The organism is Streptococcus sp. IsoGale022, assembly GCF_031142805.1.
Taxonomy (GTDB): domain Bacteria; phylum Bacillota; class Bacilli; order Lactobacillales; family Streptococcaceae; genus Streptococcus; species Streptococcus sanguinis_A.
Map to the genome: position 1 here is coordinate 57672 of NZ_JAKZJI010000006.1, position 46601 is coordinate 104272.

A 46601-nucleotide genomic window follows, 5' to 3' on the forward strand; every position below is an offset into this window, starting at 1 on the left:
CTCTTTAAGCAACGCATCGTAGATGGCTATCAGGTAGAAATTCCTGATGATTGGTTTGGCAGTCTGGGCAATGTCTGGGAAACCCGTAAGGACCATGATATTGTTGATGTTAAAATCTTCGGAAATGTTTCCCTACATGCTAATGAAAAGGGCCGGATTGTGCCTCTTTATGAGAATTCCAAAATCTTGCGGGCCGTTCCTTACGATGTGCCGCAGATTGGCTTTGGCAATGATAATGTCAACAATCTCCGTCTTTGGGATGTTGAAATCCCAGAAGAGCATGAACTGGATTATCCGACCATTGAAGCTCGTCGCCGGGTGCAAGACATCACTGCTATTCTCTATCCAGACGACTCTAGCTACGAAGGAAAAGAGCTGCGCCTAATTCAGGAATACTTTATGACCAGTGCAGGTCTGCAGACCATTATCAAATCCTACCTCAAGCAAGGTCGTCCGCTCAAGGATATCCATGAAAAGGTCTCTGTCCATATCAACGATACCCACCCAGCTGTCGCACCGGCTGAATTTATGCGTCTCTTGATGGATGAGTACGATTTGGAATGGGCAGATGCTTGGAATGCTACGGTTAAGACTATGAGCTATACCAACCATACCATCTTGTCTGAAGCCTTGGAAAAATGGGATGCAGAGCTCTTTAAGAATGTCCTGCCGCGGGTTTATCAGATTATCCTAGAAATCGACAACCGCTATGTAGCTGAAATGGCTGGGCGTGGCCTTGATCCGCAAGTCATCGAAAACACTCGGATTGTCAAAGACAATCAAATCCACATGGCCCACTTAGCCATCATTGGCGGTCATTCGATTAACGGGGTTGCCAAACTTCACACCGAACTGCTCAAAGAAGACACCTTGCGTGATTTCTACAGCATTTACCCAGAGAAGTTTAACAACAAGACCAACGGGATTATCCAGCGCCGCTGGCTGCAGATTGCGGATGAGCCTCTGTCAGCTGAGATTGATAAACTAATTGGTAAGGGCTGGAGAAGTGATATCCATGAGCTGCGTAAGCTTTTGGAATTCAAGGATGATCAGCAAGTGCTGGGTGATTTCTACCGAGTGAAGCAGGAAGCCAAGGCCCGTCTGGCTGACTTCATCAAGGAATCAACAGGAGTAGAAGTTTCTACAGAAGCCATCTTTGATGTGCAGGTGAAACGGCTCCACGCTTATAAACGTCAGTTGCTCAACCTGCTTCATATCATCAAGCTTTATTGGGACCTCAAGGACAATCCTGACAAGGATATGGTGCCACGTGTCTTTATTTTCGGTGCCAAGGCTGCTCCGGGCTACCACTTTGCCAAGTCTGTTATCAAACTGATCAATGAAGTGGCCAATCTGGTCAACAAGGATGAAAGCCTGCAAGGCAAACTCAAGGTTGTTTTCCTAGAAAACTACCGGGTCAGCCTGGCTGAGCTCATCATTCCAGCAGCAGATGTGTCTGAGCAGATTTCTCTGGCTTCCAAGGAAGCTTCTGGTACTTCCAATATGAAGTTCATGATGACAGGTGCCATTACCCTAGCTACTCTGGACGGGGCCAATATCGAGATTAAGGACGAGGTTGGTGACGAAAACATTGTCATCTTCGGAATGGACAAGGACCAAGTTTACGAGCACTATGCTCGCCATGATTATTACTCACGCGGTGTCTATGAGAGCAATCCAGACATTCGTCGGGTGGTCGACACCTTTGTCAATGGCACCATTCCAAATGTCCGTGAAGAAGGCTCTGAAATCTACGAGGCCCTCATCACTCACAATGACGAATACTTCCTCTTGGAAGACTTCCATGCCTATGTAGAAGCTCAAGAGAAGATTGATGCGCTCTATCGTGACAAAGAAAATGGGCCCGCATGAGCTTGATCAACATCGCTACATCAGATAAGTTCACCTCAGATGATACTATTGAGCAATATGCCAAGGAAATCTGGAATTTGGAGAAATAATACTCTTCAGAAAACATGAACAATAAGAGATTGGGGCTTGGGCCTCAGTCTCTTTTGCTATCTATCTACCATCTTGTCTAAAAATATGCTATAGTAGAGAAAGTATGAGAGTCCAACTTTTAGAAAAGCAGGGTAAGCAAGCATGAAAGACTACACGATTTTTTATCAACAATTAACAGCTCCCTTTCGCAGTCGCCCTCAGTGGCTGAAAGGGCTGATTTACTTCAATAGGGGAATGACCCTCTTCATACCTATTGTTTATGGTCTCGTTCTAATCAGTGCTTTTCTGACGGAAGGCTGGAAAGGGCTGATTACTTTTTTCTTCCTGCCAGCTATCGGATTTGGTCTGTTGTCAGCTATTCGTAAACGGCTGAATCAAGCACGCCCTTACGAAAAATGGGCTATTCAGCCCTTGCTAACCAAGGATACATCAGGCAAGTCCATGCCCAGCCGCCATGTCTTTTCGGCTACAGTGATTTCCATGTGCCTGCTCTACTTTTTCTGGTTGCCGGGACTCCTCTGCCTCTTGCTTTCAGCAGGGCTGGCCGTAGTGCGCGTGATTGGCGGAGTGCACTATCCAAAGGATGTGTTAGTAGGCTATCTTTGCGGCATTTTCTGGGGAGCTTTACTCTTTTTATTATAAAGGACCTGTTTTTGGTAGAGAGTAGACAAAGAACCTCCAGCTATATTATAATAGAGGCAGCAACAACCGTTTCGACACCAAGGGCTATTCCTTGCTGGATGTGAAAAATATTTAAGGAGAATACTATGTCAGAACCATTATTTCTACAGTCTGTGATGCAGGAGAAGATTTGGGGCGGCACCAAGCTGTGCGATGTCTTTGGCTATGAAATTCCCAGTGACCATGTAGGGGAGTACTGGGCTATCTCGGCTCATCCCAATGGTGTGTCAACCGTCAAGAACGGACGATTTGCCGGCCAGAAGTTAGATGCGCTCTATGCCGAGCACCGTGAACTTTTTGGCAATCGTTCGGAACCTGTCTTTCCGCTTTTGACCAAGATTTTAGATGCCAATGACTGGCTTAGTGTTCAGGTCCATCCCGATGATGCCTATGGACTGGAGCACGAAGGGGAATTTGGTAAGACTGAATGCTGGTATGTCATTGCTGCAGATGAAGGAGCAGAGATTATCTATGGTCACAATGCCAAGAGCAAGGAAGAGCTGCGCCAGCAGATTGAGAGCAAGGACTGGGACCATCTTCTGACCAAAATCCCAGTCAAGGCTGGTGACTTCTTCTATGTACCAAGTGGCACCATGCATGCCATTGGCTCGGGGATTCTGATTTTAGAAACTCAGCAGTCCAGTGACACAACCTACCGTGTCTATGACTTTGATCGTAAGGACGATGCTGGTAATCTTCGTGAGCTGCATTTGGAGCAGTCGATTGACGTTCTGACTATCGGTGATCCAGCCAATAGCCGTCCTGTTACCATTCAGGCAAATAGTTTGATTTCTACTCTTTTGGTGGCCAATGACTTCTTTGCTGTTTACAAGTGGGATATTGCCGGTTCAGTCAATTTTAAAAAGACAGCAGACTATAGCTTGGTCAGTGTCTTGGAAGGTATCGGTGAGCTAGAAGTTGATGGAGCTGTTTACCCGCTCGAAAAAGGGGACCATTTCATCCTGCCAAGCGACATCACAGAATGGACCTTGTCTGGAGATTTGCAGCTGATTGTCAGCCATCCATAATCGTAGAAAAATCAAGAGCAAATAATCACTTTGCTCTTTTTTCTTTAAAAAACATATGAAATAAGTGAAATTTTAATCACTTTCTTCTTACTTATATAGCAGAATAGTTTGTATATCAATAATAATTCAATTGTTTTGACAGGAAAATGTATAAATCAAAAGAAAGAAACAAAAAACGCTTACAATGGTGGCAAAAGATTGACTATTCGATATTTTAGGAGTAAACTAAGGAAGTAAATTTTAAAATATAAAGGAGAAGTCATCATGAATTTAACATATTTAGGACTTTGTTTGGCCTGCTTGGGCGTATCAATTGCTGAAGGTATGATTATGAGTAATCTATTTAAGGCAGCAGCTCGTCAACCAGAAATTATCGGTCAATTGCGAAGCCTCCTAATCTTGGGAGTAGCCTTTGTTGAAGGTACTTTCTTTGTAACGCTGGCTATGTCCTTTGTTATTAAATAAGAAAGGATTCTCTTTAGAAAAGGGGGTGTCATCTGTTGGAAGAAAGTATGAATCCAACTATCAATATTGGTCCCGTGACCTTTGATTTGACCCTGCTGGCCATGACTCTGCTGACGGTGTTAGTAACTTTTGGATTTGTTTATTGGGCAAGCCGAAAGATGACGATTAAGCCGTCACGAAAGCAGAATGCTCTGGAATCTGTCTATGACTTTGTCATAGATTTTACCAAGGGAAACGTTGGCGAGCATTATATGAAGAATTACTCGCTTTTTCTATTCTCCCTCTTTCTTTTCGTAGCTGTGGCGAATAACTTGGGATTAATGGCTAAGGTTCAGACAACCAATGGCTTCAATCTTTGGACATCGCCGACAGCCAATCTCGCTTTTGACTTGGGCTTCTCTCTTTTAGTGACGGTATTCTGTCATGTAGAAGGAATCCGTCGTCAAGGTATAAAAGGATATCTAAAAGGTTTTGTGACTCCAGGTATCATGACACCCATGAATATCTTGGAAGAATTTACCAATTTTGCTTCGCTAGCCTTGCGGATTTATGGGAATATTTTTGCAGGTGAAGTATTGGCTGGTTTGCTCTTGACTTGGGCACATCAAGCGGCGTATTGGTATCCGATTGCCTTTATTATGAACATGGTTTGGACTGGTTTTTCCATCTTTATTTCCTGTATCCAAGCCTATGTTTTTACCATGCTAACATCTATGTATCTTGGTAAAAAGATTAATGGTGAGGTAGAATAAAAAGAAAGGATAGATAAAATGAATATAACCGTAGGTGAAATTATTGGCAACTTTATTTTGATTGCCGGCTCCTTTCTTCTTTTAGTATTTCTCATTAAGAAGTTTGCCTGGGGCAATATTATCGGGATTTTAGATCAGCGTGCTCAAAAGATTTCAGACGATATTGACGGTGCGGAAGCGGCCCGTAAGAAAGCTGAAGACTTGGCGCAAAAGCGTGAGGAAGCTCTGGCAGGCAGTCGGGTCGAAGCAGTTTCTATCGTTGAGACTGCTAAGGAGACAGCTGAGAAGAATAAGGCTGGAATCCTAGCTAATGCAGCAGAAGAAGCAGGGCGCTTGAAGGCTAAAGCCAATCAGGAAATTGCCCAAAACAAGGCAGAGGCTATGAGCAGCATCAAAGGAGAAGTAGCCGACTTGACAGTAACTCTGGCCAGTAAGATTCTGAGCCAGGAGCTGGATAAGGAAGCTCAAAGCGAGCTCATTGACCGCTATATCAAACAGTTAGGAGATGCCTGATGGATAAGAAGCAATATGCAATCATTGAGAAATATGCTTTGCCTTTTGTTCAGACGGTCTTTGAAAAAGGTCAGCAAGAAGATGTTTTTGAAAAACTGAGTCAGATTAAGGTTGTTTTCGCGGAGACCGGCCTTGCTGACTTTTTGTCACATATCGGCATCAGTGACCACGAGAAAGAAAAGAGTCTGCGGCTCTTTCAAAACTCAGGCTCCCAGCTGCTTGATAATCTGATTGAAATTGTCATTCTCAATCATCGTGAGGACCTCTTTTATGAGATTGTGCTGGAGAGCCAGCACCAGCTTGAAAAGATCAGCAATGAGTTTGAGGTGACGCTGCGCTCTGTTCAGCCTTTGACAGCCAGTCAGAAGGAGAAGATTCGGCCGATTATTGAGCAGAAGATGGGGCTAAAAGTCCGTTCGCTCAAGGAAGAATTGGACAGCAGCTTGATTGGCGGCTTTGTCATCTCTGCCAATAACAAAACAATTGATGCAAGCATAAAACGTCAATTGCAAGTCGTAAAAGAAAAATTGAAATAGAAAGTGGTGTGAATTTTGGCGATTAACGCACAAGAAATCAGCGCTTTAATTAAGCAACAAATTGAAAATTTCCAGCCAAATTTTGACGTCACAGAAACAGGGGTCGTCACTTATATTGGTGATGGAATCGCGCGTGCTCATGGTCTGGATAAGGCTATGAGCGGAGAGCTCTTAATCTTTGAAAATGGCTCTTATGGTATGGCGCAAAATTTAGAGTCAACCGATGTTGGGATTATCATCTTGGGAGACTTTACAGACATTCGTGAGGGAGATACCATTCGCCGGACTGGTAAAATCATGGAAGTTCCTGTGGGAGATGCCTTGATTGGGCGGGTTGTTGACCCACTGGGTCGTCCTGTTGATGGACTTGGTGACATTGTCACGGACAAGACACGTCCGGTTGAAACACCAGCTCCGGGTGTCATGCAGCGTAAGTCAGTATCTGAGCCTTTGCAGACAGGTCTCAAGGCAATTGATGCCTTGGTTCCGATTGGCCGTGGCCAACGGGAGCTGATTATTGGGGACCGTCAGACTGGGAAGACGACCATTGCCATTGATGCCATCCTGAACCAAAAAGGTCAGGATATGATTTGTATCTATGTGGCGATTGGTCAGAAAGAATCTACCGTCCGTACACAGGTAGAAACGCTCCGTCAGTATGGTGCTTTGGACTATACGATTGTCGTGACAGCCTCTGCTTCACAGCCGTCGCCTTTGCTTTTCTTGGCGCCTTATGCTGGTGTAGCGATGGCAGAAGAGTTCATGTACAATGGCAAGCATGTTTTGATTGTCTATGATGACTTGTCCAAGCAGGCTGTGGCCTACCGTGAACTGTCCCTCCTGCTCCGTCGTCCGCCAGGCCGTGAGGCTTTCCCTGGAGATGTTTTCTATCTGCATAGCCGTCTCTTGGAGCGTTCAGCTAAGGTTTCTGATGAGCTGGGTGGTGGTTCGATTACAGCTCTGCCATTTATTGAAACGCAGGCAGGAGACATTTCGGCCTATATCGCGACCAACGTGATTTCAATCACTGACGGACAAATTTTCCTCAGCGACAGCTTGTTCAATGCTGGGGTACGTCCGGCCATTGATGCAGGTTCTTCTGTTTCACGGGTTGGGGGCTCAGCCCAAATCAAAGCTATGAAGAAAGTAGCTGGAACCCTGCGTATCGACTTGGCTTCTTATCGGGAGCTTGAGGCCTTTACTAAGTTTGGTAGTGATTTGGATGCGGCAACGCAGGCCAAGCTCAATCGTGGCCGCAGGACTGTAGAAGTCTTGAAACAGCCAATTCATGAGCCGCTGCCGGTTGAAAAGCAGGTCGTGATTCTCTATGCTTTGACCCATGGTTTCTTAGAGAGTGTGCCGGTAGATGATATTTTGCGCTTTGAGTCAGAATTATTTGCCTATTTTGATGCACATCAAGAAAGTATTTATGAAACCATTCGGACAACGAAAGACCTTCCAAGTGAGGAAGTCTTGGATGCTGCCATTACTGAGTTTATTGACCAGTCTAGCTTCAAATAAGAATAGAGGTGTCAGATGGCAGTTTCATTAAATGATATTAAAAATAAAATTGCATCCACGAAAAACACCAGTCAAATCACCAATGCCATGCAGATGGTTTCTGCTGCTAAGCTGGGAAAGTCTGAGGAGGCAGCCAAGAACTTTCAGGTCTATGCCCAGAAAGTTCGTAAGTTAGTTACGGATATGCTGCATGGCCACGAGGCAGAAAATGCTCGTCATCACTCGATGTTAATCAGTCGGCCAGTCAAGAAATCAGCCTATATTGTCATTACTTCTGACCGCGGTCTGGTAGGCGGTTATAACGCAACCATTCTCAAGGCTTTGATGGAGCTGAAAGCTGAGTACCATCCGACAGGAGAGGACTTTGAAGTCATCTGTATCGGAAGTGTCGGTGCTGATTTCTTCCGAGCTCGGGGGATTCAGCCAGTTTATGAGCTGCGTGGTCTAGCCGATCAACCTAGCTTTGATGAAGTTCGTAAAATCATTAGCAAGACCATTGAGATGTATCAGAATGAGCTCTTTGATGAGCTCTATGTCTGCTATAATCACCATGTCAACAGTCTGACCAGTCAGATGCGGGTGGAGCAGATGCTGCCAATCATTGACTTGGACCCTAATGAAGCTGATGAAGATTATACGCTGAATCTGGAACTGGAATCCAGTCGGGATTCTATCTTGGATCAACTACTGCCCCAGTTTGCAGAAAGTATGATTTATGGTGCCATTATTGATGCCAAAACGGCTGAGAATGCTGCCGGCATGACTGCTATGCAGACAGCGACAGACAATGCTAAAAAGGTCATCAGTGATTTGACTATTCAGTACAACCGCGCTCGGCAGGCTGCCATTACGCAGGAAATTACTGAAATCGTGGCGGGTGCAAGTGCCCTAGAATAAGGCCACAAATGAATTAGAAATTAAACGAGGGAAAAAACATGAGCTCAGGCAAAATTGCTCAGGTTATCGGACCGGTCGTAGATGTTGCGTTTGCTGCTGGAGACAAACTACCTGAGATAAATAATGCACTTGTAGTCTATAAAAATGATGAGAAAAAATCAAAAATCGTCCTTGAAGTAGCTCTTGAGCTTGGTGACGGTGTGGTGCGGACCATTGCCATGGAGTCGACCGATGGTTTGACGCGTGGTTTGGAGGTCTTGGATACTGGTCGTCCGATTTCTGTGCCGGTTGGTAAGGAAACGCTTGGCCGGGTGTTCAATGTCCTTGGGGATACTATTGACTTGGATGCGCCTTTTGCAGAGGATGCAGAGCGCCAGCCGATTCATAAGAAGGCACCGACCTTTGATGAACTATCGACTTCATCAGAAATCCTGGAAACAGGGATCAAGGTTATCGACCTTCTAGCTCCTTATCTGAAAGGTGGGAAAGTCGGACTCTTTGGTGGTGCCGGAGTAGGGAAAACAGTCCTGATTCAGGAATTGATTCACAACATTGCCCAAGAGCACGGTGGGATTTCTGTCTTCACAGGTGTTGGTGAACGGACGCGTGAAGGGAATGACCTCTACTGGGAAATGAAAGAGTCTGGCGTTATCGAAAAGACGGCTATGGTCTTTGGTCAGATGAATGAACCGCCAGGAGCTCGGATGCGGGTTGCTCTTACCGGACTGACCATCGCGGAATATTTCCGTGATGTGGAAGGTCAGGACGTGCTGCTCTTTATTGACAACATCTTCCGCTTCACGCAGGCTGGTTCGGAAGTATCTGCCCTCTTGGGCCGCATGCCTTCTGCCGTTGGTTACCAACCAACACTTGCGACAGAAATGGGACAGTTACAAGAACGGATTACCTCAACCAAGAAAGGTTCCGTTACTTCTATCCAGGCCATCTATGTGCCAGCGGATGACTATACTGACCCAGCGCCAGCGACAGCTTTTGCTCACTTGGACTCTACGACTAACCTAGAACGGAAATTGGTTCAGCTGGGGATTTATCCAGCCGTGGATCCATTGGCTTCCAGCTCGCGTGCCCTTTCACCTGAGATTGTAGGAGAAGAGCACTATGCGGTGGCAGCAGAGGTTAAGAGAGTCTTGCAACGTTATCATGAATTGCAGGATATCATAGCTATCCTTGGTATGGACGAACTGTCTGACGACGAGAAGACTTTGGTTGCACGTGCTCGTCGAATCCAGTTCTTCCTATCACAGAACTTCAATGTGGCAGAGCAGTTTACCGGCCAGCCAGGTTCTTATGTACCAGTAGCTGAAACGGTTCGTGGCTTCAAGGAAATCCTTGAAGGTAAGCACGATAAGTTGCCGGAAGATGCCTTCCGTGGTGTTGGCTCTATCGAGGATGTATTGGCCAAGGCTGAGAAAATGGGATTCTAAGAGGTGAATGATGGCTCAAATGACAGTACAAATCGTGACACCGGATGGTCTTATTTATGATCACCATGCTGCATTTGTTTCCGTAAAGACCATTGATGGTGAGCTGGGGATTTTGCCCCGCCATATCAATACCATCGCTGTTTTAGAAGTGGATCAGGTTAAGGTGCGCCGGGTTGATGATGACAAGCATATCGACTGGATTGCGGTCAACGGCGGAATCATTGAAATTGCAGACAATGTCATTACTATCGTGGCTGATTCAGCCGAGCGTGAACGAGATATTGATATCAGTCGGGCTGAGAGAGCTAAGCTCCGAGCTGAGCAAGAAATCGAAGAAGCACATGATAAGCATTTGATTGACCAAGAACGCCGGGCTAAGATTGCCCTGCAGCGGGCAATCAACCGGCTTAATGTCGGAACAAGAATCTAAGAAGCTATTCTTCTCTGGAGATAGAAGTCATCCTTCATCTGACGAGATTTGGTTTCATGAATACAAACTGAACACGTAAAACTGGGGCAGGAATGTCTCAGTTTTCTTTTCCAAAAAAAAGGACAGGACTGTTTAGTTCGTCTCTTACTCGGGTCTTGTGGTATAATAAAAGTTATGGTAGAAGTTGTTTTTAAATTATGCAGTCATTTGCTCTTTATTTTCTTTGCCTTTCATCTGCTGTCAACGGTTGTTGAGTGGGAGAGGTTTTTCAAGGTTCATGCCGATAATGCCATGAAGATTCGCTTTTTGATTCTCTTGTTTAGCATTGCCGTGGGCTATCTGGTCAGCCTTTTCTTCATTGGTATTTACGATATGAGCCGGGCGATTTTTAACGGTACTTTATAAGGTCATATTTTTGATTTTATGGTATGATAGTATGGATGATTTTAAAAATTTAGAGTAAGGAATCGGTATGGAAAAAATTATTATTCAAGGTGGAGATAATCGCTTGGTCGGAAAGGTTAAGATTGAAGGAGCAAAAAATGCGGTCCTGCCTCTCTTAGCAGCGACAGTATTGGCTAGCGAGGGCCAGTCTGTTTTGAAAAATGTTCCGGTCTTGTCCGATGTCTTTACCATGAACAATGTGGTCCGCGGTTTAAACACTCAGGTGGATTTTAATCAGGAAGAAAATACAGTTGTTGTGGACGCCACTCAACCTCTGTCAGAGGAGGCGCCATATAAATACGTCAGCAAAATGCGGGCGTCTATCGTTGTTTTGGGGCCAGTTCTGGCTCGTAATGGTCATGCTAAAGTTTCTATGCCAGGCGGCTGTACGATTGGCAGCCGGCCTATTGACCTGCACCTGAAGGGCTTAGAAGCCATGGGCGCTCAGATTACCCAAACAGCGGGTTATATCGAAGCGAAGGCAGAGCGGCTCAAGGGAGCTCACATATACATGGACTTTCCTAGTGTAGGAGCAACGCAAAACATCATGATGGCTGCAACGCTGGCTCAAGGCACAACAGTGATTGAAAATGCTGCTCGGGAGCCTGAAATTGTTGACCTAGCCCTCTTTTTAAATGAAATGGGAGCCAAGGTCAGAGGAGCAGGTACTGAGACTCTGACCATTGTTGGAGTTGATCGGCTGCGCGGTGCCAAGCATAATGTGGTTCAAGACCGTATTGAAGCAGGAACTTTTATGGTTGCTGCAGCTATGACCAGCGGTGACTTGCTGATTGAGGATGCCATTTGGGAGCACAACCGTCCCCTGCTTTCCAAAATGCAGGAAATGGGAGTGGAAGTGACAGAGGAAGATGAAGGGATTCGGATTCGTTCCGATGTTTCGAAGCTGAGACCGGTTTCGGTCAAGACCCTTCCTTATCCGGGCTTCCCTACGGATATGCAGGCTCAGTTTACGGCGCTGATGGCTATGGCAAAGGGCGAGTCTACGATGATTGAGACCGTCTTTGAGAACCGCTTCCAGCATCTGGAGGAAATGCGTCGGATGGGGCTGCACTCTGATATCATGCGTGATACAGCTCGCATCTGGGGCGGTGGCAGTCTTCAGGGGGCTGAAGTCATGTCAACAGACCTCCGAGCCAGTGCGACTTTGATTCTGATGGGCTTGATTGCTGAAGGCGAGACTAAGGTCAGTAAGCTCGTACACTTAGACCGAGGCTACTATAAATTCCATGAGAAATTGGCAGTCTTGGGAGCCAAAGTGAAGCGTGTAAAGGAAGAAGACAATGAGTGAAAATCTTAAATATTTAGGCCGGCAGATTGGCCTTGTTCTGTTGGTTCTCCTGGTAGCAGTGATTCTCTTTTTCGTGTCTCTGATGATTGGCTATAACATTATCGGAAACGGTAAGGGCTCAGTTTTTTCACCAGAAACCTGGCAAGAATTAATCGGGAAGTTTACTGGAAACTAGCTCCTAGTCGAAAAGACTGGCTGAAATGAATCCAGTTTGCTAAGTTGAAAGAAAGAAGATGAAAAGAAAGACTAGTCAGAAAAGGAATTCTAAGAGCCTGCAAGGCTGGGCTGGGCTGACTCTGGCCTTGATTTTGGCTCTGGCTGGCTATTTCTGGGGACAGGAAGGTCAGCAGCCACTTCAGAGCCCAAATTCAGAAATCAGAGTTGGGCAAGTCCAAGATCAGGGCACCCCTAGTCAGCAACTGGCTGAGAGCGTTCTGACGGATGCTGTCCGAGCTCAACTCAAAGGCAGCATTGAATGGAATGGAGCTGGCGCCTTTATAGTGAATGGGAATAAGACGGACTTGGATGCAGGGATTTCTAGTAAGCCCTACGCTGACAATAAGACCAAGCTTGTTCAAGGGCAAACCCTTCCGACGGTAGCGAATGCCTTTTTATCCAAGTCAACCCGCCAGTACAAAAAACGGGAAGAAACTGGAAATGCCAACACTTCATGGGTACCGGCAGGCTGGCATCAACTCAAGAACCTCCCTGGTGAGTACAATCATGCTGTGGACCGAGGACATCTCTTGGCCTATTCGCTGACCGGTGGTTTGAAGGGTTTTGATGCTTCTACCAGCAATCCTGCCAATATCGCTGTGCAGACAGCTTGGTCCAACCAAGCCAATGAAGCGGATTCGACAGGGCAGAATTACTATGAGACAAAGATCCGTAAGGCTTTGGATAAGAACAAACGGGTGCGCTACCGGGTAACCTTGATTTATGCCACGGAGACTGATTTAGTACCGGTTGGGTCACATTTAGAGGCCAAGTCCAGCGATGGTAGTTTGGAATTTAATGTCTTTATCCCGAATGTGCAAAAAGGGATTCGCCTGGACTATAATAGTGGCAGGGTCAGTCTGGATAGAGGTTCTTAATTTTATACTCAAAAATGGATTTGCAAAGAGTATTCAATAGTATGAAAAGAAATGGTTGCAAATTTGTAGTCATTTTCTTTTATACTAATAGTATAGAAAAAGGCGAATTTTTCAGTCTTCTTTAAGAAAGCGGTGGTAAAATCAACGTTCTCTTACAATCTAGTAAAGGAGGTTGCGATGGGACTTATTTTTAAAAGCATCCGGTTCCTCATGCGTCTGATTGGGCGCGTGGTTTGGGGACTTGCCTGGTCCTTTGTCCTGAGCTTTATGGTTATTGTCGGAATTTTCTATTTTACCACTTCGACAGAACCGGGTACAGAGGGACTGACGCAGGCTGTTCAGACAGCTGTTGGCAGAGTGGATCAATTTTTAAATCACCAAGGCATTTCCACGGGGCTTCACAGCAGTGAGGAGACGCAGACGGATCAGCTGACAGATGAGCATGCAACAACAGGGGCTCGTTGGGATCAGCCAAGCGCCACAATTTATATCGATACAAATAATGAAACCTTCCGTTCAGCCTATAAGGAGGCCATTGATTCTTGGAATCAAACAGGTGCCTTCACCTTTCAAATCATCAATGACAAAGACAAGGCGGACATTGTTGCGACGGAGATGAACGATGGCAACATCAGTGCAGCTGGTGAAGCTGAGTCGCAGACCAATCTCCTAACTAAGCGGTTTACCCATGTCACGGTTCGCCTTAATAGTTACTACCTGCTGGACAGTCGCTATGCCTATTCTCATGAGCGGATTGTCAATACAGCAGCGCACGAATTGGGCCATGCTATCGGATTAGACCATAATGAGGAGGAATCAGTGATGCAGTCAGCAGGCTCATTTTACAGTATCCAGCCGACAGATATCCAGGCTGTAAAAGACTTGTATCAATCGTAAGCCTATGTTAAAATCTATTTTTTATTTGATTCGACACTTTCCAGAGCAAGTTTTTCTCTTTGTTTTTAACTCAGGAATCTTTGTCTGGTTATGGAAAAGCGGCAATGAGATTGCCAACCAGCTAGGAGTGACAGCGGCTTGGGAAAATCATGTTCCAGCGCCCATTCAGGTCTTCTTCGGACAGAATATTGAGGCGGTTCAGGGATTTTTTCACAATTCCGCCTTTATGTGGCTAGTCGGATCTATGATTATCCTTCTGGTTATTCGTCTGATCAAGGGAATGATTAAATTTGTTGTCTTTGCGCTTCTGATTCTGCTGGGAATTTATCTGATTTTGCAGAATCAATCTATTCTCAATAGTTTTATGTAGAGGCTGGGACAAAAGTCCTAGCCTCTCAATTGTCTTTGGATTGTCGAGCAAGACGCAGTGGTTGAGTTGGCTCTACTACGCTGATTTCATCAGCTTTTACAGCCCTACTCAACTGTGCGGAGGTGGGACGACGAAATCGAATTCTAACGAATTACCGATTTCTGTCCCACTCTCTTTTTCTTTTGGGGAGCTGAGTTCGCTTTCTCTTGAATTCTGATAGCTGTGCTTCTGGAAATCTGCTATAATGGTCTTATGATTATTTTACAAGCAAGCAAGATTGAGCGCTCTTTTGCAGGGGAGCTTCTTTTTGACAATATTAACCTGCAGGTGGATGAGGGTGATCGGATTGCCCTCGTCGGTAAAAATGGAGCTGGGAAGTCAACCCTGCTCAAGATTTTGGTGGGCGAGGAAGAGCCCACTTCTGGTCAGATCAATAAAAAACGAGACCTGTCCCTGTCCTATCTGGCTCAGGACAGCCGCTTTGAGTCGGAGAATACCATCTACGACGAGATGCTGCTGGTCTTTGATAGTCTGCGTCAGCAAGAAAAACGCTTGCGGCAGATGGAGCTGCAAATGGGAGAATTGTCAGGGGGAGAGCTGACTGCTCTCATGACCCAGTATGACCAGCTGTCAGAGGACTTTCGCCAGAAAGGTGGTTTTACCTACGAGGCCGATATTCGAGCGATTTTGAATGGCTTCAAGTTTGACCAGTCCATGTGGCAGATGAAGATTTCTGAGCTTTCAGGCGGGCAGAATACCCGTCTGGCGCTGGCTAAGATGCTGTTGGAAAAGCCAGAGCTGCTGGTACTGGACGAGCCGACCAACCACTTGGATATTGAGACCATTGCCTGGCTGGAGACTTACTTAGTCAACTACAGTGGTGCCTTGATCATCGTCAGCCACGACCGCTATTTCCTAGACAAGGTTGCGACCATCACGCTGGACTTGACCAAGCATTCCTTGGATCGCTATGTGGGCAATTACTCTAGCTTTGTGGTCCAAAAGGAGCAGAAGTTAGCCACTGAAGCTAAGAACTATGAAAAGCAACAGAAAGAAATCGCTGCGCTGGAGGACTTTGTCAATCGCAACCTGGTCCGGGCCTCTACGACCAAGCGGGCCCAGTCCCGCCGCAAGCAGCTGGAAAAGATGGAGCGTTTGGACAAGCCGGAGGCAGGCAGTCGCTCGGCTAATATGACTTTCAAAGCCGATAAAGTTTCAGGAAATGTCGTTCTGACTCTGGAAGATGCGGCTATTGGCTATGGCGAGGAAGTCCTGTCGGAGCCAATTAACCTTGACATTCGCAAGTTTAATGCGGTAGCTATTGTCGGGCCAAATGGAATTGGAAAGACGACCTTGATTAAATCACTAATCGGTCAAGTGCCCTTCATTAGAGGCAAGGAGCAGCTGGGGGCTAATGTGGAAGTGGGCTACTATGACCAGACCCAGAGCAAATTGACTCCCAGCAATACGGTACTTGACGAGCTATGGAATGACTTCAAGATGACGCCAGAGGTCGAAATTCGCAATCGCTTAGGCGCTTTCCTCTTCTCGGGAGACGATGTCAAGAAGTCTGTCGGCATGCTATCAGGTGGAGAGCGGGCGCGGTTGCTTCTAGCAAAGCTGTCTATGGAAAACAACAACTTCCTCATCCTAGACGAGCCGACCAACCATCTGGACATTGACAGCAAGGAAGTGCTGGAAAATGCCCTGATTGACTTTGACGGCACCCTGCTCTTTGTCAGCCATGACCGTTACTTTATCAATCGTGTAGCCACACAGATTATCGAACTTTCTGAAACAGGCTCCACCCTTTATCTGGGTGATTATGACTACTATCTTGAGAAAAAAGCAGAGCAGGAAGCCTTGCGTGAGGAGACGGAGCAGACTAGTCCTGACAAGCCAGCACCTGCCAATGACTATCAGCTTCAAAAGGAAAACCAGAAAGAACAGCGTCGTTTGGCCCGTCGCCTAGAACAACTGGAAGCGCAAATCGAGGACTTGGACAGCCAGATTAGTCAGCTTCAGGAAGCCATGCAGGCAACCAATGACGCTAGCGAACTCATGGAGAGCCAGCAACAAATCGACCAGCTGACCGCTGCCCAAGAAGAAGCCATGCTAGAATGGGAAGAACTGGCAGAGAAGGTGTAGAAGGAGCCAATCGAACCTGCGCAAAGATGCCTAGTTTCCGTGTAAAATGAGCTCCCCAGAGCTCATAATGCTTAATTCACATGTGAAATCAGCTAAAAAAGAGTAAAAAACGAATTTTTACATGTGCTCTGAGATTTTTTCGAGGAAAAGAAAGCATTCTTCATGCAATCTAAGTTCTTTTAAAGACAAGTCAGTCCGTCAGATTTTCTGAAAAGCTATTTTGGAGCAAAATGACTCTGTCAGATTTTCTGACGGTTGGTCTGAGAGCAAATCCCGAACTTTCTATTTTCTGACGAGTTCTTTTAGCAGAATTTGCCTTTTCTGATTTTCAGACGATAAGATTTTGACGAAAATAGCGTCGTTTGAAAATAAAATCCGAATAAGGGGCGGTGAAGATAGTTTTGAAAGAGCGACTAGGGAAGCGAAACAGCAATTAAAGGAATTGAAGTGGTAAACAAATGGAAAATTTAGGCAAAGTTTTTCGTGATTTTCGTTTAAATGGACATTATTCATTGAAGGAAGCGGCGGGTCAGGTTTGCTCGACCTCTCAGCTGTCTCGTTTTGAGTTGGGTGAGTCGGACATGACTCTCTCGAAATTTTTAGATCTCTTGGATAATATTCATGTGACTCTTGAAAATTTTATGGATAAGGCTCGGAATTTCCAGCAGCATGAGCACGTGGCTATGATGGGTCAGATTATCCCTCTTTACTACTCAAATGACATCAAGGGATTTCAAGACTTGCAAGCGGAGCAGTTGGAAAAGGCCAAGGCCAGCAACGCGCCTCTTTACTATGAACTGAATTGGATTTTGCTGCAGGGCTTGATTTGTCAGCGAGACAGGCAGTTTTGTATGAGGCAAGAGGATTTAGATAAGGTGGCCGATTATCTCTTTCAAGTGGAAGACTGGACCATGTACGAGCTTATCCTCTTTGGCAATCTCTATAGTTTCTATGATGTGGACTACGTCTACCGTCTGGGCAAGGAAGTCATGGAGAGGGAGAACTACTACAAAGAAATCGGTCGCCATAAGAAATTAGTCTTGATTATAGCGCTCAATTGTTACCAGCATTGTTTGGAAAGTTGTTCTTTTGATAAGGCTAGTTATTTTGAGGCTTACATAGAGAAAATCATTGGCAAGGGCATCAAACTCTATGAACGCAATGTATTCCTCTATCTCAAAGGTTTTGCGGCTTATCAGAAGGGACATAATAAGCAGGGAACCAAGCAAATGCAGGAAGCCATGCATATCTTTGAAGTGCTGAATTTACCAGAGCAAGTTGCCTATTATCAAGAGCATTTCCATAAGTTTGTAAAAGTATAATTTCCCAAATATGGGAAAAACAAAGAACCTCCCTCTATTCCTGATACAATAGTTTCAGAAATGGAAGGAGGTATTTTTATGAATCGACAGGCTGCACAGCTGATTACACGGGCTGCTATTAATAAAATTGGAAATATGCTCTATGACTATGGAAACAGCATCTGGCTTGCTTCTTTGGGAGCTCTGGGACAGACGGTCTTGGGCATTTATCAGATATCAGAGCTAGTCACTTCCATCTTATTCAATCCTTTTGGGGGAGCCATTACAGACCGTTTTTCCAGACGTAAGGTGCTGATGGTAACGGACTTGATTTGCGCTGGTCTTTGTCTGCTGATTTCCTTTATCTCTAATGACCGACTCATGATAGGGGCGCTGATTTTTGCTAATGTGGTCCAGGCTATAGCCTTTGCTTTTTCTAGGCCAGCTAATAAGTCCTACATCACAGAGATTGTGGACAAGGAAGACATCGTAGTCTACAATTCTCATCTGGAATTGGCCTTGCAGGTTATCAGTGTCTCAGCTCCAGTTCTGTCTTTTATCGTGATGCAGTATGCAAATCTGCGCGTGACCCTTCAGCTGGATGCCCTTAGCTTCTTTCTGGCTTTTGCCTTGGTTTATTTTCTGCCCAATCATGGGCCAAGCAAGCAGAAATCTCCTATTAATCTTGGCAATATCCTAAGAGATACCAAGGAAGGTTTAGTTTATATCCGTCAGCAAAAAGAAATTTTCTTTCTGCTTTTGGTAGCTTCTGCAGTCAACTTTTTCTTTTCGGCTTTTAATTATCTATTGCCTTTTACCAATCAGCTCTACGGCAAGACCGGCTCTTATGCAACTATTTTGAGTTTGGGAGCTGTAGGCTCAATCATCGGAGCTATTCTAGCTAGCAAGGTTAAGGCCAGTATGGGCAATTTACTTGTAGCTCTGCTATTGACTGGTGTTGGAGTCGCAGTCATGGGCGTCTCTGCCTTGCTACCTGTTCATCCATATTTTTCTTATTCTGGAAATCTTATTTGCGAGCTCTTTATGACTGTGTTCAACATTCATTTCTTCAGCCAGGTTCAGACCAAGGTGGACAAGCAGTATCTAGGCCGCGTTTTCTCAACGATTTACACGCTGGCCATTCTTTTCATGCCTCCTGCGACTTTTCTGATGACTCTTCTGCCGAGTGTCCGCACCCTTTCCTTTCTTCTGATTGGTTCCGGAGTGATGGGATTGGCTTTGATTTCTTACCTTTACCAGAAGAGAATACAAAAAGACTAGGCTGGATTTCCAACCTAGTTTTCTGTATGGGAATTTTTAAGTGCTTCTTTTGTTTTCTTAAGCTCTTTTTTCAGCGAGAAGTTTTTTAACATGCTGATGAGAAAGGTCGTGACAGAGCCTAGGAGCACTGAGACCAAAATCAATATGATTAAGGGAAGTCTGAAGCTGAACAAGATAAAGCTAACATTGACGCTCTGCATATTGGCCAAGGAAATACTGGCCACCAATAGAATAGTAATTAAAAGCAGGATATAATGCAATTTTTCTTTCATAGTGATTCTCCTGTTTATCTATTCAAACTCAGCCTTGCTTTTGATATCTCCGTATTCTTCTGGGATTTCTTGGGCAAGGATATCTTCATAAGCAGCCAGTTTAATATCTGAGCCATACTTATTTTTCAGAGCGGTAGTCACCAGACGGTAGGCCAAGTTTGCATTGCGGGACAAGATGGGACCATGGAAGTAGGAGCCAAAGACATTCTTATAGTGGACGCCTTCATTGCCGTCTTCTTGGTTGTTGCCATTTCCATAGACGACTTTGCCCAGAGGTTTTTCGTCGTCAGAGAGGAAAGTCCGTCCTTGGTGATTTTCAAAGCCGTAGTAGGTTTCATCGAATTCTTCATTATGGATCTTGATGTCACCGATATAGCGGTTATTGGTCTGGTTGAGGGTGTAGTGGCCCATGATGCCCAGGCCTTCGATTCGACGGCCAGAAGCTTCGATATAGTATTGGCCTAAGAGTTGGAAGCCACCGCAGATAGCTAGCACTACGCCATTTTCATTGATAAAGCTTTCCAAAGCTTCTTTTTTAGCTGGCAAGTCACGAGCCACGATTGTTTGCTCATAGTCTTGGCCTCCACCAAAGAAGACGATGTTGTAAGCATCCTTGTCAAAGTCATCTTCTAGAGAGACGATATCGACTTCAACCCTAGCACCTAGCTTTTCAGCCACATACTTGAGCATGAGAACATTGCCGTTATCGCCGTAGGTATTCATGAGATTGCCATAGAGGTGGGCAACTTTAATATCGTAACGGTAATCCTGGTTTTCAGGAGAAGTGAGGGATCTGTAAACCATTAGTTCATCTCCTTTCTGACTACTTGTCGTTCTGCCAGTAGATCACGGAATTCCAGCATAGCAGTATAAGTTGCTAAGATATAGGCATGCTTGGTTTCTTGCTGCTCAATGGCCTTAAATACTGCTTCTAAATCTTTGACTTCAGTAATCTGATCTGCTGGATAGCCCGTTACCCGCAGTCGACGAGCAATCTCAGAGTGGCGCACACCACCTGCAATGACATGAGGAATTTCCATCTCTAAAATCTTCTCAAAATCAGCATCCCAGATCCAGCTGGTATCAATGCCGTCCGCATAGTTGGCGTTGAGCAGGACGGACAAACTAAAGTCAAAGGGTGCAAGTCCAATCATATCTAAAGCTTGGGTCGCTCCAACAGGATTTTTAATCAAGACTAAGGTACATTCCTTATCGCCGATTTTGAAAGTTTCCTGACGGCCAAAGACAGCCCGGCTCTTGTCAAAGCCAGCCTTGATAGTAGCCGGCTCGACACCAAAGAACTGAGCTACTGACACTGCTGCAAGAGCGTTATAGATATTGTAGAGACCGCCGATATTGATCTGATAGTCTTGTTCATCAATGGTAAAGGCAGAGCGGTTATGCTCAAGTGTTTTGAGAGCGGTCAGGCTGTAGTCAAGCTTAGGACGCTTGAAGTCACAGTCCTCACAGATATAAGCTCCCAGATTGGCATAGGTGTTGAGCTCGTATTTGAGGATATGCTCGCACTTGGGACAGAGGATGCCTTCAGTATTGTAGTGAGCGAGCTGAGCCTGATCTTTCTCGGTGTCAAATCCATAGTAGCAGACAGGATTCTTCAGGCTGACCGAGTTAAAGAGGGGGCTGTCGCCATTCATCAGTACAGTCGCTTCAGGCACTTTAGCTGCAGCATCCAGAATCATCTGGTAGGTCGTGTAGATCTCACCATAGCGATCCATCTGGTCTCGGAAAATATTGGTAAAGACGAAGAGGCTAGGCTTGATATAATCACAAATCCGAGATAGGCTGGCTTCATCTATTTCCAGAACAGCGATATTTTTGCCAGATTTGCCTTTCTTAGCGGTTAGGAAGGTTGTGGTAATCCCCGTAATCATATTGGCACCGCTGGGATTGGTCACCACTTCTCCGAAGGCTTCCTTGAGAATGCCTACTGTCAGAGCTGTAGTCAGGGTTTTACCATTGGTTCCGGTAATAACCACGACCTCATAGTTCTTTGCTAGGTTCTGTAAAATATTTTTATCAAATGTCAGGGCAACTTTCCCTGGCAGGGTTGATCCACGTCCCATTTTGCTGAGAACAAAGTGGGAGGACTTGCCTGCCAAGAGGCCCAATGCTGTATTTATCTTCATAAGAAATATTTTATCATAAAAAAGTAAAGAAGGTTACAGAAAAATATTGACAAACGTGATATAATGGGTTGGTAAGTCTTTAAGCATTAAGACCCACTGTAAAATAAAAAGAGAGAAGTTAATTGAGTGAACTCTAATTACAAGATAAAATCAGGCTGTGACTAGATTTAATAAGTTCGATTTGTTGCTACAGCTGTTTGATTTTGCTTGTAGAGGAGTAGGAAGTCTAAGTATGAATTTTCAACAACTAACCAATCTCCAATATTGGGCCAGTTTGTTTTCTGACCCTTGGAGGATTGTAATTAATATTATTGACGTCGCTATCGTCGCATGGATTCTATATTATCTAATCAAGGCCATTGCTGGTACGAAGATTATGATTTTGGTCCGCGGTGTGCTCTTCTTTATCTTGGCACAGTTTTTTGCCAATATCATCGGCTTGACCACCATTTCTTGGTTGATTAATCAGGTCATCACATACGGGGTCATTGCGGCTGTGGTGATTTTCTCGCCTGAGATTCGGGCAGGATTAGAAAAGCTTGGCCGTGCAACAGATATTTTTTCTGCGACGCCCATCAGTAACGAAGAAAAAATGGTTCAGGCCTTTGTCAAATCTGTTGCCTATATGAGTCCGCGGAAAATCGGGGCTTTGGTGGCCATTCAGGGAACCCGTACCTTGCAGGAGTACATTGCAACAGGGATTCCTTTGGATGCAGATGTGTCCGGAGAGCTGCTAATCAACATTTTTATCCCCAATACGCCATTGCACGATGGAGCTGTCATTATAAAAAACAATAAGATTGCAGCTTCCTGTGCCTACCTGCCTCTGACAGAAAGCAGCGGCATCTCTAAGGAGTTTGGAACCCGGCACCGCGCAGCTATTGGCCTGTCTGAAGTATCCGATGCGTTTACTTTTGTCGTTTCAGAAGAAACTGGTGGTATTTCCACTACGCACAATGGAATTTTCAAGCATGATTTGACTCTGGATGAGTTTGAGACAGAGTTGAGAAAGGTCTTCTTATCAGAGCAGGACAAGTCAGCAGGTTTGAAAAAACGCTTCATGGGAGGATGGAAGAAATGAAAAAACGTAAAAAAATTCTTTATATCATCTCTTCGTTTTTCTTTGCCCTAGTGCTTTTTGTCTATGCAACCTCTAGCAGTTATCAAAACAATACTGGAGTTCGACAGGTCACATCTGAAACTTATACCAATACGGTTTCCAATGTGCCAATTGACATCAAATATGACAGCGAGAATTACTTTATCAGCGGCTTTACTTCTGAAGTTTCCGTCGCCCTAACAGGCTCCAACCGGGTCAATCTAGCCAGTGAAATGCAGGAAAGTACTCGGAAGTTTCGAGTTGTAGCTGATCTTTCTAAGGCTACAGAAGGAACAGTAGAAATTCCGCTAAAGGTTGAAAACCTGCCAAGCGGTCTGACTGCTACAGTCACTCCACAGAAGATTTCTGTTAAGATTGGTAAAAAAGCCAGCAAGAAGGTTGAGGTCCGCTACCTCATCACAGACAGTCAGGTGGCTGAAAATGTGTCTATCAGTGGTGTAACCTTGGAAAACAAGGAAGCTACAGTGACCAGTGACGAGGAGACCTTGTCTAAGATTGAATATGTCGTAGCTATTCTCCCAACCAATGTCATTATCACTGGCAACTATAGCGGGACAGCGCCGCTGCAGGCTGTTGATGGTCAGGGAAATGTTATGCCAAGCGTGGTGACACCATTTGAAACGACTATGCGTGTCAACACTAAAACAGCAGACAACTCTGGCTCGTCCTCCTCTAACAGCAGCTCAAATACGAGCTCATCAAATAAAAACTAAATAAAATTTTGAAAATAAACTTGGATTAAAGCGGTCTGCCTTGCTTGCAGCCTAAATCTTTACATTCAGGTCTTATGAAAGGAAACTATTTATAATGGGTAAATACTTTGGAACCGATGGTGTTCGCGGAGAAGCAAATGTGGAATTAACACCGGAATTGGCCTTTAAACTTGGCCGCTTTGGTGGTTATGTTCTGAGCCAGCACGAAAGTGAAGTTCCTCGGGTCTTTGTTGGCCGTGATACTCGAATTTCAGGAGAAATGCTGGAAAGCGCCTTGGTTGCAGGACTTTTGTCCGTTGGAATTCATGTATATAAACTGGGTGTCATTGCAACGCCTGGTGTAGCTTATTTGGTTAAGTCAGAGAAGGCCAGCGCGGGAGTCATGATTTCTGCCAGCCACAATCCAGCTTTGGATAATGGGATCAAATTCTTTGGTGGTGACGGCTATAAGCTGGATGACGAGCGTGAATTGGAAATCGAAGCTTTGCTGGACGCAGCTGAAGATACCTTGCCACGTCCAAGCGCCGAAGGTTTAGGTGACTTGGTTGACTATCCAGAAGGGTTGCGCAAATACCAACAATACTTGGTTTCAACTGGCTTGGAACTAGAAGGAATGCATGTGGCCTTAGATACGGCCAACGGTGCGGCTTCTACCAGCGCCCGTCAGATTTTTGCAGACCTTGGAGCACAGTTGACGATTATCGGAGAAAATCCAGACGGCCTCAATATCAATCTGAATGTTGGCTCTACGCATCCAGAAGCTCTGCAGGAGGTTGTCCGTGAGTCTGGTGCAGCGATTGGTCTGGCCTTTGATGGAGATAGCGATCGCTTGATTGCTGTGGATGAGAATGGCGAACTAGTAGATGGTGACAAGATTATGTACATCATCGGTAAGTATCTGTCTGAGAAAGGTGAGTTAGCGCAGAATACCATTGTTACGACTGTCATGTCCAATCTAGGCTTCCATAAGGCTTTGGATCGTGAAGGTATCCAAAAGACTGTGACAGCAGTTGGTGACCGCTATGTAGTAGAGGAAATGCGTAAGAATGGTTATAATCTAGGTGGCGAGCAGTCTGGACATGTTATCATCATGGACTACAATACGACAGGTGACGGTCAGCTTTCAGCTGTGCAATTGACCAAGGTCATGCAGGAAACTGGTAAGAAGCTATCTGAATTGGCTGCTGAAGTAACCATCTATCCGCAGAAACTGGTCAATATCCGTGTGGAAAACAGCATGAAGGATAAGGCGATGGAAGTTCCAGCTATCAAGACGGTGATTGAAAGAATGGAAGCCGAAATGGCTGGCAATGGCCGGATTTTGGTTCGCCCGAGTGGAACTGAGCCTCTGCTGAGGGTCATGGCTGAAGCACCAACTGACGAAGAAGTAAATTATTATGTAGATACCATTGCCAATGTTGTTCGAGATGAAATTGGAATAGACTAATAAACGTAAAGAAACTGAGACATAACGTCTTGGTTTTTTACATTTATGTGAATATTTAAACACTTTGATACAAAATGTTGATAAATTGCAATACTCTTGGTATAATAAGCTATGAAAGGAGCATAAAATGAAAGATAAGAAGACGATCATTCTTAAAATTTTAATCTTGTTAACGGCTATTGTTACAGGTATTGGTTTTGCTGCTAGGACTCAGGCTGCTGAGGTAACAGACTATACTCAACAAACCAGTATCACTAAAAATGGTGTGCCATTAACAAGTGACTCAACAGTTATGACCAATGAAACTCTGTCTGTAACAACTAGTTTCACATTCCCGTCATCTCAAACTATCGCTGAAGGGGACACCCTCACTTTCTCACTGCCACAGGAATTAACCCTGATTACTCCCTTAAACTTCCAAGTATCTGATGTTGTCAATCACAAGGGAGAAGTAGTCGGAAAAGCCCAAGCGAATCCAGCGAATCAAACGGTTACGGTAACTTTCAGTAATTACTTTACTAATTACACCGAACAAAAAGAAATGTCCCTGACTTTTAATGTACGAGTTAATAACGACAAGGTGCAAAATTCAGGGCCGATTTCCTTCAAATTTGGCCAGACAGATTTTTCTTTCCAATACGAAAAGGTAGAAGGAACTGCTGGTGAATATGAAATGAAATATGGTTACCAAGACAGTAGCGATCCAAAGATTGTCAAATGGCGCATTATCCTGAATGCAAGACAGGACATGCTTCGCAACATGGTGATTTCAGACAACTTTGGCGATGGTCTGACATTGGTACCAGGTACATTGCGCGCAGTTCGTTATGCTCCTGTAGAAGGTGGTATCCGCAATGAAGCGCACTTGCTGACTCTGCCTGTTTTGGATAACTTCACTAATAAGGCGGTTCTTTCGCAAAATGCTAATGGTGATGTTAATGGCTTTACCATCAACTTTGGTGATAACTACAACTGGCCAATGTACATCGAGTACTCTACTCGCGTACCAGATGGTGTTCAAGTAGGCGATGTGGTTAACAACACCTTGTCTTGGACAGCAAAAGGCTTCCCAGAGCGCAGCATTACTAAGTCAGTCCGTTTGGAAGACGGTTCTGGTAAAGGAAGCGGGTTGTTGGCAAAAGATGTAATGATTAAAGCTCAGAAAAAGCTTGTTAACAAAAAATTAGAAAAGGGACAGTTTACCTTTGGTCTCTTTGATGAAAACGGTAACTTGCTTCAAACTGTTACCAATGAAGCAGACGGCTCTATTAACTTCAAGGCCTTGAACTACAGTGCTGCTGGTACTTACCGCTACAGCATTAAGGAAATCCCAGGAAACGATCCTAACTACGTCTATGATGACAAGGAAGCACAGCTGACAGTTACTGTAACAGGTGTTAATGGTGAGCTTTTGGGCTCTGTCAAGTATGACTTGGATCCGGTCTTTACAAATACCTATAGAGGTAATGATCCAGGCAAGTCAGTTCAGCCACCAACTCCTGGCAATAACAACAATCCAAACAACAACCCAAATAATAATCCAAATAACACCCCAGGCAATGGTAACAATACCCCTGGTAACAGTTCCGACAATCCAAAGGGTGGAACAGACAATCCAGGGAATGGAAATAACAATTCAAACAATGGTACCAATGATCCGGGTGCTGCAGGAGGCAACAAAAAAGTTCTGCCTAAGACTGGTCAAGAAACGACACTTTGGCTGTCACTTGCAGGTTTGGCAATCTTAGTTGGCTTTGGAAGCTATGTCTTTTTTCAAAAGAAGACTAGATAAGATTCAAAGGTTTTAAGAGTTTTCTCTTAAAACCTTTTTGCATGGTTTTCCATTTGAAAAAACGGAGCAATCGTGTTAGAATAGACCTAGTAATTTTTAAAGGATAGAGGTGTTATCGTGGCTTTTGGAGATAACGGACAACGCAAAAAAACAGGATTTGAAAAATTGACGATGCTGGTCGTGATTATCATGCTCATCGTGACAGTTGGAGCTATCTTTGCTTCCGCTCTCAGTGCAATCTTTTAATCCAAACGCTTCAGGGCGTTTTTTTAGACTAGAAAAAGAGAATAGAAAAAATGAGTATGTTTTTAGATACGGCCAAGATTCAAGTTAAGGCTGGCAATGGTGGTGATGGCATGGTGGCCTTTCGCCGTGAAAAATATGTTCCTAACGGTGGTCCTTGGGGCGGTGATGGCGGTCGTGGCGGCAATGTTGTTTTTGTCGTAGACGAGGGCCTGCGCACCCTGATGGATTTTCGTTACAATCGCCACTTCAAGGCTCAGTCTGGTGAAAAGGGCATGACTAAGGGCATGCATGGCCGTGGTGCTGAGAACTTGATTGTTCGAGTGCCGCAGGGGACGACAGTTCGTGATGCAGAGACTGGCAAGGTGCTGACGGACCTGGTAGAAAATGGTCAAGAATTTATCGTAGCGCGTGGTGGCCGAGGCGGTCGTGGAAATATCCGCTTTGCGACGCCTAAAAATCCTGCTCCAGAGATTTCTGAGAATGGAGAACCAGGTCAAGAACGGGAGCTTCTGCTGGAGCTCAAGGTACTAGCAGACGTTGGTCTGGTCGGCTTCCCTTCTGTCGGAAAATCCACTCTGCTCAGCGTCATTACAGCGGCTAAACCTAAGATTGGTGCTTATCATTTTACGACCATCGTGCCTAATCTAGGCATGGTTCGCACTCACTCTGGAGAGTCCTTTGCAGTAGCAGATCTACCAGGTTTGGTTGAGGGGGCCAGCCAAGGGGTTGGACTGGGAACCCAGTTTCTCCGTCATATTGAGCGGACACGGGTCATCCTGCATGTCATCGATATGTCAGCAAGTGAGGGACGTGACCCTTATGAGGACTATCTAGCTATCAATAAAGAGTTGGAATCCTATAATCTTCGCCTCATGGAGCGCCCGCAGATTATTGTCGCTAACAAGATGGACATGCCTGATAGTGCTGAAAATCTCAATATATTCAAAGAGAAATTAGCGGCTAATTATGATGAGTTTGCTGACCTACCGCAAATCTTCCCCATTTCCAGTCTTACTAAGCAGGGACTTGCGACCCTCTTGGATGCGACCGCAGAATTACTGGATAAGACGCCAGAGTTCTTGCTTTACGATGAGTCTGAAATGGAAGAAGAAGCTTACTATGGCTTTGACGAAGAAGCACCAGCCTTTGAAATTTCTCGTGATGATGATGCGACTTGGGTGCTGTCAGGTGACAAGCTGGAGAAACTCTTTAATATGACCAACTTTGACCGTGATGAGGCAGTTATGAAATTTGCCCGTCAACTTCGTGGTATGGGCGTTGATGAAGCACTTCGCGCTCGCGGAGCTAAGGATGGAGATCTGGTTCGCATCGGCAAGTTCGAGTTTGAATTCGTTGACTAAGGAGGCTTGCAATGGGTGATAAACCAATATCCTTCCGGGATGAAAATGGAAATTTTGTCTCTGCAGCCGACGTCTGGAATGCAGAAAAGCTAGAAGAGCTATTTAATAAACTTAATCCCAAGCGCAAGCTGCGTCTGGAAAGAGAAGCATTAGCGAAAGCGGAAGAGGGATAAAACGTTCGATTTTCAAACTATAAACGCTGGGAAAGATTTCTCAGCGTTTTTAAATCTTAAAAAGTGGGTTCTGATAGGTAAGTCGATTTCCTTTTAGCTTCTAAGAATCTCATCAATTAAAAAATGGAAAAAGGCAAGACGGAACAATCTGTCGTGGCCATTGCCTGCTATTTTATGGTATAATGAAAAAAATAAGTAGGAGAAGTAATGATTATGGCAAAAACGATTCATACAGATAAAGCACCAGCAGCGATTGGACCTTATGTTCAAGGAAAAATTGTCGGCAACCTTTTGTTTGCGAGTGGGCAGATTCCTCTGTCTCCTGAAACTGGAGAAATCATTGGGTCGACTATTGAAGAGCAGACCCAGCAGGTGCTGAAAAATGTTTCAGCCATTTTGGAAGCTGCTGGAACAGACTTTGACCACGTAGTCAAGGCTACTTGTTTCTTGAGTGATATCAATGATTTTGTGGCTTTTAATGAGGTTTACAAAACAGCCTTTACAGAAGCATTTCCAGCTCGCTCGGCAGTAGAAGTGGCTCGCCTACCTAAGGATGTGAAGATTGAGATTGAGGTTATTGCCGAGATTCTCTAAAAAAGAGCTGGAGAAAACAGCTTTTTGACGAATTCTATCTGATGAAAGGATTATAATGTCTGAGAAGAAAATTCAGCTTGTCATTGTGACTGGAATGAGCGGGGCGGGGAAAACCGTAGCCATTCAGTCCTTTGAAGACTTAGGTTATTTTACCATTGATAATATGCCGCCAACTCTGGTGCCAAAGTTTTTGCAGCTGGTCGAAGGGACCACTGACAATGATAAATTGGCTCTGGTTGTCGATATGCGCAGCCGTTCTTTCTTTTTGCAAATCCAGAATGTTTTGGATGAATTAGAGCAAAATGAGAACATCGATTTCAAGATTCTTTTCCTAGATGCAGCGGATAAGGAGTTAGTGGCTCGTTACAAGGAAACGCGGCGCAGCCATCCGTTGGCAGCTGATGGCCGGATTTTGGATGGGATTAAGCTGGAGCGTGAGCTCTTGGCCCCTCTGAAAAATCTCAGTCAAAATGTTGTGGACACAACTGATTTGACACCACGGGAGCTGAGAAAAACGATTTCTGAACAGTTTTCCAATCAAGATGAAATGCACAGTTTCCGTATTGAGGTCATGAGTTTTGGTTTCAAATACGGTCTGCCTTTGGATGCGGATTTGGTCTTTGATGTGCGCTTTCTGCCTAATCCCTACTATAAACCTGAGCTACGCAATCAGACAGGTTTGGACAAGGATGTCTTTGACTATGTCATGAACCATGCAGAGTCAGAAGAATTTTACCAGCATCTGCTAGGCTTGATTGAGCCAATCTTGCCGGGCTATCAGAAGGAAGGCAAGTCTATCCTGACCATTGCAGTGGGCTGTACAGGCGGTCAGCACCGTAGTGTAGCCTTTGCTCAGCGCTTAGCAGATGATTTGGCTAAAAATTGGCCGGTCAATGCCAGCCACCGCGATAAAAACCGTCGGAAAGAAACGGTGAACCGCTCATGAGAAAGCCAAGAATTACAGTCATCGGCGGTGGAACAGGAATTTCTGTTATTTTAGACAGCCTGCGTAAAAAGGACGTAGAAATTACAGCCATTGTCACAGTAGCAGATGATGGAGGCAGTTCTGGTGAACTGCGGAAAAACATCCAGCAGCTGACTCCGCCGGGTGATCTTCGAAATGTCTTAGTAGCCATGTCCGACATGCCAAAGTTCTATGAGAAGGTCTTTCAGTATCGCTTTGCGGAAGGAGACGGCGTTCTAGCGGGACATCCCTTGGGCAATCTGATTATTGCCGGTATTTCCGAAATGCAGGGCTCAACCTATAATGCCATGCAGCTTTTGACCAAGTTCTTCCATACGACAGGAAAAATCTACCCTTCTAGCGATACCCCTCTAACTCTGCATGCTGTGTTTGCAGATGGGACGGAAGTTGTAGGTGAGAGCAATCTGACCAGCAAGAGCGGGATGATTGAGCGGGTTTATGTGACCAATACCTATGATGACAAGAAGCCTGCTGCCAGTAAAAAGGTAGTCGAGAGCATCTTAGAGAGCGATATGGTGGTTCTGGGGCCGGGTTCACTATTTACCTCCATCTTGCCTAATCTCGTTATCGAGGAAATTGGCCAAGCTCTTCTAGACACCAAGGCAGAAGTGGCTTATGTCTGCAATATCATGACCCAGCGAGGCGAAACAGAGCATTTTTCAGACAGCGATCACGTCCAAGTTCTGCACCGTCATTTAGGCAGGAAGTTTGTAGATACAGTCTTGGTCAATATCGAACCTGTCCCTCATGAGTACATGGACAGCAACCAGTTTGACGAATATCTGGTCCAGGTGGAGCATGATTTCCAAGGACTGCAGGAGCAGGTTCCGCGCGTTATTTCTTCGAATTTCCTGCGTTTGGAAAATGGCGGAGCTTTCCATGATGGCGAGTTGGTCGTTGACGAATTAATGCAGATTATACAGGTACGCAAATGAGCTTTACAGTAAAAGTAAAAGAAGAACTGCTGAGTCTGGTAAGCAGAGACAAAAACGAACTGTCAGCCATGATCAAGATGTCTGGCAGTCTGGGCTTGGCCAGCGGTGGTTTGACCCTGTCTGTCACAACAGAAAATGCCAAGATTGCTCGCCATCTCTATGAGTTGCTGTTGGACCTTTATCAGGTCAAGTCAGAAATCCGTCACCATCAGAAGACTAATCTGCGCAAGAATCGTGTATACACAGTATTTCTGGATCAGAAAGTAGAAGAAATCCTTTCTGACCTGCACTTGGCTGACTCTTTTTTTGGTATTGAGGCAGGGATTGACCAGGCCATTTTGTCAGATGACGAAGCCAGCCGAGCCTACCTCCGGGGAGCCTTTCTCTCAAATGGCAGCATGCGGGAGCCAGATTCAGGCAAGTACCAGCTGGAAATCCTGTCCGTTTATCTGGATCATGCTGAGGATTTGGCTGCCTTAATGCGGCGTTTTCTGCTGGATGCCAAGACCATCGAGCGCAAGAAAGGGGCTGTTACTTATCTGCAGCGGGCTGAGGATATCATGGATTTTCTCATTGTCATCGGTGCTATGGAAGCCATGGCTGAATTTGAATCTCTTAAGCTCATGCGGGAAGCGCGCAATGACCTCAATCGCGCTAATAATGCGGAGACAGCCAACATCGCCCGTACGGTCACAGCCAGTATGAAAACCATCAACAATATTGCCAAAATCAGCGATAATATGGGCATTGAAAGTCTACCTGTAGACCTGCAGGAGGTAGCCCAGCTTCGTATCCAACATCCGGACTACTCCATCCAGCAGCTAGCTGATAGTCTGAGCCGGCCACTGACTAAGAGCGGTGTCAATCATCGCTTGAGAAAAATCAATAAAATCGCAGATGAATTATAAAAGCTGCTGAGCTTGAGCTCGGCAGCTGTTTTTTATAGGCTTGTAGAATGTTTGGGTTGGACTTTTTGCTCAGGATAGATATGGTTAATGGCATTGTTGACAGCAGTAGGTGCCTCACCTAGCCCAGTTGCAATCAGGTCAATCTTCCCCTCGTAGCTGCAGCAGTCTCCGGCTGCATAGATACCTGGCACAGAAGTTTCTTGCTTGCTGTTGACCAAAATCTTGTGACGGTTGAGCTCCAAGCCCCAATCTTTGAGATTGCCGACAGAGGATTTAAAACCATAGTTGACAAAGAGATGATCTAGGGGCAGAAGCTGACTTTCCTCTCCCTTGACTTGGCTGATTTCCAAATGGGTAATCTTGCCATTTTCGCCGACCAATCGACTGGGTACAAATGGTGTCTTAATCTCAACACTAGAAGCCTTGAGTTCTTCCACACTATGTTCTAAAGCCCGGAAGTTGTCCCGACGATGAACCAGGCTGGTTTCTGCAATCTTTTCAAAAGCTAGCGCCCAGTCAACAGCCGAGTCGCCGCCGCCCAGAACAACAACTTTTTTATCAGCGTACTGGCTGATGTTTGAAACGTGATAGTGGAGGTTGCTGTAGTTTTCAGCATCGTCTAACTCCAAAGCTCTCGGTTTGAAAGCACCACCTCCCATGGCGATGATGATGGTTTTGGTCTGATGCTGGGCTTGAGAAGTCGTGATGGTGAAGCCATCATCAGATTTAGTGATATCCAGAACCGTTTCATTGAGGCAAATCTCAGTCTGGAAAGTTTCCAGCTGCTCAATCAGACGCTGAGTCAACTCTTCGCCGCTTAGATTGGTAAAGCCTGGTACATCCAGAATCTTCTTCTCTGGATAGAGAATGGCCGGCTGACCGCCCAGCTGAGGCAGGGAATCAATGATTTTAACCTTGGCTTGGCGCAAATGAGCATAAAAAGCTGCGAATAGGCCAACTGGACCGCCGCCGACAATCGTAATATCATACAGTTCAGACATAATCTTCCTCAATCTTTTTAAAATAAACTAGCATTATTGTACCACAAAAAGGGGTTGAAATGTAAGCAAATGTTTCGAAGACATCTTAAAAGCCCCATCAGGGACTTAAAATTAGATTGCAAATAAATCATTGAGGTTTTCAGCCAGCGTTGGGTGGGTGAAGATTTGCTTGCTCAAGTAGGTGTAAGGAATCTTATTATCCATGGCTACAGTCAGGATATTGATAATTTCCTGTGCCCCTGCTGAGAAGATAGTCGCTCCCACGATTTCCTTGGTTTCAGTATTGACAACAGCCTTGAAGGCACCGCGTAAGTCAGCATTGACATGTCCGCGAGGCATTGCTGCGACTGGAATCTCCTTAACTGCAATCGGCAGTCCTTGCTCTTGGGCTTCCTTTTCAGTCAATCCGATTTGAGCCAAAGGCGGTGTGATGAACATGCTGGTAGGGACGTTTTTACGGTCTTCCAGTGTGTAGCTACCGTCGCCAGCCAGATAGCTATAAAGGATACGGAAGTCATCCAGTGAGATATAAGTGAACTGCAGACCGCCATTGACATCGCCCGCTGCAAAAATGCCGGGTACAGATGTTTCCAAGTGCTTGTTGACCTTGATAGCTCCGCGCTCTGTCAGTTCAATGTCAGTATTTTCCAACTGCAGTGGCTCAACATTCGGCTTGCGGCCAGTAGCATAGAGCAGGGCATCAAAGCGGAATTCTCCATCCTCTGTCACAACCACAACTTCAGCACCATCATTTTTAATCTGCTTGGTTTGCACATTTTGCAGGAGCTGGATTCCGTCTTCTTCCATGTACTGCTTAGCTAGAGCAGCGATAGAAGGCTCTACTCGAGGGAGAAAGACAGGTGCAGCATCCAGCACAGTCACCTGACTGCCCAATTTGTTGTAGAGTCCAGCAAATTCTAAGCCGATGTTACCGCCCCCCAGAACTCCTAAGCGTTTAGGAAGTTCCTTCAGATTTTGGATGCCAGTTGAGTCATAGACATGTTCGGTTTCAGTCAGTCCTGGAATTGGCAGGACATTGGAAACAGCACCGGTATTGATGACAATAGTCTCAGCAGTCAGTTCCTCTTTTTCATCGCCAGCTGTGATTTCGATGACTTTATTGGAAAGGAAATGAGCTTCCGCATCGATGATGTCGACACCAGCGCCACTGATTGCTGCGTAGTTCTTTCCATTGAGACGGCTGGTTACAGCATTCTTTTCAGCCATGACTTGGTCGAAACCAAGGCCTTTTTCAGCTGCGACCAGCAAGGTCTTGGTTGGGATGCAGGCGATATTGATACAGGTTCCACCGTACATAGCCTTGCTTCGCTCAATCAAAGCAACTTTTTTTCCTTGGGCCGCCATTTTGGCTGCCAATGTTTTACCGGCCTTCCCAAAGCCGATGACAATTAAATCATAGGTTAACATGATTTACCTCCATTTTTCAAAAAAGATTGTATCACATCTAGTCAGAAATTGCTTATTTCTGCTACGCTTTTTTTCTTCAGTATTTTTAGTCTTTCTTTTTATACAGAATGTCCAATTTTGAGCAAGATTTTCGCAGTTCCAGTCAGTCTGTGTTATACTAAGTTTCGTTATTTATTTTAGGAGGGTAAAATGTCTATTATTACACTGATTTTGGCAAGTTTGGTTGCCTTGGAATTTTTCTATATCCTGTACCTGGAGACCATTGCGACGACTTCTGCAGCGACAGCTCGGGTTTTCGGTATGTCACAAGAGGAGTTGGAGCGGCAGTCGGTCAATACACTTTTCAAAAACCAAGGAGTTTACAACGGATTGATAGCTGTTTTAGTGCTGATTGCGGCCTTTGTGCAGCTTAGTCCGGTTTGGCTGGGAATTTTTATGGTTTATATCATCTTGGTAGCAGCTTACGGTGCAGTGACCAGTGACCCGAAAATCCTGTTCAAGCAGGGAGGGCTGGCTATGCTGACCCTACTTAGTCTATTTTTCTAAAATAGAGTGAGGAAAATTGATTTCCCACTCTTTTTTATATAATGATTGACTTTTTTGTTAGACAAGTGTAGAATAAAATTAGAAATAGCATTATTTAGAAAGCGCGTGGAACGATGAAAAGATCAATTAAACGTTTGCCAGACGGAGAATTTACTATTTTAAAAGTAATTTGGCAGCTGCCTACACCGACGACCTCTGCCCGTATCATGGAAAAGCTGGGACCAGACAATCACTGGAAGCCCCAGACTTTGCTGACAGTCTTGGCTCGCTTGACTGAAAAGGGCTTTTTAGAAAGTGTCCGCAAGGGGCGTGAAAGGCAGTATACAGCCTTGATTTCAGAAGATGAGTATCTGGAAGTTGAGGCTTCGGATTTCTTGAAGCGTCACAGCGGCCGTTCAATGGGCGGTTTTGTCAAAACACTCTTTTCTTCTAACTCCTTTTCGGAAAATGAATTGGATGAGCTGCGCAGTTTGCTCAACCAAGGAAAGTAGGATGGAGGGATAAGCATGAAACAGTTCCTTCTTTCTTTTCTGCTGACCAGTTTGTCAACATCCATTTTAGTGCTTTTGCTTAGTCTACTTTTTACGGCCTTTAAGACTAAGATTTCGGTCAGAGTGAAGTATTTTATTTGGTTTTTGATATTGCTAAGTTTTCTGTTTCCGTTCCGTCCCCAATTTGGCTCAGGCCTGATTCGGCTGAATACAGGATCGGTAGTTCAGACAGCAGTGACTGCTACCCAGACAGGTGGAGCTCAGGGTGCTTCTCCAGCAGTTGAAAAAGCTAGCCAGTCAAATCTCTGGGAGGCTTTTCTGGGTCTGCCTTGGTTTGAGATTCTCTTTGCCATCTGGCTGATTGGCTTTGTCTTTAGTATAGGAAGATACGCTTATTCTTATATTCGCTTCAGAAAGATGCTGAAGCGCTGGGGCACGGAGTTTCAGGACGAAGAAGCGATGGCTCAGCTGCGGGCTGTTCAGCAGGAGATGGGAGTTAAGGGCCGGATTCGTCTGCTCCACTATCCTATGTCCCAAAGTCCTATGCTGCTAGGTTTCAGAGATATTTTAATCGTGCTTCCAGAACTTGACTACACAGAAGAAGAACTGCAGCTGATTTTCAAGCATGAGCTGACCCACTACAAACACCGAGATGTTTTAATCAATCTTTTAGGGATTTTTGCCAAGAGTCTGCACTGGTTTAATCCGGTTGTCCGCTTTGCCTGCCGTGAAACCCAGGAAGCAGGAGAAATGTACTGTGACTACGATGTTCTGAGCTGTAGAGATACAGAGTATCGGACGTTCTACGGTGAAACGATTTTGACCATGATAGACCGCAGTAAGAAGACCCCAATTGCCCTGACGACCTGCTTTTACTCTGACAAGTTTAATCTCAAGCGGCGGATTGTCGGTATTATGGATAACCGCCTGCCTAAGAGGTTTCTGTCTGCTGCTTTTGTAGTGGCCGTTCCTCTCCTTTTGCTCTTGACTAGCTCGGTCTTTGCTCTAGAAAGTCCAGCTGCTCAACAAAGCAAGCCTGTGGCGGGACAAAAACGGCCTCAGGGACTCAGTCACCGTCAGGCTCTAGAGTCCGTCTTAAAAGAGCTGTCTCTTTCTGAAACAGATATTAAAGATTTACAAATTTCGCGTGAGAAAGACACCTATAAAATCCGCTTCTCACATGGGCAAACGGCCCATGAAACCATTGTCAATGCTAAGGATGGAAAACTAATCCAATCCAAGCAGCATACCATTGTCGAAAAGACGGTAACGGTTGAAAAAGAAGTCAGTCCATCCTCGTCTGCTGCATCAACTCCAGCTGATAACAGCTCTACTGCAGGTGCAGGAAATAAGGGAGCAGCGGGCTCTACTGGAGCTAGTACAGCGACAGTTCAAACTCCGACTCAGAACAGTTCCTCTCATACGACAGACACCGATGATCCGGACGATGATGATGACGATTAAATAAAGGATTCTGCCAGTTTAAGTTTCTTAAAAGCTTAGACTGGTAGAATTTTATTATCTTCTCAAAGGGGGATTTAGAAATCCTCCAAGAGCAGTTAGTCATCAGTTTATCTTTATTTTAGGACGATTTTGCTTACAGTTTGCACTTCGTTTCCTAATGCTAAAAAAACTGAAAGATTATTTATCTTTTTTTCTTGACATTCACAAACGACAATTGTAGAATATTTTTATAAACTACATTTGTAGAATGTTTTTGAAAAATACTGCTTGGAAGGGAGAAGAAAGTAAAGCTTATCCAGACGCTTGTAGGATGCAGAGCGGAAGCTCTATTTCTTTTAAAAGCATAAACTACATTTGTAGAATTAAAGGAGAATCCAAATGAAACAAAAGCAAATCCAAACAAACTTCCAACGGATCGAAACGAAGTATATTCTTGACCGAGCAATGCTAGCTCGTCTTGAAGCTGACATGAGGCCTTACCTTACCGCAGATGATTATGCGACATCAACCATTTCCAATGTGTATTTTGATAATGATGAGTTCCAGATGATTCAGGATTCCATTGCCAGAAAAGGTGGTCGTGAAAAGATGCGGATGCGCACTTATGCTGAGCAGCCGAATGATGATAGTCAAGTTTTCTTGGAAATCAAGAAGAAACGTGATGAAGTAGGCTTCAAATACCGTTTAGTTTCCAATCCTCTCTCTGTGACCAACTATATTGTGAATGGTGTGGCAGACCATACTATTTCTGATGACCGGGTCAAGGCAGAAGTAGAACAGTTACAGGAGCGCTATCTAGACTTGAAGCCAAAAATGGTGATTAGTTATGACCGCTACTCTATGAGAGGCTTGGAAGATAAAAAGGTACGTGTGACAGTTGATTCCAACATCCGCTACCGAGATTATGATGTAGATTTAGCTTCAGGTCGCTATGGACTGCCCTTGCTGGAAGATGACAAGGTGATTATGGAAATCAAGGTTCCTGGTCAATATCCTCAGTGGCTGGCTGATATTCTGAACAAATACGGCCTTGAAGACCAGTCCTTCTCAAAATACGGCAAAGCCTATCTGAAAACTAAAGAAAGGCTGACTCAAACAGTCAAGGCCTAAGGGGGTAGTCTATGCTCGATCAGTTATTTAACAGTATCTACTCCTCCACGGAGGTCAAGATTAATCCTTTAGCATTGATTTTTTCACTAGCAACTAGTGTGGTTTTAGGAATTATCTTGGCCAAGGTCTATAAGCGCCAAACCATTTATACTAAGGAATTTGTCGTCACCCTCTCTCTTTTGCCGGCCATTATTTCTATTATCATCTTCTTGGTTAATGGAAATCTGGGTACCAGTGTCGCCGTAGCAGGGACTTTCAGCTTGATTCGTTTCCGGTCGGCCGCAGGTGGCTCCAAGGAGCTCCTAGCCATCTTTATGGCGACGGCTATCGGAATTACAACGGGGATGGGATTTGTAGCATTGGGAATTGTCTTTACTCTAGCTATTTCAGGCATCTGGATGCTCTTTGAAAAGATGAGCTTTACTTCAGTCAGTCAGACCAGACGTTATGTTCAGGTTCAGGTTCCAGCTGATTTTGACTACGAAGTACTCTTTGATGCTATCTTTGAAACGGCTTGTAAATCAGCCGAACTGACCTCTCTCAAGTCGGCTGAAAAGAAGTCTATCAAGCTGGACTATGTTGTTGACTTGAATCCGGATATAAGTGACAGAGAGCTCATTCAGCAGTTCCTATTCTACGATAAGGTTCAGGACATTTCCCTTTCCAAAGCCGCTAAGAAGCGTAAAACTCTCTAAGCAAAAGAAGACCAGCTGCAGCATAGCAGTTGGTTTTCTTGTTTCTATAATAAAAAGGAGCCCACATCATACTTACAGAAAATACTTGACACTCTTTTCTATATGTGGTATGATTATATAGATTTTGGACTTGAAGGGAGTGAAAAAAATGTCAAAAACAGTAGTACGCAAGAATGAATCACTTGATGATGCACTTCGTCGTTTCAAACGTGCGGTTACTAAAGCTGGTACTCTTCAAGAAACACGCAAACGTGAATTCTATGAAAAACCTTCTGTAAAACGCAAACGCAAATCAGAAGCAGCTCGTAAACGTAAAAAATTCTAATTGAACAAAAAAGCAGACTCCGGTCTGTTTTTTGTTTTCACTCTTTGGATAAGGTCGCACCTACTTCCAGTGCGAGTAGCATGGCAAGAAAAAACACTGATTTTCATCAGTGAATTCTCTTTATTTTTTCTCAGCCAACAAAGCTTTGATTTCTTGCAGGACTTCCAATTCAGTTGGTCCAGCTGGCGCTTCTTCAGCTTCTTCCTTCTTCTTAGCAAGGCTTTGTGCTTTTTCAGCAGACTTGACGATGAAGAAGAGAACAGTACCGATTACCAAGAAGTTAATTACAGCGCTCAAGAAGTTACCATAAGCGATCCCGTTCCATTTCAATTGAGAAATTTGCTCCAAGTTTGCAGCTTTCAAAATTGGGTTGAGGAAGAGGGGAGTGATTACGTCAGTAATCAATGAAGTGACGATTGCTCCAAAAGCGTTGGCGATGATCACACCGACTGCCAAATCAATCACGTTCCCACGCAGCAAGAATTCTTTAAGATCCTTTAACATTCTTTCTTTCCTTTCAAGAATTTATTAATGAGATTATATTATAGCTTATTTATATGACATCTACAAGATATTTGTTTGTCAAATATTTTACATTTGCTTCATTTTAGTATAAAATATAGAATGATATTCTATGATAAATTGGAGGTATTGTCTTTTGATTGATAAAGAAATCATTTCTGAAATTAAAAACAGCGTCAATATCGTCGATGTCATAGGAGAAACGGTGGCCTTGACCAAGGCTGGGCGGAATTTCCTGGGACTCTGTCCCTTTCATGGCGAAAAGACGCCCTCTTTTAACGTTGTAGAGGACAAGCAGTTTTATCACTGTTTTGGCTGCGGCAAGTCGGGCGATGTCTTCAAATTCATTGAGGATTATCGAGGCGTTTCCTTTATGGATGCTGTGCAGATTGTAGCAGATCGGGCAGGGATTCCCTTGGCTGTAGAGACAGCGGGCAACGACCGACCGAGACAAAGCCATCCGCATCAGGCTCTCTACGATATCCATACCGAGGCAACGAAATTTTACCATGCGGTTCTGATGACGACCAAGATGGGAGAGGAAGCGCGGGCTTATCTCTACCAGCGGGGTCTGACAGATGATGTTCTTAAGCATTTTCAAATCGGGCTGGCTCCTAATGAGGGGAATTATCTTCATAAGAGTATGGCTGGCAAATTTGATGAGAATACCATCATGAACTCGGGCCTCTTCAATCTGGCGGAGAATAATCTGGTCTATGATGCTTTTCAGAACCGGATTATGTTTCCCCTGACCAATGACAGCGGGCAGGTTGTGGCCTTTTCCGGACGGATTTGGCAGTCAGCGGCTACTGATGGTCATCAGGCCAAGTACAAAAACAGTCGCAGCACCGCTATTTTCAATAAAAGCTACGAGCTCTATCATCTGGATAAGGCCAAGCCGGTTATCAAGAAGAGCCATGAGGTCTATCTGATGGAAGGCTTCATGGATGTGATTGCGGCTTATCGGGCCGGGATTGAGAATGCTGTGGCCTCAATGGGAACAGCTCTGACGCCTGAGCATGTCCAGCATCTAAGCAAGTATTGCAAGAAGATTATCCTGTCTTACGATGGAGATAGGGCAGGGCAGGCAGCGACTGCTAAGGCTTTAGATGAGCTGAAAGATATGACGGTGGAAATTGTTCGGATTCCGGATAATTTGGACCCCGATGAATTTCTCGCTAAAAATTCTGAGGAAGACTTGCAGCATTTGCTGAGTAAAACGCGAATAAGTAATGTGGAGTTTCTGCTGCATCATCTGAAACCAGATAATATTGAAAATCTACAGGCTCAGATTGAGTTTGTAGAGAAGATGGCGCCGATTATTGCGAAGACCAATTCCATCACAGCGCAGAACTCCTATATTTACATGCTGGCTGAGCTGCTGCCAGACTTTGACTATCAGCAGGTGGAGCAGACGGTAAATAACAGCCGGCTGGCTGAGCGCTCTAGTCGCAGTCAGGAGGCGCCGATTCAGCAGTCTCAACCAGTCGTCATGCAATTTTCGCCTTCGAACCGGCTGAGTCGTCTGATGAGGGCGGAAAATCATATCTTCCACCGCATGATGCATCATCCTTTGATTTTGAACCAATATCGGCTGAGAGAAGACTTTTTCTTTGACTCTGAGGAGTTACAGGCCTTGTATGAGATTTTGCTGGCAAATGGTGAGGTGACACCGCAAGATTTGTCCCAGCTGCCAGATCATGTCCAGCAGGCTTGGTACCGCGTCTTAGAAGAAGATTTGCCTGATGAGGTTTTGGAAGATGAATTGAAAGAAGTGGAAGAAACAAGAGAGCGGGAGATTTTGCGCAAGCATAATCAGTTTATTAGTAAGAAGATTCGAGAAGCCTCTCACAGCGGAGATACGGATACAGCCTTGTCTGAGCTAGAGCGCTTGATTGAGCAAAAAAGAAGAATGGAGTAGGAATGGCTACAAAACAAAAAGAAGTAACAACATTAGACGTTCAAATTGCAGAATTTATCCGCAACCACAAGCAGACAGGAGTTGCGACAGATGATGAAATCAATGACCAACTGGTCATTCCTTTCACTTTGGACGCTGATGGGATTGAGGATTTGCTGCAGCGCATCCAGGATGCTGGTATCTCAATTACAGATAAAGAAGGAAATCCCAGCGCGCGCGTCTTAAATAACGAAGAGGAAGAAGCGGAGCTGACGGATGAAGAGCTCTTAGGCAGCAATTCAGCCAAGGTCAATGACCCGGTCCGCATGTATCTGAAAGAAATCGGGGTTGTGCCGCTTCTCAGCAATGAAGAAGAGCAGGAGCTGGCTATCTTGGTAGAACAGGGAGACTTGGAGGCCAAGCAGCGTCTGGCTGAGGCCAATCTTCGTCTGGTTGTTTCCATTGCTAAGCGCTATGTCGGCCGTGGTATGCAGTTCCTTGACTTGATTCAAGAAGGAAATATGGGGTTGATGAAGGCCGTTGATAAGTTTGACTACACCAAAGGATTTAAGTTTTCAACTTATGCAACTTGGTGGATTCGTCAAGCCATTACCCGTGCGATTGCTGACCAAGCTCGGACTATTCGGATTCCGGTCCATATGGTGGAAACCATTAACAAGCTGGTCCGCGAGCAACGTAATCTCTTGCAGGAATTAGGGCAAGACCCAACACCAGAGCAAATCGCTGAGCGGATGGATATGACACCTGACAAGGTTCGTGAGATTCTCAAGATTGCTCAAGAGCCGGTTTCTCTGGAGACACCTATCGGTGAAGAAGATGACAGTCATCTGGGAGACTTTATCGAAGACGAAGTGATTGAAAACCCAGTCGACTATACAACTCGTGTCGTCCTTCGTGAGCAGCTGGATGAAGTATTGGATACGCTGACAGACCGCGAAGAAAACGTCCTACGTCTGCGCTTTGGTCTGGACGACGGCAAAATGCGGACCCTGGAAGATGTCGGCAAGGTCTTCAATGTCACCCGCGAGCGGATTCGCCAGATTGAAGCCAAGGCCCTGCGTAAACTCCGCCATCCAAGCCGCAGCAAACCACTCAGAGACTTTATCGAAGATTAAGAAATGAAAAGAAGCGTGAGGCGGTTCTCTTTCAGCAGGAAGTGTTAAGTCAGCAATCCTAACTGAAAGCAAAAGCCCCCTCGAGCTAACTTGAAATTTCTGCTATATCTATAAGGAGGATATTGCATGCCAGAAAAAAAATACAGCCCTGAAGAAGTTGAAAAAATCAAAACACGTATTTTAGAGAGCTTGGAGCAGGTCATTGACCCAGAGCTGGGGATTGATATTGTCAATCTAGGTCTAATCTATGAAATCCGTTTTGATGAGACCAATGGGGAAACAGAAATCGATATGACCCTGACAACCATGGGATGCCCTCTGGCGGATCTTCTGACTGACCAGATCTATGATGCTATGTCAGATGTTCCAGAGGTTACCAAGACTGATGTTAAGTTGGTTTGGTACCCAGCTTGGACGGTGGAAAAGATGAGCCGCTATGCTCGGATTGCTTTGGGGATTCGCTAAGAACTGATAGTAAGTGCTGGCCTGCTGTATGCAGGCTTTTGCTTTTTTTAGTAGATTCTGTTATAATGTTCCTATTGTCTTGGGGTCGTTACGGATTCGACAGGCATTATGCGGCACATTTTGCAACCCATCTAGCGGATGTAAAACGCCAGTTAAATATAACTGCAAAAAATAACAATTCTTACGCTGTAGCTGCCTAAAAACCAGCCAGCGTGACCCGATTCGGATTGCTTGTGTCTGATGACAGGTCTTATTATGAGCAAGCTACGGCAAGGTCTAGTCTAGGGATTTTGCAAGAGATTGATAGACTCGCTTGACTTGGGCTTGAGCTATGTGTCAAAGTTAAGTTAAATCAATACATAGCCTATGGTTGTAGACAAATGTGTTAGCAGGTGTTTGGACGTGGGTTCGACTCCCACCGGCTCCATTATTTTAAAATCTTTCTAAAGCGTTGAGAAATCAGCGTTTTTTGCTTTTACAATGTCCAGGAAATCTTGATTTCTATCTGAAAAAGTAATACAATGATGTTAGTGATGACAAAGGAAATATTGGTATTTCTAATTGGTCAATTTCATAAGTATTAAGGGAAGTTGGATATGAGTTTTTTTAAGAATCTGTTTGGTAAGAAACAAGAGCAAGAGGAAGAGAAAGTAGAAAAGATAGAAGAAGCAGTGCTTGATGTACCTTCTGAGGAACCTTTTCCTAGTGAGTGGGGATCTTTCTCAACCTATATAGATGACAAGCTAGCTAGCATCCGTCTGAATCTTGCCTTGGCTGATGAGGCTCCCTATCCTCTCTATGCCTATGCTATGAGGCTCAAAGTAACGCTCCTCCAGTACGATGGGGAGACGGGTTTTCCATCTAGTGATGAGTTTAAGGAGCTGAATGTGATTGAGGATCGGCTTTCTGAGGCTTTAGGCCAGGTCGGAGGCATTCATGTTGGTGTGATTACGACAGATGGAAATATTGAGTTTTACTACTATTTGCAAGATAAGAAAAGCCATCTGGAGCCGATTGCAAACGTGATGCGCGACTTTCCAGACCGCCGCTATGACTCAGCAACCCTAGAAGATGAGGAGTGGGATCAGTACTTTGATTTTCTCTATCCTAATGAATACGAGTATCAGACCATTCTCAACCAGCGGGTCTGGTACCAGCTGGAGCAGGACGGCGATGACCATAGTCAGGAGCGCGAGATTGACCATTGGGCCTATTTTGCTTCTGAGGAAGACCGAGATGGTTTTCTAAAGGAAGTAGAAGAGCTGGGTTACAGTCTGGTATCTGCTGAAAAGGTAGAAGATGCGGATAAACCTTACCAGCTACACGTGATTCGTATGGATACGACGGAAATCTTTGATTTGAACCAGAATGTTTGGACTTTAGTTGAATTTGTGAAAAAATTTAACGGAAACTATGGCGGTTGGGGCTGTAATGTGGTATAATGGTTAAAGTTTTGAGAAAGCTGGACTTTCTCTTTTGTGGAAGATTACTCAAGAGGCTTAAGAGGCTGTGTTGGAAACGCAGTAGGCGTGTAAAAGCGTGCGTGGGTTCGAATCCCATGTCTTCCGTCATAAGATACAAGAAACGCTGTTTGGCGTTTTTTCTATTGCAAAAGTTTATGGAAGAAAGGCGATTCTTTTTAAATATGAATATCTTTGGAAATACTTGAAAACAATTTCAGCAAAAAAAAATAAGTATTTTATTGTTCATTTTATTTAATAGTGTGGTAAAATGAGAGTAATAGAGTTCTAAAAGGATATAAATTAAAGGGAGAATTATGTTTTTTAAACGTCAAAAAGGTAAGTACCACGAAGTAGAGCGTGTGACTCGTTTTAAGTTGATTAAATCGGGTAAGCATTGGCTGCGTGCTGCGACATCACAGTTCGGCCTTTTTAGATCAATGAGAGGGGGAGGCCTTTCATCGATCGAGCTCAAGGTAACGGAAGAACAAGTTACCGATAAGAAGAGCGGCATAGACTTTTTGAGGGGCATTGTCGCCACGGGGGCCGTGCTGGGTGGAGCTGTTGTGACAAACACAATCGTCCATGCGGAAGAAGATCAGGCTCTGGAAAAAGTCATTGACACGACAGACGTTTTAGCGACACGTGGTGAAACAGTTTTAGGAGAAGAAAGCAGTGCTGCTGAGGCAGTAACCGCAACGGCAAGCTCACATACTGAGTCAGAGTCTGTATCAGATACATCCTCAGCCAGTGCCAGTGCTTCTGTCAGTGCGTCTATCTCTGCCAGCATCTCAGCTTCAGAGTCAATGTCACAGTCTAGCTCTGCCTCTGTCAGTGCCAGCACATCTCAATCAGTCTCAGATTCCTTAAGTGTATCTGAGTCTCTTTCAGTGTCTTCAAGTACATCTGATTCAATGAGTGCAAGCACTAGTGTATCAGAGTCAGTCTCAGCCAGTCAGACCTCTACTACCTCTACATCAGATAGTGCTAGATCCGAAAGCAGCCAGCAGTCGACAGAAGCTTCTAGCCAAACTAGACGTAGAAGAACGCGTCGGGATGTAACGGACTCAGGTCCTAATGTCGAATATCGTGATATTAAAGGCGATATGATTCAAGGTGTTACTACAAGTTTTGATGATGTTAATCGACTTTTGACTTGGACGATAACTCTGACACCAAGACAGGTAAAGACTAACTTTGGTGCACTTGTATCTATCAGTGGCAACCAGGAAACTCGTACAGTAACGATTAATGGTAAAAATGCTGCAAATGGTGGAGTTTACAATTCAGGCGGTGCTTGGAATCTATATACAGGTGAATCTGTCAGCGATAATATTCTAAGAATTACTACGCGCGTAAATGATGCTGGTGGTGAAGTCAAGCTAGGCCTCCGCTTAGTAACTAGCGATAAGAAAATTACCAATAAAAATCTACCGCTTGAGTTTGAACAAGTTGCTGCTACGACAAATGGAAGTTGGGATAAGGCAGGATTTAATACAACTGTTGCGGAAAAGGATACGGAAGCTCCCCAAGTGAAATCTGGGGATTATGTAGTATATCGTGGTGAATCCTTTGAATTTAATGTAGAAACTACCGACAATAGTGGTCAAGTTAATAGAGTTGTCATCCGAAATGTTGAAGGCGGTCCTCAGAGTACTTATCTTTCTCCTAATTGGGTACAATATTCTACAGAGAATTTAGGACAACCGGGTAATGCTACAGCACAGAACCCACTTCGAACTAGAATGTTTGGTTTGGTTCCTACAGATACAGTTATTGGTTATTATACTCGTTATATAGTTGCGTGGGACCCTTCAGGAAATGCCACTCCAATGGTAGATAATCCTAATCGGAATGGACTCGAAAGATTTATCCTTACTGTTAAAAGTCAAAATGAAAAATATGACCCTGCAGATCCATCTATAACTTATGTAAATGATGTTTCTAGGTTATCTCCAACTGAGAGAAATGCTGTCGCTGCTGCGGTCAGAGCAGCAAATCCTGATATACCAGCTGCAGCTACGATTACTGTTGCTGCAAACGGAACGGTTACCATTACTTATCCAGATAGATCTACAGATACTATTTCTGCGGATAGAGTAGTAAAGGATTTTGCATCAAGTCGTTCAGCTTTAACGTCTGCGTCAACATCCGCCTCAACGAGTGCTTCTATGTCTGCTAGTACCTCTGCGTCCCTAAGTGCGTCGACCTCTGCGAGCCAGTCTATTGTAGATAGCAAATCGGCTTCTGTAAGTGCAAGTACCTCGGCTTCCACAAGTGCATCTGTATCC

The 46601-nt window shown here is 44.7% G+C and carries 47 protein-coding genes, 1 tRNA gene, 1 other RNA gene and 1 pseudogene (1 of these 50 only partly in view); 44 read left to right on the forward strand and 6 right to left on the reverse strand.

From position 1 onward, the window contains the following. From RG608_RS04675 to RG608_RS04770, 20 genes and pseudogenes are all read left to right on the forward strand, one after another. Nucleotides 1-1961: pseudogene (locus RG608_RS04675) on the forward strand (glycogen/starch/alpha-glucan phosphorylase); it begins 435 nt to the left of the window's first position. Between the two features lie 142 nt (nucleotides 1962-2103). Beyond that, nucleotides 2104-2604 (forward strand): phosphatase PAP2 family protein, encoded by a 501-nt coding sequence (locus tag RG608_RS04680; protein ID WP_268686450.1) that lies wholly within the window; start codon nucleotides 2104-2106, stop codon nucleotides 2602-2604. Between the two features lie 125 nt (nucleotides 2605-2729). Further along, nucleotides 2730-3671 carry a mannose-6-phosphate isomerase, class I gene (gene manA / locus RG608_RS04685; RefSeq protein ID WP_308946605.1) on the forward strand — a complete coding sequence of 314 codons (942 nt, stop codon included), beginning with the start codon at nucleotides 2730-2732 and terminating at the stop codon, nucleotides 3669-3671. A 264-nt stretch (nucleotides 3672-3935) separates the two neighbouring features. Beyond that, on the forward strand, nucleotides 3936-4136 hold the full coding sequence (locus RG608_RS04690; RefSeq protein ID WP_002896005.1) for a F0F1 ATP synthase subunit C: 201 nt from the start codon (nucleotides 3936-3938) through the stop codon (nucleotides 4134-4136). Between the two features lie 35 nt (nucleotides 4137-4171). Continuing rightward, nucleotides 4172-4888 (forward strand): F0F1 ATP synthase subunit A, encoded by a 717-nt coding sequence (atpB, locus tag RG608_RS04695; RefSeq protein ID WP_308946606.1) that lies wholly within the window; start codon nucleotides 4172-4174, stop codon nucleotides 4886-4888. A gap of 18 nt (nucleotides 4889-4906) precedes the next feature. After that, nucleotides 4907-5401: a F0F1 ATP synthase subunit B gene (atpF, locus tag RG608_RS04700; RefSeq protein WP_002906932.1), complete on the forward strand. Its 495-nt coding sequence runs from the start codon at nucleotides 4907-4909 to the stop codon at nucleotides 5399-5401. Beyond that, on the forward strand, nucleotides 5401-5937 hold the full coding sequence (locus tag RG608_RS04705) for a F0F1 ATP synthase subunit delta (RefSeq protein ID WP_308946607.1): 537 nt from the start codon (nucleotides 5401-5403) through the stop codon (nucleotides 5935-5937). Before atpF ends, RG608_RS04705 begins: the two co-directional genes overlap by 1 nt. A 15-nt stretch (nucleotides 5938-5952) precedes the next feature. Further along, the gene (atpA, locus tag RG608_RS04710) at nucleotides 5953-7458 is read left to right on the forward strand and encodes a F0F1 ATP synthase subunit alpha (RefSeq protein ID WP_308946608.1); all 1506 of its coding nucleotides are present in this window, start codon (nucleotides 5953-5955) and stop codon (nucleotides 7456-7458) included. Nucleotides 7459-7473: 15 nt separating this feature from the next. Beyond that, a complete protein-coding gene (locus tag RG608_RS04715; RefSeq protein WP_002895995.1) occupies nucleotides 7474-8355 on the forward strand; it encodes a F0F1 ATP synthase subunit gamma in 882 nt (293 codons plus the stop codon). Nucleotides 8356-8393: 38 nt separating this feature from the next. Beyond that, nucleotides 8394-9800, forward strand: coding sequence for a F0F1 ATP synthase subunit beta (gene atpD / locus RG608_RS04720; protein WP_002895993.1), 1407 nt, complete (start codon nucleotides 8394-8396; stop codon nucleotides 9798-9800). Nucleotides 9801-9807: 7 nt separating this feature from the next. Next, nucleotides 9808-10230, forward strand: coding sequence for a F0F1 ATP synthase subunit epsilon (locus RG608_RS04725; protein WP_308946609.1), 423 nt, complete (start codon nucleotides 9808-9810; stop codon nucleotides 10228-10230). 174 nt (nucleotides 10231-10404) lie between these two features. Beyond that, a complete protein-coding gene (locus RG608_RS04730; RefSeq protein WP_308946610.1) occupies nucleotides 10405-10635 on the forward strand; it encodes a DUF1146 family protein in 231 nt (76 codons plus the stop codon). A gap of 67 nt (nucleotides 10636-10702) precedes the next feature. Beyond that, nucleotides 10703-11983, forward strand: a complete 1281-nt coding sequence (gene murA, locus RG608_RS04735; RefSeq protein ID WP_308946611.1) for a UDP-N-acetylglucosamine 1-carboxyvinyltransferase — start codon at nucleotides 10703-10705, stop codon at nucleotides 11981-11983. Further along, nucleotides 11976-12158: a DNA-directed RNA polymerase subunit beta gene (locus tag RG608_RS04740; RefSeq protein WP_002895988.1), complete on the forward strand. Its 183-nt coding sequence runs from the start codon at nucleotides 11976-11978 to the stop codon at nucleotides 12156-12158. Before murA ends, RG608_RS04740 begins: the two co-directional genes overlap by 8 nt. 58 nt (nucleotides 12159-12216) lie before the next feature. Next, on the forward strand, nucleotides 12217-13077 hold the full coding sequence (locus RG608_RS04745; protein ID WP_308946612.1) for a DNA/RNA non-specific endonuclease: 861 nt from the start codon (nucleotides 12217-12219) through the stop codon (nucleotides 13075-13077). A 177-nt stretch (nucleotides 13078-13254) separates the two neighbouring features. Then, entirely contained in the window at nucleotides 13255-13974 is a 720-nt protein-coding gene (locus tag RG608_RS04750) for a matrixin family metalloprotease (protein WP_002904157.1), read from the forward strand. Between the two features lie 4 nt (nucleotides 13975-13978). Next, complete coding sequence (locus RG608_RS04755; RefSeq protein WP_002910181.1) at nucleotides 13979-14344, forward strand: hypothetical protein; 366 nt, start codon at nucleotides 13979-13981, stop codon at nucleotides 14342-14344. Between the two features lie 252 nt (nucleotides 14345-14596). Beyond that, on the forward strand, nucleotides 14597-16492 hold the full coding sequence (locus RG608_RS04760) for an ABC-F family ATP-binding cassette domain-containing protein (RefSeq protein WP_308946613.1): 1896 nt from the start codon (nucleotides 14597-14599) through the stop codon (nucleotides 16490-16492). Nucleotides 16493-16950: 458 nt separating this feature from the next. After that, entirely contained in the window at nucleotides 16951-17814 is an 864-nt protein-coding gene (locus tag RG608_RS04765) for a MutR family transcriptional regulator (RefSeq protein WP_308946614.1), read from the forward strand. Between the two features lie 78 nt (nucleotides 17815-17892). Further along, complete coding sequence (locus RG608_RS04770; RefSeq protein WP_308946615.1) at nucleotides 17893-19074, forward strand: MFS transporter; 1182 nt, start codon at nucleotides 17893-17895, stop codon at nucleotides 19072-19074. A 14-nt stretch (nucleotides 19075-19088) separates the two neighbouring features. Here RG608_RS04770 and RG608_RS04775 read toward each other — a convergent pair whose 3' ends face one another. Genes RG608_RS04775 through murT form a run of 3 tightly spaced genes read right to left on the reverse strand, consistent with a single transcriptional unit; the run spans nucleotide 19089 to nucleotide 21493 of the window. Then, nucleotides 19089-19346 carry a LapA family protein gene (locus RG608_RS04775; protein WP_308946616.1) on the reverse strand — a complete coding sequence of 86 codons (258 nt, stop codon included), beginning with the start codon at nucleotides 19344-19346 and terminating at the stop codon, nucleotides 19089-19091. An 18-nt stretch (nucleotides 19347-19364) separates the two neighbouring features. After that, nucleotides 19365-20150 carry a lipid II isoglutaminyl synthase subunit GatD gene (gatD, locus tag RG608_RS04780; RefSeq protein ID WP_308946617.1) on the reverse strand — a complete coding sequence of 262 codons (786 nt, stop codon included), beginning with the start codon at nucleotides 20148-20150 and terminating at the stop codon, nucleotides 19365-19367. Further along, nucleotides 20150-21493 (reverse strand): lipid II isoglutaminyl synthase subunit MurT, encoded by a 1344-nt coding sequence (gene murT / locus RG608_RS04785; protein ID WP_308946618.1) that lies wholly within the window; start codon nucleotides 21491-21493, stop codon nucleotides 20150-20152. The genes gatD and murT overlap by 1 nt, the downstream gene beginning before the upstream one ends. A 232-nt stretch (nucleotides 21494-21725) precedes the next feature. Here murT and cdaA point away from each other — a divergent pair, with 232 nt between their 5' ends. The 11 genes from cdaA (at nucleotide 21726) to whiA (ending at nucleotide 31767) form a co-directional block, all read left to right on the forward strand. Then, nucleotides 21726-22574, forward strand: coding sequence for a diadenylate cyclase CdaA (gene cdaA, locus RG608_RS04790; RefSeq protein WP_308946619.1), 849 nt, complete (start codon nucleotides 21726-21728; stop codon nucleotides 22572-22574). Continuing rightward, the gene (locus tag RG608_RS04795) at nucleotides 22562-23326 is read left to right on the forward strand and encodes a YbbR-like domain-containing protein (RefSeq protein WP_176693545.1); all 765 of its coding nucleotides are present in this window, start codon (nucleotides 22562-22564) and stop codon (nucleotides 23324-23326) included. The genes cdaA and RG608_RS04795 overlap by 13 nt, the downstream gene beginning before the upstream one ends. A gap of 94 nt (nucleotides 23327-23420) precedes the next feature. Beyond that, nucleotides 23421-24773 (forward strand): phosphoglucosamine mutase, encoded by a 1353-nt coding sequence (gene glmM, locus RG608_RS04800; RefSeq protein WP_268686467.1) that lies wholly within the window; start codon nucleotides 23421-23423, stop codon nucleotides 24771-24773. A 127-nt stretch (nucleotides 24774-24900) separates the two neighbouring features. Beyond that, on the forward strand, nucleotides 24901-26565 hold the full coding sequence (locus RG608_RS04805; protein WP_308946620.1) for an Ig-like domain-containing protein: 1665 nt from the start codon (nucleotides 24901-24903) through the stop codon (nucleotides 26563-26565). 117 nt (nucleotides 26566-26682) lie between these two features. Further along, nucleotides 26683-26811, forward strand: a complete 129-nt coding sequence (locus RG608_RS04810; protein ID WP_002895969.1) for a DUF4044 domain-containing protein — start codon at nucleotides 26683-26685, stop codon at nucleotides 26809-26811. A gap of 50 nt (nucleotides 26812-26861) precedes the next feature. Then, on the forward strand, nucleotides 26862-28172 hold the full coding sequence (gene obgE / locus RG608_RS04815) for a GTPase ObgE (protein ID WP_308946621.1): 1311 nt from the start codon (nucleotides 26862-26864) through the stop codon (nucleotides 28170-28172). An 11-nt stretch (nucleotides 28173-28183) separates the two neighbouring features. Next, nucleotides 28184-28345, forward strand: coding sequence for a hypothetical protein (locus tag RG608_RS04820; protein ID WP_268686470.1), 162 nt, complete (start codon nucleotides 28184-28186; stop codon nucleotides 28343-28345). 213 nt (nucleotides 28346-28558) lie between these two features. Then, nucleotides 28559-28939, forward strand: a complete 381-nt coding sequence (locus tag RG608_RS04825; RefSeq protein ID WP_308946622.1) for a RidA family protein — start codon at nucleotides 28559-28561, stop codon at nucleotides 28937-28939. Between the two features lie 55 nt (nucleotides 28940-28994). Then, entirely contained in the window at nucleotides 28995-29885 is an 891-nt protein-coding gene (gene rapZ, locus RG608_RS04830; RefSeq protein WP_049542188.1) for an RNase adapter RapZ, read from the forward strand. Then, nucleotides 29882-30859: a YvcK family protein gene (locus RG608_RS04835; RefSeq protein WP_002895961.1), complete on the forward strand. Its 978-nt coding sequence runs from the start codon at nucleotides 29882-29884 to the stop codon at nucleotides 30857-30859. Before rapZ ends, RG608_RS04835 begins: the two co-directional genes overlap by 4 nt. Continuing rightward, complete coding sequence (gene whiA / locus RG608_RS04840) at nucleotides 30856-31767, forward strand: DNA-binding protein WhiA (RefSeq protein WP_308946623.1); 912 nt, start codon at nucleotides 30856-30858, stop codon at nucleotides 31765-31767. Before RG608_RS04835 ends, whiA begins: the two co-directional genes overlap by 4 nt. A 32-nt stretch (nucleotides 31768-31799) precedes the next feature. Here the strand turns inward: whiA and RG608_RS04845 are convergent, their stop codons facing one another. Together RG608_RS04845 and RG608_RS04850 are read right to left on the reverse strand one after the other, a co-directional pair. Continuing rightward, nucleotides 31800-32768: an NAD(P)/FAD-dependent oxidoreductase gene (locus RG608_RS04845; protein ID WP_308946624.1), complete on the reverse strand. Its 969-nt coding sequence runs from the start codon at nucleotides 32766-32768 to the stop codon at nucleotides 31800-31802. A gap of 111 nt (nucleotides 32769-32879) precedes the next feature. After that, nucleotides 32880-34196, reverse strand: a complete 1317-nt coding sequence (locus RG608_RS04850; protein WP_308946625.1) for an FAD-containing oxidoreductase — start codon at nucleotides 34194-34196, stop codon at nucleotides 32880-32882. Between the two features lie 189 nt (nucleotides 34197-34385). Between RG608_RS04850 and RG608_RS04855 the strand changes: the two genes are divergently transcribed. From RG608_RS04855 to rpsU, 6 genes are all read left to right on the forward strand, one after another. After that, nucleotides 34386-34742 (forward strand): DUF1304 family protein, encoded by a 357-nt coding sequence (locus RG608_RS04855; RefSeq protein WP_308946626.1) that lies wholly within the window; start codon nucleotides 34386-34388, stop codon nucleotides 34740-34742. 113 nt (nucleotides 34743-34855) lie between these two features. Then, on the forward strand, nucleotides 34856-35233 hold the full coding sequence (locus RG608_RS04860) for a BlaI/MecI/CopY family transcriptional regulator (RefSeq protein WP_002895954.1): 378 nt from the start codon (nucleotides 34856-34858) through the stop codon (nucleotides 35231-35233). A 15-nt stretch (nucleotides 35234-35248) separates the two neighbouring features. Then, nucleotides 35249-36697, forward strand: coding sequence for a M56 family metallopeptidase (locus tag RG608_RS04865; protein ID WP_308946627.1), 1449 nt, complete (start codon nucleotides 35249-35251; stop codon nucleotides 36695-36697). A 378-nt stretch (nucleotides 36698-37075) separates the two neighbouring features. Beyond that, nucleotides 37076-37807 carry a polyphosphate polymerase domain-containing protein gene (locus RG608_RS04870; RefSeq protein WP_002915552.1) on the forward strand — a complete coding sequence of 244 codons (732 nt, stop codon included), beginning with the start codon at nucleotides 37076-37078 and terminating at the stop codon, nucleotides 37805-37807. A gap of 11 nt (nucleotides 37808-37818) precedes the next feature. Beyond that, complete coding sequence (locus RG608_RS04875) at nucleotides 37819-38502, forward strand: DUF4956 domain-containing protein (RefSeq protein WP_308946628.1); 684 nt, start codon at nucleotides 37819-37821, stop codon at nucleotides 38500-38502. Nucleotides 38503-38650: 148 nt separating this feature from the next. Beyond that, the gene (rpsU, locus tag RG608_RS04880; protein ID WP_000048054.1) at nucleotides 38651-38827 is read left to right on the forward strand and encodes a 30S ribosomal protein S21; all 177 of its coding nucleotides are present in this window, start codon (nucleotides 38651-38653) and stop codon (nucleotides 38825-38827) included. Nucleotides 38828-38947: 120 nt separating this feature from the next. Here the strand turns inward: rpsU and mscL are convergent, their stop codons facing one another. Continuing rightward, nucleotides 38948-39331, reverse strand: coding sequence for a large conductance mechanosensitive channel protein MscL (gene mscL, locus RG608_RS04885; RefSeq protein WP_002895947.1), 384 nt, complete (start codon nucleotides 39329-39331; stop codon nucleotides 38948-38950). Nucleotides 39332-39485: 154 nt separating this feature from the next. On the opposite strand from mscL, the gene dnaG reads away from it, so the two are divergent. The 7 genes from dnaG to RG608_RS04920 all read left to right on the forward strand — a co-directional run. Further along, nucleotides 39486-41270, forward strand: coding sequence for a DNA primase (gene dnaG / locus RG608_RS04890; protein ID WP_308946629.1), 1785 nt, complete (start codon nucleotides 39486-39488; stop codon nucleotides 41268-41270). A gap of 2 nt (nucleotides 41271-41272) precedes the next feature. After that, a complete protein-coding gene (gene rpoD, locus RG608_RS04895; RefSeq protein WP_002897871.1) occupies nucleotides 41273-42385 on the forward strand; it encodes an RNA polymerase sigma factor RpoD in 1113 nt (370 codons plus the stop codon). A 126-nt stretch (nucleotides 42386-42511) separates the two neighbouring features. Next, nucleotides 42512-42850 carry a metal-sulfur cluster assembly factor gene (locus tag RG608_RS04900; RefSeq protein ID WP_308946630.1) on the forward strand — a complete coding sequence of 113 codons (339 nt, stop codon included), beginning with the start codon at nucleotides 42512-42514 and terminating at the stop codon, nucleotides 42848-42850. Nucleotides 42851-42931: 81 nt separating this feature from the next. Beyond that, nucleotides 42932-43280: a transfer-messenger RNA gene (ssrA, locus tag RG608_RS04905) on the forward strand. 166 nt (nucleotides 43281-43446) lie between these two features. After that, nucleotides 43447-44292: a DUF695 domain-containing protein gene (locus RG608_RS04910; RefSeq protein WP_308946631.1), complete on the forward strand. Its 846-nt coding sequence runs from the start codon at nucleotides 43447-43449 to the stop codon at nucleotides 44290-44292. A gap of 38 nt (nucleotides 44293-44330) precedes the next feature. After that, nucleotides 44331-44418: transfer RNA gene (locus RG608_RS04915), tRNA-Ser, on the forward strand. 209 nt (nucleotides 44419-44627) lie between these two features. Further along, nucleotides 44628-46601 (forward strand): accessory Sec-dependent serine-rich glycoprotein adhesin (locus RG608_RS04920; protein ID WP_308946632.1); only part of this gene is annotated, 1974 nt, incomplete at its 3' end.

What these genes read in the sequence shown, in the direction of transcription:
- RG608_RS04860 (WP_002895954.1), top strand. Translation starts at nt 34,856, where the DNA reads ATGAAAAGATCAATTAAACGTTTGCCAGACGGAGAATTTACTATTTTA.
- rpoD (WP_002897871.1), top strand. Translation starts at nt 41,273, where the DNA reads ATGGCTACAAAACAAAAAGAAGTAACAACATTAGACGTTCAAATTGCA.
- RG608_RS04690 (WP_002896005.1), top strand. Translation starts at nt 3,936, where the DNA reads ATGAATTTAACATATTTAGGACTTTGTTTGGCCTGCTTGGGCGTATCA.
- glmM (WP_268686467.1), top strand. Translation starts at nt 23,421, where the DNA reads ATGGGTAAATACTTTGGAACCGATGGTGTTCGCGGAGAAGCAAATGTG.
- murA (WP_308946611.1), top strand. Translation starts at nt 10,703, where the DNA reads ATGGAAAAAATTATTATTCAAGGTGGAGATAATCGCTTGGTCGGAAAG.
- RG608_RS04910 (WP_308946631.1), top strand. Translation starts at nt 43,447, where the DNA reads ATGAGTTTTTTTAAGAATCTGTTTGGTAAGAAACAAGAGCAAGAGGAA.
- murT (WP_308946618.1), bottom strand. Translation starts at nt 21,493, where the DNA reads ATGAAGATAAATACAGCATTGGGCCTCTTGGCAGGCAAGTCCTCCCAC.
- RG608_RS04705 (WP_308946607.1), top strand. Translation starts at nt 5,401, where the DNA reads ATGGATAAGAAGCAATATGCAATCATTGAGAAATATGCTTTGCCTTTT.
- RG608_RS04745 (WP_308946612.1), top strand. Translation starts at nt 12,217, where the DNA reads ATGAAAAGAAAGACTAGTCAGAAAAGGAATTCTAAGAGCCTGCAAGGC.
- mscL (WP_002895947.1), bottom strand. Translation starts at nt 39,331, where the DNA reads ATGTTAAAGGATCTTAAAGAATTCTTGCTGCGTGGGAACGTGATTGAT.
- RG608_RS04770 (WP_308946615.1), top strand. Translation starts at nt 17,893, where the DNA reads ATGAATCGACAGGCTGCACAGCTGATTACACGGGCTGCTATTAATAAA.
- RG608_RS04820 (WP_268686470.1), top strand. Translation starts at nt 28,184, where the DNA reads ATGGGTGATAAACCAATATCCTTCCGGGATGAAAATGGAAATTTTGTC.
- whiA (WP_308946623.1), top strand. Translation starts at nt 30,856, where the DNA reads ATGAGCTTTACAGTAAAAGTAAAAGAAGAACTGCTGAGTCTGGTAAGC.
- RG608_RS04825 (WP_308946622.1), top strand. Translation starts at nt 28,559, where the DNA reads ATGGCAAAAACGATTCATACAGATAAAGCACCAGCAGCGATTGGACCT.
- gatD (WP_308946617.1), bottom strand. Translation starts at nt 20,150, where the DNA reads ATGGTTTACAGATCCCTCACTTCTCCTGAAAACCAGGATTACCGTTAC.
- RG608_RS04740 (WP_002895988.1), top strand. Translation starts at nt 11,976, where the DNA reads ATGAGTGAAAATCTTAAATATTTAGGCCGGCAGATTGGCCTTGTTCTG.
- cdaA (WP_308946619.1), top strand. Translation starts at nt 21,726, where the DNA reads ATGAATTTTCAACAACTAACCAATCTCCAATATTGGGCCAGTTTGTTT.
- RG608_RS04725 (WP_308946609.1), top strand. Translation starts at nt 9,808, where the DNA reads ATGATGGCTCAAATGACAGTACAAATCGTGACACCGGATGGTCTTATT.
- RG608_RS04845 (WP_308946624.1), bottom strand. Translation starts at nt 32,768, where the DNA reads ATGTCTGAACTGTATGATATTACGATTGTCGGCGGCGGTCCAGTTGGC.
- manA (WP_308946605.1), top strand. Translation starts at nt 2,730, where the DNA reads ATGTCAGAACCATTATTTCTACAGTCTGTGATGCAGGAGAAGATTTGG.
- rpsU (WP_000048054.1), top strand. Translation starts at nt 38,651, where the DNA reads ATGTCAAAAACAGTAGTACGCAAGAATGAATCACTTGATGATGCACTT.
- RG608_RS04855 (WP_308946626.1), top strand. Translation starts at nt 34,386, where the DNA reads ATGTCTATTATTACACTGATTTTGGCAAGTTTGGTTGCCTTGGAATTT.
- RG608_RS04765 (WP_308946614.1), top strand. Translation starts at nt 16,951, where the DNA reads ATGGAAAATTTAGGCAAAGTTTTTCGTGATTTTCGTTTAAATGGACAT.
- RG608_RS04865 (WP_308946627.1), top strand. Translation starts at nt 35,249, where the DNA reads ATGAAACAGTTCCTTCTTTCTTTTCTGCTGACCAGTTTGTCAACATCC.
- RG608_RS04730 (WP_308946610.1), top strand. Translation starts at nt 10,405, where the DNA reads ATGGTAGAAGTTGTTTTTAAATTATGCAGTCATTTGCTCTTTATTTTC.
- RG608_RS04760 (WP_308946613.1), top strand. Translation starts at nt 14,597, where the DNA reads ATGATTATTTTACAAGCAAGCAAGATTGAGCGCTCTTTTGCAGGGGAG.
- RG608_RS04775 (WP_308946616.1), bottom strand. Translation starts at nt 19,346, where the DNA reads ATGAAAGAAAAATTGCATTATATCCTGCTTTTAATTACTATTCTATTG.
- RG608_RS04715 (WP_002895995.1), top strand. Translation starts at nt 7,474, where the DNA reads ATGGCAGTTTCATTAAATGATATTAAAAATAAAATTGCATCCACGAAA.
- RG608_RS04835 (WP_002895961.1), top strand. Translation starts at nt 29,882, where the DNA reads ATGAGAAAGCCAAGAATTACAGTCATCGGCGGTGGAACAGGAATTTCT.
- RG608_RS04875 (WP_308946628.1), top strand. Translation starts at nt 37,819, where the DNA reads ATGCTCGATCAGTTATTTAACAGTATCTACTCCTCCACGGAGGTCAAG.
- RG608_RS04750 (WP_002904157.1), top strand. Translation starts at nt 13,255, where the DNA reads ATGGGACTTATTTTTAAAAGCATCCGGTTCCTCATGCGTCTGATTGGG.
- RG608_RS04850 (WP_308946625.1), bottom strand. Translation starts at nt 34,196, where the DNA reads ATGTTAACCTATGATTTAATTGTCATCGGCTTTGGGAAGGCCGGTAAA.
- atpD (WP_002895993.1), top strand. Translation starts at nt 8,394, where the DNA reads ATGAGCTCAGGCAAAATTGCTCAGGTTATCGGACCGGTCGTAGATGTT.
- obgE (WP_308946621.1), top strand. Translation starts at nt 26,862, where the DNA reads ATGAGTATGTTTTTAGATACGGCCAAGATTCAAGTTAAGGCTGGCAAT.
- RG608_RS04870 (WP_002915552.1), top strand. Translation starts at nt 37,076, where the DNA reads ATGAAACAAAAGCAAATCCAAACAAACTTCCAACGGATCGAAACGAAG.
- rapZ (WP_049542188.1), top strand. Translation starts at nt 28,995, where the DNA reads ATGTCTGAGAAGAAAATTCAGCTTGTCATTGTGACTGGAATGAGCGGG.
- RG608_RS04805 (WP_308946620.1), top strand. Translation starts at nt 24,901, where the DNA reads ATGAAAGATAAGAAGACGATCATTCTTAAAATTTTAATCTTGTTAACG.
- RG608_RS04795 (WP_176693545.1), top strand. Translation starts at nt 22,562, where the DNA reads ATGGAAGAAATGAAAAAACGTAAAAAAATTCTTTATATCATCTCTTCG.
- atpF (WP_002906932.1), top strand. Translation starts at nt 4,907, where the DNA reads ATGAATATAACCGTAGGTGAAATTATTGGCAACTTTATTTTGATTGCC.
- RG608_RS04900 (WP_308946630.1), top strand. Translation starts at nt 42,512, where the DNA reads ATGCCAGAAAAAAAATACAGCCCTGAAGAAGTTGAAAAAATCAAAACA.
- RG608_RS04680 (WP_268686450.1), top strand. Translation starts at nt 2,104, where the DNA reads ATGAAAGACTACACGATTTTTTATCAACAATTAACAGCTCCCTTTCGC.
- RG608_RS04755 (WP_002910181.1), top strand. Translation starts at nt 13,979, where the DNA reads ATGTTAAAATCTATTTTTTATTTGATTCGACACTTTCCAGAGCAAGTT.